Below are 55,771 nucleotides of genomic sequence, written 5' to 3'. Positions count from 1 at the left end.
CAGACGCAACCCTACGTCGCCGCAGCTAACGCCCTGGTGGGCGGAACATGAAATCGGTGTAACGATCGGGGCCGAGCGGAGCGGCGGAGGGAAGGTCGCTGCGAGGAGAAAATTGCCTCTCCCGCCTGGCGGGAGAGGTCGGGCTCGCGTCAGCGAGACCGGGTGAGGGCTGACCCAGGCCTCGACGAAATCCCCTCACCCGGAGCCGCTTCGCGTCTCCGACCTCTCCCGCAAGCGGGAGAGGCAATAGGGCGGTTCCGCTCGACGAAGACCGATAGCGGGTGCGGCGACGTCAGTGGTTCCCCGCCAGAACTTCGCGCTTGCCGACATGGTTGGCGGGGCTGACCACGCCCTCCTGCTCCATCCGGTCGATCAGGCGGGCCGCGCGGTTGTAGCCGATCTGCAGATGGCGCTGGATGAAGCTGGTCGACGCCTTGCGCTCGCGCGCCACCAGCGCCACGGCCTGGTCGTACAGGTCGTCGCCCGACCCGCCCTCGCCGTCCAGCGCCAGCGAATCGAAGCCGCCGCCGTCCTCCTGGTCCTCCAGCACCGCGTCGTTGTAGGCCGGCTCGCCCTGGGCCTTGAGGTGGCGCACCGTCTCCTCGACCTCGCCGTCGGAGACGAAGGGGCCGTGCACGCGGGTGATGCGGCCGCCGCCGGCCATGTACAGCATGTCGCCCTGGCCCAGCAGCTGCTCCGCCCCGCCCTCGCCGAGGATGGTGCGGCTGTCGATCTTGGAGGTGACCTGGAAGCTGATGCGGGTCGGGAAATTGGCCTTGATCGTGCCGGTGATGACGTCGACCGAGGGCCGCTGCGTCGCCATGATCAGGTGGATGCCGGCGGCGCGCGCCATCTGCGCCAGGCGCTGGATCAGCGCCTCGATATCCTTGCCCGCCACCAGCATCAGGTCGGCCATCTCGTCGACGATGATGACGATGTAGGGCAGCTCGGTCAGGTCGATCGGCTGGTCCTCGAAGATCGGCTTGCCGGTGTCGGGGTCGAATCCGGTCTGCACCCGCCGGGTCAGCACCTCGCCCTTGGCCTTGGCCTCGCGCAGCCGCTGGTTGTAGCCCTCGATGTTGCGGACGCCGACCTTGGACATGGACCGGTAGCGGTCCTCCATCTCGCGCACCGCCCATTTCAGGGCGACCACCGACTTCTTCGGGTCGGTGACGACCGGCGCCAGCAGGTGCGGGATGCCCTCGTAGATCGAGAGTTCCAGCATCTTCGGGTCGACCATGATGAAGCGCACCTTGTCCGGCGGCAGCCGGAACAGCAGCGACAGGATCATGGTGTTGATGGCGACCGACTTGCCCGAGCCGGTGGTGCCGGCCACCAGCAGGTGGGGCATGCGGGCCAGGTCGGCGATGATCGGGCCGCCGCCGATGTCCTTGCCGAGGACGAGGCCCAGCTTGGACCCGGCCTTGTCCATGGTGTCGGAGCCGAGCAGCTCGCGCAGCAGCACCATCTCGCGCTTCTGGTTCGGCAGCTCGATGCCGATGACGTTGCGGCCGGGCACCACGGCGACGCGCACCGACACGGCGCTCATCGACCGGGCGATGTCGTCGGCCAGGCCGATGACGCGGCTGGACTTGGTGCCGGGCGCCGGCTCCAGCTCGTACAGCGTGACCACCGGGCCGGGATTGACCTTCACGATCGAGCCGCGGACGCCGAAATCGCTCAGCACCTGCTCCAGCGCCGCGGCGTTCTGCTCCAGCACCCGCGGGTCGGCCACGGCCGGCCGCTTGGTCGGGTCCGGCAGGGTCAGGAGGTCGAGCGGCGGCAGCTCATAGGTGTCGGGCGGCGCCAGCTCGAAGCTGGTCTGGCGCGGCGGCGGCGTGGCCGGGCGGCGCGGCGCCGGCTCGATCGCCGCGGGGGCGACGCGCTGTGGCGAGATATGGGGCGGCGCGGCGGGGGGCATCGGGGCGCCGGGACGGCGCGGCGGCTCCTCGACCGGCCGCAGCGAGGGCAGGTCGATCAGGTCGTCGTCCTCGTCCTCGGGCAGGTCGAGATCGGGCTCGGTGCGGCCGCCGCCGATGATGAGCGGCGGGCGGGCCGGGGCGATATCCTCGTCGTCCTCCGGGCCTTCCGGGTCGGGGATCCGCGGGCCGGGCGGGTTGGCGCGGGCGAAGCGCGGCCGCGCCGCGGGTCCGGCGCCGGGCATGGCGAAGGCCGGCTGGGCCGGGGCCGCGGGCTCGCGCCGCATCATGCTGGAGGCGACGGTGCCGGCGCCCTGCAGCGTGCGCAGGCCCAGCCACTGCATCAGCCGGCCGAAGGTGCGCAGCAGCGATCCGGTGACCGAGGCGCCGGCGCGGGCGCCGGCCCCGGTGACGGAGCCGACCCGGTGCCATTCGGTCGAGGACAGGCCCAGCGCGACCAGCACCAGCAGCAGGCCGACGGCGCCGGTGGCCAGCGCCAGCCAGAAGGTGGCGACCGGCCCGGCCGACATGATCACGGTGTCGGAGATGCGCCGCAGGATCATCGACCCGACGGCGCCGCCCAGCGACCCGCGCTCGGCCCAGCCCTCGATCGCCGGCAGGGGCGACAGGCCGGCGGCCAGGAACAGCACGCCGAACAGCATGCTGGTGACGCGCCACCACACCCGGTCCAGCGGCTGGTGCCGCATCAGCCGCCAGGCCCAGAACAGCGGCAGCACGGCCAGCAGGAAGGCGCCGATGCCCAGCGTCTGGATCAGCAGGTCGGCGAAATGGGCGCCGGGGCGGCCCAGCAGGTTGGCGGCGGGGCCGGCCTTGGCGGTGTTCCAGGACGGGTCGGTCGGGTCGTAGCTGACCAGCGCGACCAAGAGGCCGCAGCCGAACACGGCGATGCCGAAGCCGCTCAGCTCCCGCACCCGGTTGCGCAGGAACTCCTGCACCACCGGCGGCAGGAAGGAGCGCTTGCTGGCGGCGCCGCGGCCGGAGCTGCGCGTCACCGCGGTTCGACGGGAGGAGGTTCCGGCCATCGTCATTCTGCCGCCTCGGCTAGGATCTCGCCGATCCGGGTCAGGGCGCGCCCGACCGTCTCGGTGTCGTGGACCACGGCGATGCGCAGCCAGCGCCGGCCGATCTCCGGCCGGTCCAGCCGCGTGATGTAGCCGCCGGGCAGGGTGCGGATCGCGGCCTCGGCCCACAGTCGGCGGGCGGCGGCCTCGCCGTCGCCGACATCGAGCCACAGGAAGAAGCCGCCCTCCGGCCGGCGGAAGCCGAAGCGCCCGCCCAGCGCCGCCTCGGCGGCGTCGAACTTGGCCCGGTACAGCGCCCGGTTCTCGACCACATGCGCGTCGTCGGCCCACAAGGCGGCCGAGGCCGCCTGCACCGCCAGCGGCATGCCGGCGGCGGAATGGCTGCGCAGCCGCAGGAAGGCGGCGACCAGCGCCGGGTCGCCGGCGACGAAGCCGCTGCGCAGCCCGGCCGCGTTCGACCGCTTCGACAGCGAATGGAACACCAGCAGGTTGTCCAGCGACCCGCCGTCCCGGCCGGAAGCGACCTCCAGCACGCCCGCCGGCGGGTCGCGGTCGTAGATCTCGGCGTAGCACTCGTCGGCGGCCAGGATGAAGCCATGCGTCCGTGCCAGGGTGATGGCGCGGTCGAGATAGGCGCGGGGGGCGACGGCGCCCTGCGGGTTGGTCGGGTTGCACAGATACAGCAGCTTGAGGCGCGCCAGCAGGGCCGCATCGGCCTCCAGCGCGTCGAGATCGGGCAGGAAGCCGGTGGCGGGCCCGGCCGGCAGGAACACCGGCTCCGCCCCCGCCATCACCGCGGCGCCCTCATAGGGGGCGTAGAACGGGTCGGGGATTGCGACGGCCGGCACCTGGTTGGCGCCGGGGCGATGATCCACGGCGAGCTCGGCCACCAGGAACAGCGCCTCGCGGGTGCCGGACAGCGGCAGGATATGGGCCGGGTCGACCAGCCCGTCGGGCAGGTGGAAGCGGCGCTGCAGCCAGCCGGCGCAGGCCTCGCGGAAGGCCGGGGTGCCGGCCACGGGCGGATAGCGGTTCCAGCTGCCGGCATTGGCGGCCAGGACCTCGGCCAGGAAGGCCGGCGGCTGGTGCTGCGGCTCGCCGACCGACATGGCCAGCGGCGTCACCCCCTCCGGCGGCGTGACGCCGGACAACAGCGTCGCCAGACGCGCGAACGGATAGTCCGCGAGCCGTTCCAGTGCCTCGTTGAGTCGGCCGCCCCGCATGCTCTCCTGCAACACCCTCTTCCGCGGCGGGCCGGCTGAAGCCGGCCTTTCTCCTCGCTTCCGGCGGCCGGTGCCGCCGCGAAACAGCTCTTAGATTCCAATCACTTTATCCGGTCTTCTGACCTCTCCTGTCAAATCCGGCGTCGCTGATCGGCCAGGGTGGCGCGCTTTTCCGGCCACGGTGTGGCCGGGCCAGCACGGTCCGGGAACGTCCGGACGAATCACGAACGAATCAGGATCGGCGCCCGACGCGATGTTGCCGAGGTCAGAGGCCGAAGGGGATCGACAGCGACATCAGGCTGCCGGCGCCGCCGGACGAGCCCCAGGCGCCGCCGGCGGCGACGCCGACGCCCCGCCGCTCGGAGCACCCGGCAGCCAGCACCAGGATGGATAGGAGAAGAATCCGGACCATGGTGAAATCCTACCACGAAACGGCGGGCGGGCACCCGCCGATGTGACACGCCGCCACTGGACAGCACGGCGGCGCGCTCCGATGCTGCGCGCCATGAACGACAGCACTACCTTGCGCACCCAGGTCGTGGTGGTCGGCGGCGGCCTGGCCGGCGCGACCATGGCGGCGGCCCTCGGCCAGGCCGGCATCGACACCGTGATCCTGGACCAGGAGCCGGCGGCCGCCCGCACCCTGCCCAGCTTCGACGGCCGCACCACGGCCCTGTCCTACGGGTCGCGCCGGATCGTCGCCTCGGCCGGGCTGTGGGACCCGGTGGCGGACCAGGCCGAACCGATCCTCGACATCCGCATCGCCGACGGCCGCGCCCCGGTGTTCCTGCATTTCGACCATCAGGAGATGGCCGGGGAATCGGACAGCGCGCCCTTCGGCCATATCGTCGAGAACCGGCTGCTGCGGCTGGCGCAGTTCCAGCGGCTGGACGCCCTGCCGGCGGTGCGCCACATCGCCCCGGCCAAGGTGGTGGCGGTGGAGACGGGCACCGGCCATGCCGCCGTGACCCTGGCCGACGGAAGCGTGGTGCGGGCCGAGCTGGTGATCGGCGCCGACGGCCGCGGCTCCTTCACCCGGCAGCAGTTGGGCATCCCGGCGCGCAGCTTCGCCTACCGGCAGAAGGCGGTGGTCTGCGTCATGGGCCATGCCGAGCCGCATGAGGGCGTGGCGGTGGAGCATTTCCTGCCGGCCGGCCCCTTCGCCGTGCTGCCGATGCGCGACGATGCCGACGGCACCCATCGCTCCTCGATCGTCTGGACCGAGCATCCGGACACTGCCGACGACCTGGTGCACCGCCCGGTCGAGGCGTTCGACGCGGCGCTGCAGGCCGTGGTCGGCGACTGGCTGGGGCCGGTGCGGACGCTGGGCAAGCGCTTCACCTATCCGCTCGGCGTCGTCCATGCCCGGCGCTACGGCGCCCGGCGGGCGGCGCTGATCGGCGAGGCGGCGCACGGCATCCACCCGATCGCCGGCCAGGGCCTCAATCTCGGCCTGCGCGACATCGACGTGCTGTCCGGGCTGCTGGTCGAGCGCAGCCGCCTCGGCCTCGACCTCGGTGATCCGGCGCTGCTGCAGCGCTATGAGCGGCTGCGGCGGCCGGACAATGTGGCGATGATCCTGGCGACGGACGGGCTGAACCGCCTGTTCTCGACCGACCTGGCGCCGGTGCAGCTGGCCCGCGACCTCGGCCTCGCCGCGGTCGGCCGCCTGCCGCCGGTGAAGCGCTTCTTCATGCGCCAGGCGATGGGGCTGGGGGCGCGGGCGCGATGACTTTCATGTGATGCCATCGGCGTTTGAGATCGGCTCACCGATCTCTTCCCGTCATGGCGAGGCGCGGAGCGCCGTGGCCATNGTGACATGCGGGGCATAGGAGCGGTCGAGCGGGTCGAGCGCTGGCTGCTGGAGCATGCGCCCTTCCGGGCCGAGCCCTTCCCGGTCGACGCCTTCCACCTGTACCAGAGCCATGTCGGCCGCGAGGGCGCGGTCTACGAGATTTTGGAGAGCTACCCGCTGGCGCCGGCGGCATGAAATAGAGACCCGTCATGGCGAGCCCCGCAGGGGCGTGGCCATCCAGGGGCCGGTGCGAGCCGCCCTGGATGGCCACGCCCCTGCGGGGCTCGCCATGACGGGTCTCTATTTCATGCCGCCGGCGCCAGCGGGTAGCTCTCCAAAATCTCGTAGACCGCGCCCTCGCGGCCGACATGGCTCTGGTACAGGTGGAAGGCGTCGACCGGGAAGGGCTCGGCCCGGAAGGGCGCATGCTCCAGCAGCCAGCGCTCGACCCGCTCGGCCGGGGACTGGCGCAGCCGGGCCAGGGTGACATGCGGGGCATAGGAGCGGTCGTCCGGCGGCTGGCCGGTGGCGACCAGGGCGCGGTCGACCTTGGCGTGCAGGAAATTCAGCGCTGGCTCCGCCGCCACCCCGGCCCACAGGGTCGAGGCGGCGCGCTTGGTGCCGAACTGGCCGACGCCGTCCAGCGCCAGGCTGAAGCCGGGCGCGGCCAAGGCGTGCAGCGCCTGGTCGATCTCCTCCGCCTCCAGCGTGTCGACCTCGCCGACGAAGCGCAGGGTCAGGTGGAAATCGGCCGGGTTGGTCCAGCGCGCCCCGGGCACGCCGCCCTGCAGCAGCGACAGGCGAGGCCGCAGCGCGGCGGGAATGGCGATGGCGACGAACAGGCGGAGCATGGGCGTTGCCTCTCAGGCGAGGCTGAAGCCGGCGCGGTAGCGGGCCGGGCTGGTGGCGAGGCGGCGGCGGAAATGGTGGCGCAGCGTGTCGGCGGAGCCGAAGCCGCATTCGGTGGCGATGCGCTCGACCGGCAGCTCGGTGGTCTCCAGCAGGTCGCGGGCCAGCGCCAGGCGCTCGCCGATCAACCATTCCGCCGGGGTGGTGCCGGTGGCCTCGCGGAAGCGGCGCAGGAAGGTGCGCAGGCTCATCCCGGCCTCCTCGGCCAGCCGCTCCAGCGGCAGGTCCTCGGCCAGGTGGCGGCGGACCCAGTCGAACAGGGCGGCCAGGCGCGGCCGCTCCTCGACCTGCACCGGCCGGTCGACATATTGCGCCTGGCCGCCCTCGCGATGCGGCGGCACCACCAGGCGCCGCGCCACCTGGTTGGCGATCCGCGCCCCCCAGTCGCGCCGCACGATGTGCAGGCAAAGGTCCAACCCGGCGGCGCTGCCGGCCGAGGTCAGCACCTGGCCCTCGTCGACATACAGCACGTCGGGCACGATGCGGATGTCGGGATGGCGCGCGGCCAGGGCCTCGGCGTAACGCCAATGGGTGGTGGCGCGGCGGCCGGACAGCACGCCCGCGGCCGCCAGCACGAACACGCCGGAGCAGATCGAGACCAGCCGGGCGCCGCGCGCATGGGCCCGGCGCAGGGCGGCCAGCAGCGGCTCGGGCGGGGCCTCGCGGATGCCGCGCCAGCCGGGCACGACGATGGTGCCGGCCTGCTCCAGCGCCTCCAGCCCGGCCTCGGCCTGGACCTGGATGCCGCCGATGGCGCGCAGCGGCCCGGGCTCGGCGGCGCAGACGGTGAAGCGGTACCAGTCGGGGAATTCCGGCCGCGGCAGGCCGAACACCTCGACCGCGACGCCGAACTCGAAGGTGCACAGCCCGTCATAGGCCAGCGCGGCGACGGTCAGGTTCGGCGGCGGGTGGGTCATGGGCGATGGGAACGCCATCGCGGCCGGGGCGTCAAGGCATGCGAGGCATGCCCCTCCGCGTCATGGCGAGGCGCGGAGCGCCGTGGCCATCCAGGGGCCGGTGCGCGCTGCCCTGGATGGCCACGCCCCTGCGGGGCTCGCCATGACGGTGAGGAGAGCGACCGCCCGCAATCAGATGTGGATCGCGCGGCCGTCGACGGCGAGGGCGGCTTCCTTGACCGCCTCGCTCAGGGTCGGGTGGGCGTGGCAGGTGCGGGCGATGTCCTCGGCCGAGGCGCCGAACTCCATCGCCAGCACGCATTCGGCGATCAGGATGCCGGCCTCTGCGCCGATGATGTGCACGCCCAGCACGCGGTCGGTCTTGGCGTCGGCCAGCACCTTGACGAAGCCGTCGGTGGCGTTCATGGCGCGGGCCTTGCCATTGGCCAGGAACGGGAACTTGCCGGCCTTGTAGGCCACGCCGGCCTGCTTCAGCTCCTCCTCGCTGCGGCCGACCGAGGCCACCTCGGGCCAAGTGTAGACCACGCTCGGGATCGCGTCATAGTTCACATGGCCCGCCTGGCCGGCCAGGATCTCGGCCACGGCCACGCCCTCATCCTCGGCCTTGTGCGCCAGCATCGGGCCGGCGATCACGTCGCCGATGGCGTAGATGCCTTCGACATTGGTGCGGAAGTGCCTGTCGGTCTTGACCCGGCCGCGCTCGTCGAGCTCGACGCCGGCGGCGTCCAGGCCGAGGCCGTCGGTGTAGGGCCGCCGGCCGATCGACAGCAGCACGACATCCGCCTCGATGGTCTCCGCGTCGCCGCCCTTGGCCGGCTCGACGGTGAGGGTGACGCCGGTGTCGGTCTTGGTCGCGGACGTGACCTTGGAGCCCAGCTTGAACGCCATGCCCTGCTTGGTCAGGATGCGCTGCATCTGCTTCGACACCTCGCCGTCATTGGTCGGCAGGATGCGGTCGAGGAACTCCACGACGGTGACCTTGGCGCCGAGGCGCGACCAGACCGAGCCGAGCTCGAGCCCGATGACGCCGCCGCCGATCACCACCAGGTGCTTCGGCACCTCCGGCAGCGACAGCGCGCCGGTCGAGGTGACGATGCGCGTCTCGTCGACCTCGACGCCCTTCAGCGGGGTCGAATCGGAGCCGGTGGCGATGACGAAGTTCTTGGCGGCGTAGCTCTTGCCCTCGACCTCGATCCGGTCCTTCGCCGTGAAGCGGGCGGTGCCGAGCAGCCGGTCGATCTTGTTCTTCTTGAACAGGAAGTCGACGCCGTCGGTGTTGGCCTTCACCACCTTGTCCTTGTGGCCCATCATGCCGGGCAGGTCGAGCTCGACCCCCGCCACCTTGATGCCGAAGGCGGCCAGGGAGTGGCCGGCCTCCTCGAACCGCTCCGACGCGTGCAGCAGCGCCTTGGACGGGATGCAGCCGATGTTCAGGCAGGTGCCGCCCAGGGTCGGCATCTTCTCGACGCAGGCGGTCTTCAGCCCCAGCTGGGCGGCGCGGATGGCGGCGACGTAGCCGCCGGGGCCGGCGCCGATCACGATCAGGTCATAGGTGGCTGCGGGTTCGGTCATCGCTCGCACTCAGCTTGCGGAAGGGTGGCCGCAAACTGCATGACCCGGCGCCGCGCCGCAACCGTGTCGAGCGGGCGTCTGCCATCCCCGGATGATATGCGGGCCTATGGTCGGGGCGCCCCGGCGCGGCTCATTCCGGTCAGTCGAGCCGGCTGTCCAGCGCGGCAGTCAGGTCCAGGATCTGGCGGTTGAGGGCGTCGAGCTGCGGCAGCGTCAGCCCCGACCGCGCGAGCAGCGATTCGCCCAGGCAGCGGCTGCGGGCGAAGAGATCGCGGCCCGCCCCGGTCAGCCGGACCTGGACCTCGCGTTCATTGCCCGGGCTGCGCTGCCGCGTCACCAGCCCCGCGGCTTCCATTCGCTTCACCAGGGGCGTGATCGTGCTCGAATCGAGAGCCAGCCGGGATGCGATCGTGCCGATGGTCCGGCCGTCCTCTTCGCCCAGCACGTTCAGCACCAGATACTGCGGATAGGTGATGCCCATCTCGTCCAGCAGCGGCTTGTAGGTCCGGTTGATGGCGATGTTGGTCCGGTAGAGCGTGAAGCAGATCTGCTGGTCCAGGGCCAGCGGGCGGTCCTTCGGCAGAGGCATGTGGCCCTCCTGTTCCTGATGCGCGATCATGATTATCACGAAAAATGATATCACGCTAAGATATAGCTGGACGCCGGCGAGGCGATCGGGTACCGATAGATTATCGCGACAATTGATGTCGCGATAATCTATGGAGCCGCAGATGGATCACAGCGAGCACGGGACGGACGGGATTTCGCGCCGGCTGGTCCTGGCGGCAGGAGTCGGACTCGCCGCAGCGGCCGCCCTGCCGCATTCTTCCCCGGCGCAAGCTGCCGCCGCGCCCTCACGCCCACCCTCATCCGGAGACAGCATCATGAGCAGCGGATCGTTCACGACCAAGGACGGCACGAACATCTTCTTCAAGGATTGGGGCCCGCGCGACGCGCAGCCGATCGTGTTCCACCACGGCTGGCCGCTCAGCAGCGACGACTGGGATGCCCAGATGCTGTACTTTCTGGGCCAGGGCTTCCGCGTGGTCGCCCATGACCGGCGCGGCCATGGCCGGTCCAGCCAGACCGACACCGGCAACGAGATGGACACCTATGCCGCCGACGCGGCGCAGCTGTTCGAGCATCTCGGCCTCAAAGGCGCCGTCCATATCGGCCATTCGACCGGCGGCGGCGAGGTGACGCGCTATGTCGCCAGGCATGGCGGCCACGGCCGGGTGGCCAAGGCGGTGCTGGTCGGCGCCGTGCCGCCGGTGATGGTGAAGTCGGAAAAGAACCCGGGCGGCCTGCCGCTGGAGGTGTTCGACGGTTTCCGCCAGGCGCTCGCGGCCAACCGGGCGCAGTTCTACCGCGACGTGCCGGAAGGCCCGTTCTACGGCTTCAACCGGCCGGGCGCGAAGGTCTCGCCTGGCGTGATCGACAATTGGTGGCGCCAGGGCATGATCGGCGGCGCCAAGGCGCAGTACGACTGCATCAAGGCGTTCTCGGAGACCGACTTCACCGAGGATCTGAAAGCGATCGAGGTGCCGACCCTGGTGATGCATGGCGATGACGACCAGATCGTGCCGATCGCCGATTCGGCGCTGCTCTCGGTCAAGCTGCTGAAGCACGGCACGCTGAAGGTCTACAAGGGCTTCCCGCACGGCATGCTGACCACCCATGCCGACGTGCTGAATCCGGACCTGCTGGCCTTCATCAAGGGCTAAGTGAAAGGCGGCGGGTCACCGCCCGCCGCCCATCCCGAACCGTCATGGCGAGGCGCGCAGCGCCGTGGCCATCCAGGGGCCGATGCGAGCCGCCCCTGGATGGCCACGCCCCTTCGGGGCTCGCCATGACGAACTGTTTTGCCTGTCGCCGGGGTTGCGAACCTCAGCGCGAGGTGCCGCCGGTCGGGCGGCCGCGCATGTAGTGCCGCTCCGGGTGATAGCGCGGCTTGAACAGCTGAACGATCCAACCCCGGATCACGGTCAACATGCGCTGCGGGCCTCCCTCAGCCCTTGGTCAGTGCGGCGCGAACGGCGGTGGCGCCATCCTGTCCGTCGCGGGTGGTCACGCCGGCCAGCCAGCCGGCGAGAAGGTCGGGGTGAGCCTTGAGGTACTTCGCGGCGGCCGTGCGGCCATCCGCCCCCTCGTCCAGGATCGTCCCCATGATCTGGTTCTCCATATCCACCGTGAAGGCCAGCTGTGACAGCAGCCGGGCGAGATTGGGGCAATTCTTCGACAAGTCTCGCTTCGTCACGGTGTAGACGGTGGCGCCGCCGTAATTCGGGCCGAAATAGGCGTCGCCGCCGCTGAGATAGTCGATCTGGAACTTGGTGTTCATCGGGTGCGGCTCCCACGCCAGGAAGGCGACCCATTCCTGGCGCCGCACGGCGCGGTCGACCTGGCTCAGCATGGCCTGCTCGCTCGATTCGACCAGGGACCAGCCGTCCAGCCCGAAATCCTTGGCGTCGATCATCTTCTGGATGTTCTGGTTCGCCGGCGCCCCGGGCTCGATGCCGTAGATCTTGCGGCCGAACTGGTCGGCATGCTTCGCCAGATCGGCGAAATCCTTCACCCCGGCCTGGGCGACATAGGACGGCACCGCCAGGGTGAAGCGGATGCCGTCGAGATTCGGGCGGATCACCTCGATCGCCTTCTCCGCCGTCAGCGGCTCGATGAAGCGCTTCTGCGCCGGCATCCAGTTGCCGAGGAAGACGTCGATCTGGCCGTTCTTCAGGCTTTCGAAGGTGACCGGCACGGCCAGGGTCTCCACCTTCTGGGTGTAGCCCAGCGGCTCCAGCAGCGTGCCGATGATCCCGTTGGTCGAGGTGATGTCGGTCCAGCCCGGGTCCGACATACGCACGGTGGCACAAGCGTCCGGGTCGGCCGCGACGGCGGGCGTGGCCGCCAGCAGCAGCCCGGTCAGGGCAAGGGCGATGGGTCCGCGCATGATGCTGTCTCCCTGTTGTTGTCGTCCCCATGGGGGGTGTTGCCCCGCGTGACGCGCGGGAACCGGGCGGCGGCCTCCAAATCGTCGAGATCCATGTGGTTGCGGATGTATTGCCGGGTGGCGTCCTGCCGCGGCTGCCAGTCCCAGCCATGCAGCGCGCCCCGGCGCAGCGCCGCATCGACGAAGCGCCGCCGCCGCTGGCTTTCCAGCACCTGCTCGCGCAGCCGCGGCAGGTCCCAGCGCGCCGCCACCTCGGCCCGGAAGGCGGCGATGCGGGCGGCCTGGGCGGGGTCCGCGGCGAGGTTGGTCCGCTCGCCGGGATCGGCCGTCAGGTCGAACAGCTGGTCGGGGTCGGCCGGGCTGTGGATGAACTTCCAGCCGTCGCGGCGGATCATCACCATCGGCGCCACCGCGCCCTCGGCCAGATACTCGCCCAGCACCAGGTCGTGGCCGCCGGTGCCGGCCAGATGCGGCAGCAGGCTGCGCCCGTCCAGCGGCGTCGGATGGGCCGGCGCGCCCTCGGGAGTCGCGAGATCGACCAGGGTCGGCAGCAGGTCGGCGGAGGAGACGGCGGCGCCCACCCGGCGCGGGGCGAAGCGGCCGGGGGCGTGGACGATCAGGGGAATGCGGCTGCCGCCCTCCAGGAAGCTCATCTTGTACCAGAGGCCGCGCTCGCCCAGGAACTCGCCATGGTCGGACAGGAGGATGGTGACCGTGTCCTCGGCCAGGCCGGTGCGGCGCAGCGCCTCCATCACCCGGCCGAACTGCTCGTCGACATAGGCGATGGCGCCGTAATAGGCGCGCCGGGCCCGGCGGGTCTGCTCCGGCGTGACCGGCGTCCGGTCCAGTTCGCACACCGCGCGCAGCCGGCGCGAATGCGGGTCGTCGGCCGGCGCCTCCTCGGGCAGCGGGATGTCCTCGTCGCGGTGCAGAGTCCAGTACCGCTCCGGCACCGCGAAGGGATCGTGCGGATGGGTCAGCGACACGGTCAGGCAGAACGGCTTGCCGTCGCCGGTCCGCGCCAGGTCGTACAGCCGCCGCTCGGCCGCGAACACCACCTCGTCGTCGAAATCCAGCTGGTTGGTGCGGATGCAGGGGCCGGCATCGAGCACCGACGACATGTTGTGATACCAACTCGGCCGCGCCTCCGGCCGGTCCCAGTCCGGGGTCCAGCCGAAATCCGCCGGGTAGATGTCGGTGGTCAGCCGCTCCTCGAAGCCATGCAACTGGTCGGCACCGCAGAAATGCATCTTGCCGGACAGGATGGTGCGGTAGCCCAGCGCCCGCAGCGCATGGGCGAAGGTGGGGATGTCGGAGGGGAACTCGGCGGCATTGTCATAGGCGCCGATCGCCGAGGGCAGCCGGCCGGACATGAACACCGCGCGGGACGGGCCGCAGAGCGGGCTGTTGCAATAGGCGGCGTCGAATACCACCCCGTCGCGCGCCAGCCCGGCGATCACCGGCGCCCGCACCACGGCATTGCCATAGGTCGGCAGGGCGAAGGGCGTCAGCTGGTCCGCCATCAGGATCAGGATGTTCGGTCGCCGCGCCTCTGTCCCCACGATCCGCCTCTCCATGCTGATGCAACGCCGGGGACGGTGCCCTGGTTCAGCCGACAGGATGGGGTGCGACCGAAAGGATCGTGAAGACCGCGGCGGCTCATGGAGGTATTATCCCTGTTTATGGCAACCCGACGCCGCGACCTGCCGCCGATGCCCGCGCTCCTGGCCTTCGAGGCCGCGGGGCGGCTGTCGAATTTCAGCGCCGCCGCGCGTGAGCTCGGGGCCACCCAGCCGGCCGTCTCCCATCAGATCGCCGCATTGGAAGCGCGGCTGGGCGCGGCTTTGTTCCGGCGGCTGCATCGCGGCGTGGCCCTGACCGCGGAGGGCGAGCGCCTCCTGCAGGTGGTGACCCGGTCGCTCGACGCCATCGCCGACACGGCGGCGGAGATCCGCCAGGCGCGCGACCCCGGCGGGCTGACCGTCGCCACCGATTTCGCCTTCGCCACCTACTGGCTGCTGCCGCGGTTGGAGCGGCTGCGGGCGGCGCTGGGCGGGGTCGAGATCCGCATCCTGGCCAGCCAGGACGTGATCGACCCGCGCGACCGCGCCGTCGACGCGGTGGTCGCGTTCGGGCCGGGGCGCTGGCCCGGCTGCACCGTCGACCGGCTGTTCCCGGAAAGCGTGGTGCCGATCTGCAGCCCGGAGATGGCGGCCCGGCTGCCGCGCCTGACCGCGCCGGCCGATTTGCTGGCCCAGCCGCTGCTGCATCTCGACAGCCCGGACCCGGCGCGCTGGATCGACTGGTCCGGCTGGTTTCGCGGGCAGGGGGTGGAGGGCGCGCCACGCGGCCGGTCGCTGCGCCTCAACAACTACCCGCTGGTGCTGCAGGCGGCCTTGGCCGGGCAGGGCGTGGCGCTGGGCTGGCGGCCGCTGGTCGACGACCTGCTGGCCGCGGGGCAGCTCGTCGCCTGCCTGCCTTCGCCCTACCGCACCCAGCGCGGCTATTTCCTGGCGCAGCCCCTGGCCGACCGCCCGGATCCGCTGCGCGCCGCCTTCCGCGACTGGCTGGTGGCCGAGGCGGCGGGGCGTGCCCGTGGTTGATCTCAGAGAGGCGGATGGGCCGGAGCCGCCCCTCACCCGAAATCGCTGGCGCGATTTCGACCTCTCCCCAAGGAGAGGTATATGGAGCGCTGGCCTTGTTTCCCTCTCCTTGGGGAGAGGGAGGGGCCCGCCGCGTTGGCGGCGGGAGGGTGAGGGGGATCGCGCCGCGGAGCCTAGGGTGTGGCCCGGAACCGGCGCCAGCCCTCGGCGCGCAGGTCGCAGGCGGGGCATTCGCCGCAGCCATGGCCCCAGTCGTGCACCTGGCTGCGGTCGCCGCGGTAGCAGCTGTGGGTCTCGTCGCGGATCAGTCCGACCAGCGCCTCGCCGCCCAGGCTCTCCGTCAGGCGCCAGGTCTCGGCCTTGTCGATCCACATCAGGGGCGTGTGCAGGACGAAGCGCGTTTCCATGCCCAGGTTCAGCGCCAGCTGCATCGCCTTCATGGTGTCGTCGCGGCAGTCCGGATAGCCGGAATAATCGGTCTCGCACACGCCCACGACCAGGTGGCGCAGCCCGCGGCGATAGGCCAAAGCGGCGGCGAAGGTCATGAACACCAGGTTGCGGCCGGGCACGAAGGTGTTGGGCAGGCCGTTGTCCTGCATCGCAATCTCGACGTCGCGGGTCAGCGCCGTGTCGCTGACCTGGCCCAGCACCGAGAGATCGAGCATGTGGTCGTCGCCTAGCCGCCCGGCCCAGTCCGGGAAGCGGGCGCGGATCGCCTCCAGCACCACCGGCCGGACGTCCAGCTCGACCCGGTGGCGCTGGCCGTAGTCGAAGCCGACGGTCTCGACGCGGCCGAAGCGCTCCAGCGCCCAGGCCAGGCAGGTGGCCGAATCCTGGCCGCCGGAGAACAGCACCAGCGCGCCCTCGGCGGCGGCCCGCTCGCCCTGGTCAGCGACCATCGTATTCGGCCCAGCAGTTCGGGGTTTCGTAAACGGTGACGGCGGCCAGCAGCGGCAGGGACGGCCGTACCCGGTCCCAGATCCAGACGGCGATGTGCTCCGCCGTCGGGTTCGCCAGCCCTTCGATCTCGTTCAGGCAGTAATGGTCCAGCCGGGCCAGGATCGGCGCGAAGGCGGCCTCGACATCGAAGAAGTCGACGACGAAACCGGATTCGGGATCGACCGGCCCCTCCAGCCGCAGCTCGACCCGGTAGGAATGCCCGTGCATCCGGTGGCAGCGATGCGTCGCCGGGACGTTGGGCAGGCGATGTGCCGCCTCGAAGGTGAAGGCCTGGGTGATCTTCATGGCCAAAGAACTCTTATGGAATGCCAATGAGCTTGTGGGTCTGCAGGCTCAGCCGCCATTGCGGGTGCGACAGGCAATAGGCGACCGCGGCCTCGGTGTTGGCGATGCGGTCCGGCCCGTCCATCGGCTGCAGCCAGAAATGGGTGAAGTCGAGGCCTGCCACCGCCTCGGGCATCAGCTCCGGCTGCGGATAGACCAGCTTCAGCTCGTCGCCGCGGCGCGCGGCCAGGGGGGCGCCGGCCTTGGGGCTGACGCAGACCCAGTCCAGCTCCGCCGGCGGCTCGATGGTGCCGTTGGTCTCGATCGCGGCGGTGAAGCCGCGGGCATGGATGGCGTCCAGGAGGGCGCGGTCGAGCTGCAGCAGCGGCTCGCCGCCGGTGAAGACGACGAAGCGCTCCGCGGCCGGGCCGTCCCAGCAGGCCTCGATCGCCGCGGCCAGCGCCTCGGCGCTATCGAAACGGCCGCCGCCCGGCCCGTCGGTGCCCAGGAAGTCGGTGTCGCAGAAGCGGCACACCGCCTCGGCCCGGTCCTGCTCGCGGCCCGTCCACAGGTTGCAGCCGACGAAGCGGCAGAACACCGAGGCGCGCCCGGCATGGCGGCCTTCGCCCTGGAGGGTCTTGAAGATCTCTTTGACGACGTAGCCCATCACGCTGGTCCGGCGCGGCGTCTTCTGGCGGCCTCAGGGGTGGGCCGTTGCCGCGCGGCGCGGTTTTAGCCGGTTTCGCCGCGCGGGTCAGGTGCGAATTGCCGCGGGGGTCAGGGCGCTGCCCGACAGGCCGATCGGCGTCGCTCCGGCCCGCCTCCTCGGCTTTTTCGTGCCGGAGTCAATGATCGCAATGAACGGATTTTAGGGAAAAGTGAAAATCGTTTTGAGGGCCTCCCCATTCTCAAAGTCCGTAGGATTTTGCAATAAAGGAATGTTTATTTTCCCAAATATAGGGTTGAAGTCTTATTCATATTACATTATGCAGCATTTGGCCTGCTTGACTCGGAAGCAGGCTCTTCTGAAGGCGATATAGGGGATCCGCGATATGGAATCCGATCTTCTTGGCGGTTTGCTTGGTGCCGTGGGGCAGCTCCTCGGCGGTGACAGCGGCAACCCGGTGGATGGTCTGGGCGATGGCCTGGGAGTCGGCCTCGACAAGGGAACGGAGGCCGGAAACAACGGCCTCCTGGGTGTTCTCGGCGGCGCGGTCGGCGGCATTGTTGGCCTCCTGATCGGTGCGGCCGACAATCTCGGAGACTCGGTCGACAAGATCCCGGTGCTCGGCGAAGTGCTCGGCGGTGCGCTGCATCTCGGGAGCGATCTCGTCAATGGGCTGGCCGTCGGCGTCGTTGCCATCGCGGACGGTGCTCTGAGCCTCGGCGATGCCATCGACCTCGGCCCGATCAGCGACGTGCTGAACGGCGACACCGGAGGGCTGGCCGGCGGGCTCGGGACCGGGCTGCAACTCGGGGTGGAATACGGGGCCGACATCGGCGAAGCCGGCTTGGCTGGTAGCGTCGGCGGGATCGTCGGGGGCCTTCTCGGCTTCGCCAACGGCACGCTCGAAAACATCGGCATCGATCTGGGACTGGACGGCGACGTGCTGCCATTGCAGGGCGACTACCTGCTGTAGGCCGGGCGTCTGAAATGCATCGAGGCCCGTGCGGGGCACGGGCCTCGATTTTCAATGACCGCGCCGAACTCAGCCGATCAGGTGCTGGTCAGCTTCGACAGGTCGAGCGGCAGCGAGCGCAGGCGCTGGCCGGTCGCGGCGAAGACCGCGTTGCCGATCGCCGGCGCCAGCCCGGGCACGCCCGGCTCGCCGATGCCGGTCGGTGCCTCGGTCGACGGCACGATATGCACCTCGACCTTCGGCATCTCCGACATCCGGGTCGGCTCATAGGTGTCGAAATTGGCCTGCTCCACCTCGCCGCCGTCCTTGAGCGTGATCTTGTTGCGCAGAACGACGGAGAGGGCGAAGCCCACCGACCCCTCGACCTGGGCGCGAATCACGTCCGGATTGACGGCGATGCCGCAATCCACGGCCGCCACCACCCGGTCCACTTTCAGGGCCCCGCCCTTGATCGAGACCTCGGCCACGGTGGCGACATAGCTGCCGAAGGACTGGTGCACGGCGACGCCGCGGCCCTGGCCGGCCGGCATCGGCTGGCCCCAGCCCGCCTTCTCCGTCACCAGCGCCAGCACGCCGGCATGGCGCGGCTGGTCCTTCAGCAGGCTAGCGCGGAAGGCGACCGGGTCCTTGCCGGCGGCATGGGCCAACTCGTCGACCACAGTCTCGACCGCATGGGCGGTGTGGGTGTGCCCGACCGAGCGCCACCACAGCACCGGCACGCCCTCCTTGGCGTTGTGCACCGTCGCGGTGAGGTCCGGCACGGCATAGGCGGTGTCCGACGCGCCCTCGATGCTGGTGGCGTCGATGCCGTCCTTCACCGCGAAGGCCTCGAAGGAGGTGCCGATCATGATCGACTTGGCGACCACGGTGTGGTCCCAGCCGCTGACATTGCCGGCCGCGTCCACCCCGGCCCGGACCTTGTGATACGCCATCGGCCGGTAATAGCCGGCCTTCATGTCGTCCTCGCGGGTCCGCATCAGGTGGATCGGCGCCTTGCCGCCGGTGGCCTTGACGATCATCGCCGTCTCGGCCGCGTAGTCGGCGGTCGGGGTGGCGCGCCGGCCGAAGGAGCCGCCGGTGTAGGTCGAGTTGATCGTCACCTGGTCCGGCTTCAGGCCGAGGATGGCGGCGATGGTGGCCTGCTCGATGGTCTGGAACTGCGACCCGGCCCACCACACGGCCCCGTCCTTGGTCGGCTCCAGCACGCCGTTCAGCGGCTCCATCGGCGCGTGGGCGAGGTAGGGGAACTCGATCTCCACCTCCACCACCTTGGCCGCTTTCTGCAGCGCCGCCGCGGCGTCGCCGCGCTTGGCCGCGGTCAGGCCCGGCTCCTGCGCCATGGCCTTGTATCCGGCCATGATCGCATCGGTGGACTGGCCTTCTCCCGCGGTCGCATCCCACTCGATCTTCAGCGCCTCGCGGCCCTGCATCGCCGACCAGGTGTCCTTGGCCACGACGGCCACGCCGGTCGGGATGGTGACGACATCGACCACGCCCGGCACCTGCTTCGCCGCCGTCGAGTCGACGCTCTTCGGTGTGCCGCCGAAGCGCGGCGGGTGGGCCACCAGCGCGGTCAGCTGGCCGGGGCGGCGGACATCGATCGAGAAGCCGGCCTTGCCGGTGATCTTGGCCGGGGTGTCCAGCCGCGGCACATGCGTGCCGATCAGGGTGAAGGCCTTCGGGTCCTTCAGCGTGACGTCCGCCGGCGGGGTCAGCGCCGCGGCCTGGGCCGCCAGCTCGCCGAAGCGGGCGGACTTGCCCGAGGCGTGGGCGACGACGCCCTTCTGAACCGTGATCTCGCCGGCCGGGACGCCCCAGGCCGCCGCGGCGGCCTGGACCAGCATCGCGCGCGCCGCGGCGGCGGCCTTGCGCAGCTGGTCCCAGGAATTGGCGATCGAGGTCGACCCGCCGGTGCCCTGGATCGGGCCGAAGGCGAGGTTGTTGTAGAGCTTGGCGTCGGCCGGGGCGAATTCGAAGCGCATCTGGCCCCAGTCGGCGTCGATCTCCTCGGCGACGATGGTGGTCAGGCCTGTGGTCACGCCCTGGCCCATCTCGCAATGCTTGATCAGCACCGTGACGGTGCTGTCCGGTGCGACGCGGACGAAGGCGTTGGGGGCCAGGTCGCCGGCCGCGGCCATGGCGCGGCGGACGAGCGGCAGATGGGCCGCGACCACCAGCGCGCCGCCCAGGGCGCTGGCGCCCTTCAGGAAGGAGCGGCGGTTCGGCCTGGCGAGGTCGTCGGCGGCTCCGGTCGCGGCCGGGGCGACGATTGGCTGAGCAAACATGGATCGTCCCTCCCGGTTCAGGCCAGCTGCGCCGCGGCGTCGTGGATCGCCGCGCGGATGCGCTGGTAGGTGCCGCAGCGGCAGATGTTGCCGTCCATCGCGGCGACGATGTCGTCGTCGGTCGGCTTCGGCGTCTGGCTCAAGAGGCCGATCGCCGACATGATCTGGCCGGACTGGCAGTAGCCGCACTGCACCACGTCGAGCTTGGTCCAGGCGGCGCGCACGGCCTCGGCGACCTTGCCGTTTACGCCCTCGATGGTGGTGATCTTGCCCTCGCCGACATCGCCGACGAAGGTCTGGCAGGACCGCACCGGCTGGCCGTCCAGATGCACGGTGCAGGCGCCGCACAGCGCCTGGCCGCAGCCGAACTTGGTGCCGGTCATGTCGAGATGGTCGCGCAGGGCCCAGAGCAGCGGCATCTGCGGATCGATGTCGAGCTCGTGGTCGGCGCCATTGATGTTGAGCTTCACCATGGTCGATGTCCCAATTTGGATGCGGTGCGATCAGGGCCGGGCACCGCGCCGGGGCTGGCATGTCCGCGTTGGCCGCGGATCTAGGAACAAAGGTCTAGATCGAATATTCGATCGAATTCGTCGAAAGGCTTAAGGGTTGCGGGCGACGGCGCGCCAGCAGCCCTCGGCAATGTCGTCCAGCGTCGCATCGTCCAGCGGCGTGTCCGGGGCCCGCCGCGCCAACCGCGCGGCCGTCCCGAAGGACAGGTCGTAGACGATCTCCGTCGGTAGCGGCTTGAACGGGCTGCCGCCGTCGACGAAGCCCAGCCGCCGGGCCAGGATAGCGAAGTTCTCGTCCTCCTTGGCCAACTCCTGCAGGTCGGTCGGACAATGGTAGGGGGAGTTCTCGTACTGCTCGAGGAAGCGGGCCTCCAGCCGGTGGGTGCGGTAGAAGTCGTAGGCGTTGCGCCAAGTCTGCTTGAACGCCGCCTTCGGCGACGCGCCGTCGGCCCCGCCCTGCAGCATGGCCCGGGCCTTCACCGCCTTGACCTCGCGGTAGAGGTCGCGGATCAGCTCGTCCTTGCTGGCGAAGTAGTGGTAGATCACGCCGGGGCTGGCCCCGGACCGCTTGGCGACCTGGGACATCGGCGTGTCGTGGAAACCGCGCTCCGCCACCAGCTCCAGGGTCGCCTTGAGGATGGCGTCGCGCTTGCTGTCGATGTCGGCGTCGGCAAACACGGGCTGCACTCGATCGAACGTTCGTTCTAGGTGAGTAGCCGGTCCGCTGGGTTCAAGTCAAGATTCACGCGTCGGGTTCGCGGCTCCTGCCACTCCTGTCATTGCCGGGCTTGACCCGGCAATCCAGGGCCATCGAGAGCGGCTCTTGAAAGCCCCTGGATCCTCGGGTCAAGCCCGAGGATGACAGCAAAAGGGGCGAAGGGTCTCACCCAAGCCCTGCGATCACCGCCTGGCGCAGTCGAGGATGTTCTCCAGCGCGGCGCCGGAGCCGGCGAGGGTGAAGGGTTCGGTCACCGCGGTCACCGCGGGCTCGGCCAGGCCGACGGTCAGGGCCTTGCCGCGGCGCAGGCTCTCGACCAGCGCCTTCATCTGGTCGGTGGTGAAGCTCTTGGACGGGCCCCAGTCGAAGGCGGTCGACGCCTCCTCGACCTCGATCCCCATCGGCACCGGGGTGGCCTTGCCGTCGACGGTGAAGGTCACCGGCACGGCCTTGCCTTCCAGCGCCAGCCTGCGCGGCAGCGAGAACAGGACATAGGGGCCGGTGCGGACCGCCGAATCCGCCTGCCGCGACACGTCGGAGCAGTAGACGCCGAGATGGGCGCCGTCGGCATTGGTCAGCCCGGCATAGGCGGTGCCCATGTGGTAGCCCGTGCCCCAGCCTTCGGCCTCCTGCGCCAGGGCCGGCGCCGCGACGGCGAGCAGGACGGGCAGGGCAAGAAGAGGGGCGCGGATCACATCAGGGCTCCTGAAACGAAGAAGGGCACGTTTTACCGTGCCCTTCCGGATCGTCACATGTCGAGCAGGATGCGCTGCGGATCCTCCAGGCATTCCTTGACCCGGACCAGGAAGGTCACGGCCTCGCGCCCGTCGATGATGCGGTGGTCGTAGGACAGGGCCAGATACATCATCGGCCGGATCTCGACCTTGCCGCCCACGGCCATCGGCCGCTCCTGGATCTTGTGCATGCCCAGGATGCCGGACTGCGGCGGGTTCAGGATCGGCGTCGACATCAGCGAGCCGTAGACGCCGCCGTTGGAGATGGTGAAGGTGCCGCCGGTCAGGTCGGCCATCGACAGCTTGCCGTCGCGCGCCTTGCGGCCCAGGTCGCCGATGGTCTTCTCGACCTCGGCGAAGGACAGGCCGTCGGCGTCGCGCACCACCGGCACCACCAGCCCGTTCGGCGTGCCGACGGCGACGCCGATGTCGTAGTAGTTCTTGTAGACCAGGTCGTCGCCGTCGATCTCGGCGTTGACCGCCGGCAGCTCCTTCAGCGCGACGATGCAGGCCTTCAGGAAGAACGACATGAAGCCCAGCTTCACGCCGTGCTTCTTCTCGAAGCTGTCCTTGTACTGGTTGCGCAGCGCCATCAGCGCCGTCATGTCGACCTCGTTGAAGGTCGTCAGCATGGCGGCGTTGTTCTGCGCCTGCTTCAGCCGGGTGGCGATGGTCTTGCGCAGCTTGGTCATGCGCACCCGCTCCTCCCGGTCCTTCTGCGGCCGCGGGCCGCTGTCCGGACGGGTGAAGGCGGGAACCTCGATCACACTGCCCGAAGCCGGGGCGGCGGCCGGCTTGGCGCCGCCGGCGGCCGCGGCCTGCGCGTCCTCTTTCAGGATGCGCCCGCCCTTGCCGCTGCCGGAAATGGCGCCGGCGTCGAGGTTGTTCTCGGCGATGATCTTCGCGGCCGACGGCATGGCGATCGGCGCCTCGCCGCCGCCATTGGTCTTGGCGGGGGCCGCCGCGGGAGCGGCAGCCGCCGGCTTCGCCGCCTCGGCCTTGGCCGCCGGCTTGGCGGCCGGGGCGCCGGCGCCCTCGCCGATGCTGCCCAGCAGGGCGCCGACCTCGACATTGGCGCCTTCCTCGGCGGCCACCGATTCCAGCACGCCCGCCGCGGTGGCATTGACCTCCAGCGTCACCTTGTCGGTCTCGAGCTCGACCAGCGGCTCATCCATGGCCACGGCCTCGCCCGGCTTCTTCAGCCAGCGGGCGACGGTGGCCTCGGTCACCGATTCGCCCAGGGCGGGCACCTTGATCTCGACGCTCATAGAGTCTCCATTCCTTCCGATCCGTGCGGGCGCTCTGAGATCAGCCGACCGACAGGGCCTCGTCGACCAGCTTGGCCTGTTCCTGGTTGTGGCGGCGCAGCAGGCCGGTGGCCGGGGCCGCGGCCTCCGGCCGGCCGGCATAGCGCGGCCGGGCGCTGCGGTGCTTGATCTCGCCCAGCGCGGCCTCGATCTTGCGGTCGACGAAGTACCAGGCGCCCTGGTTCTCGGGCTCCTCCTGGCACCACACCACCTCGGCGTTCGGATACTTCGCCAGCTCCGCGCCCAGCGTCTTGCGCGGGAACGGGAACATCTGCTCCAGCCGGATGATGGCGACGTCCTTCAGGCCGCGCTCGTCGCGCCCCTTCTTCAGGTCGTAATAGACCTTGCCGGAGCAGATCACGACCCGCTTCACCTGCTCGCCCGCCACCAGCTCGGCGGTCTCGCCCAGCACGCGGTGGAAGGTCGAGCCGTTGGTGAAGTCGTCCAGGGTCGAGACGCACTCCTTGTGGCGCAGCAGCGACTTCGGCGTGAACACCACCAGCGGCTTGCGGAAATCGCGGTGGATCTGGCGGCGCAGCGCGTGGAAGTAGTTCGCCGGGGTGGTCAGGTTCACCACCTGCCAGTTGTCCTCGGCCGATTGCTGCAGGTAGCGCTCGATGCGGGCCGAGGAATGCTCCGGCCCCTGGCCCTCATAGCCGTGCGGCAGCAGCATCACCAGGCCGGACATGCGCAGCCACTTCTGCTCGCCGGAGGAGATGAACTGGTCGATGATGGTCTGGGCGCCGTTGGCGAAGTCGCCGAACTGCGCCTCCCACAGCGTCAGGGCCCGCGGCTCGGCCAGCGAATAGCCGTATTCGAAGCCCAGCACCGCGAATTCCGACAGCGGGCTGTCATGCACCTCATAGGCGGCCTGGCCCTCGCGGATGTGGTTCAGCGGGACGTAGCGCTCCTCGGTCTCCTGGTCGACCAGCACCGAATGGCGCTGGCTGAAGGTGCCGCGGCCGGAATCCTGGCCCGACAGGCGCACCGGGATGCCCTCGGCCACCAGCGTGCCGAAGGCCAGCGCCTCGGCCGTGGCCCAGTCGATATCCCGGCCCGTCTCGATCATCTGCGCCTTGGCCTTGAGCTGGCGCACGACCTTCGGGTTGACGTTGATGCCGGACGGGGCCGTGCTGATCGCCTTGCCGACCTCGCGCAGCAGCGCGTCCGGCGCCGCGGTGGCGCCGCGGCGGTCGTCGCCGGCGGCGATGGTCAGGCCCGACCAGGCGCCTCCCAGCCAGTCCGCCTTGTTCGGCTTGTAGGTGGTAGATCCCTCGAACGCCTCCTCCAGATGCTTCTGGAAGTCGCGCACGATGCCCTCGGCACCGTCGGCCGTCAGCAGGCCTTCCTCGACCAGCTGCCGGGCATACAGCTCGCGCACCGGCGCGTGCCTGGCGATGGTCTTGTACATCAGCGGCTGGGTGAAGGCCGGCTCGTCGCCTTCGTTGTGGCCGAAGCGGCGGTAGCAGAACATGTCCACCACCACGTCATGGCCGAATCTCTGGCGGAACTCGATGGCGATGCGCGAGGCGTGCACCACCGCCTCGGCGTCGTCGCCGTTGACGTGGAAGATCGGCGCCTGGACCGTCCGCGCCACGTCGGTGCAGTAGGGCCCCGAGCGGGAATAGACCGGCGCGGTGGTGAAGCCGATCTGGTTGTTGATGACGAAGTGGATGGTGCCGCCGACGCGATAGCCCTTGAGGTCGGACATCATCAGCGTCTCGGCCACCACGCCCTGGCCGGCGAAGGCGGCGTCGCCATGGATCAGCAGCGGCAGGACCGCGGTGCGGTCCTCGTCGCGGCGCTGGGTCTGCTTGGCGCGGACCTTGCCGATCACCACCGGGTTGACGCATTCCAGATGCGACGGGTTGGCGGTCAGCGACAGGTGCACGGTGTGGCCGTCGAAGTCGCGGTCCGACGAGGTGCCGAGATGGTACTTCACGTCGGCCGAGCCCTGGACGTCGTCCGGGTTCGCCGGGTTGCCCTGGAACTCCGAGAAGATCGCGGAGAAGGGCTTGCCCAGGAAGTTGGCCAGCGTGTTCAGGCGGCCGCGATGGGCCATGCCGACCACGATCTCCTCGAGGCCCAGCTGCCCGCCGCGCTTCAGGATCTGCTCCAGCGCCGGGATCATCGCCTCGCCGCCGTCCAGGCCGAAGCGCTTGGTGCCGGTGTATTTGACGTTGAGGAAGCGCTCGAAGCTCTCGGCCGCGGTCAGGCGCTCATAGATGGCGCGCTTGCCCTCGGGGGTGAACTCGGTGCGGTTCTCGATGGTCTCGATCCGCTCCTGGATCCAGGCGCGCACCGCCGGATCCTGGATGTGCATGTATTCGACGCCGATATGGCCGCAATAGGTGGCGCGCAGCCGGGTCACGATCTGGCGCAGCGTCGGCGTGTCCAGGCCCAGCTGGCCGGCGACGTAGATCGGCCGCTCCATGTCGGCCTCGGTGAAGCCGTAGGTGGCGGGGTCGAGGTCGGGATGGGTCTTGCTCTGCACCGTCAGGCCGAGCGGGTCGAGATCGGCCAGCAGGTGGCCGCGCACGCGATAGGCGCGGATCAGCTGCATCGCCCGCAGCGTGTCATGCGCGGCGCGGCGGATGGCATCGGCATCCGGGGCGGCGGCAGCCGCGGCGGCCGGGGCCTTGCCGGGCTTGGCGCCCCCCTTGGTCGAACCGGCGGCGGGCGCCTCGGTCGGCGCCTCCAGCGCGAAGGCCTCGCCCAGGCCGTTCAGCCTGACCGCGGGGATGGCCCCGTTCTGCGGGCTCCACGATGGACCTGCATCCACCTCCGCCTCGCCTTCGCCGAGTCCGGCGAAGAAGGCACGCCAACTCTCATCGACCGAGCCTGGATCGGCGCGGTAGCGCTCATGCAGCTCGGCGATGAAATCGGCATTCGGGGCGAACAGGAAGGAACTTTGTTCCGACGGGCTACCCATCATTTCCAACGGCCGGTCTCCGGCCGTTTCCCTGGCGGTCGGCGGCCGCATTGACGCCGCGGCCGGGCGGTCCCTCGCGGGACGGGCTCAAGTGGCGCGCAACCTACGCCGAAAGTCCAATGGATGAAAGATATGTCGGGCGCGGAACGAGCAATTTCCGGCGCCAATACGACAGATCTCCCACGCAAAGAACGCAAACGCGACATCCTGTCTGAAACAGACCGTCCGAATCGGCGGAATCCCGATACGAAAAAACCCCGACCGGCGGACCGGTCGGGGTTGCATCCGCCGCGAACGGTGAAGGGTCAGCCCTTCATCGCCGCGAGCATGGTCTTTCCGAGGGATGCCGGGGAGTCGGCGACGGCGATGCCGGCGGCCTTCAGCGCCTCGATCTTGTGGTCGGCGGTGTCGTGGCCGCCGGAGATCACGGCGCCGGCATGGCCCATGCGGCGGCCGGGAGGGGCGGTGCGGCCGGCGATGAAGCCGACCACCGGCTTCTTGGTGCCGCTGGCCTTCAGGAACTCGGCGCCCATCACCTCGGCATCGCCGCCGATCTCGCCGATCATGATGATGCCCTCGGTCTCCGGGTCCTCCACGAACATCGTCAGCGCCTCGACGAAGTTGGTCCCGTTCACCGGGTCGCCGCCGATGCCGATGCAGGTCTCAGGAACTCGGCGCCCATCACCTCGGCATCGCCGCCGATCTCGCCGATCATGATGATGCCCTCGGTCTCCGGGTCCTCCACGAACATCGTCAGCGCCTCGACGAAGTTGGTCCCGTTCACCGGGTCGCCGCCGATGCCGATGCAGGTGGTCTGSCCGAGGCCCGCCGCCGTGGTCTGCGCCACCGCCTCATAGGTCAACGTGCCCGACCGGCTGACGATGCCGATCTTGCCGCGCTTGTGGATGTGRCCCGGCATGATGCCGATCTTGCACTCGCCCGGCGTGATCACGCCCGGGCAGTTCGGCCCGATCAGCCGSGTGGCSGASCCSRCCAGCGCCCGCTTGACCCGGACCATGTCCAAGACCGGGATGCCCTCGGTGATGCACACCACCAGCGGGATCCCGGCGTCGATCGCCTCCAGGATCGCGTCGGCCGCAAACGGCGGCGGCACGTAGATGACGCTGGCATTGGCGCCGGTCTGGTCGACGGCCTGGGCCACGGTGTCGAACACCGGCAGGTCGAGGTGGCGGGTGCCGCCCTTGCCCGGGGTGACGCCGCCGACCATGCGGGTGCCGTAGGCGATCGCCTGCTCGGAGTGGAAGGTGCCCTGGGCCCCGGTGAAGCCCTGGCAGATCACCTTGGTGTTCTTGTCGACGAGCACGGCCATCACGCGGCCTCCTTCACGGCACGGACGATCTTCACTGCGGCGTCGCCGAGGTCGTCGGCCGACAGGATCGGCAGACCGCTCTCGGCCAGGATCTGCTTGCCGCGCTCGACATTGGTGCCTTCCAGACGCACCACCAGCGGCACGTGCAGGGAAACCTCCCGCGCCGCCTCGACCACGCCCTCGGCGATCACATCGCAGCGCATGATGCCGCCGAAGATGTTGACCAGGATGCCTTCGACATTCGGGTCCGACAGGATCAGCTTGAACGCCGTGGTCACCCGCTCGCGCGTGGCGCCGCCGCCGACATCCAGGAAGTTGGCCGGCTCGCCGCCTTCCAGCTTGATGATGTCCATGGTCGCCATCGCGAGACCCGCGCCGTTGACCATGCAGCCGATGTTGCCGTCGAGCTTGACGTAGTTCAGCGACGCCTTCTCCGCCTCGGTCTCGGTCGGGTCCTGCTCGCTCTCGTCGCGCAGCTCCTCGACCTCCTTGTGGCGGAACAGGGCGTTGTCGTCGAAGCCCATCTTGGCGTCGAGCGCGATCAGCTGCCCCGCGCCCGTCACCACCAGCGGGTTGATCTCCACCAGCGACGCGTCGAGCTCGATGAAGGCCTTGTACAGCCCCTTCAGGAAGCCCACGGCCGCATTGACCTGCTTGCCCTCGAGGCCGAGGCCGAAGGCGACCTCGCGGCCATGGAAGTCCGAGAAGCCCGTCGCCGGGTCGATGACGATGGTCTGGATCTTCTCCGGCGTGGCCTCGGCCACCTCCTCGATCGCCATGCCGCCCTCGGTCGAGGCGATGATCGTCACCCGGCCGCTCTTGCGGTCGACCAGCAGCGACAGATACAGCTCACGGGCGATGTCGCAGCCTTCCTCGACATAGATCCGGCCGACCTCCTTGCCCGCAGGCCCGGTCTGCACCGTCACCAGCGTCCGGCCCAGCATCGCCTCGGCCGCCGCCGCGACGTCCGCCGTCGACTTCACCACCCGGACCCCGCCCTTGCCCGACGGATCCTCCTGGAAGTGGCCCTTGCCGCGGCCGCCCGCATGGATCTGCGCCTTGACGACATACACGGCGCCGCCGAGACCCTCCGCCACACGCACCGCCTCCTCCGGCGTGTACGCCACCCCGCCGCGCGGCACCGGCACGCCATAGCGCCCCAAGAGCCCCTTCGCCTGATACTCGTGGATGTTCATGGACCGTCCGTCCTGGGTGAGAGCGCGGCGCCTGAGGCCGCCCGCGAAACGGGCCGCACAATAGCACCTGAATCTCTCGGGGCAACCGAGTCGCTGCAACGCAGCAAAGCGTGAGGCACAGACCGTTGATCCGCGGCGGTTTCACGCCATCATGGTTGCGGCGGTCCAGAAGCGGGGAGGGCGCGGCGATGTACAGGCTGTATTGGAACAGGGACACCGGCGCCTTCGCCCCCGACCTCGTGCTGCAGTTGGCCGGCGCGCCCTGCGAGCGGATCCGGGTGGATCACAAGATCGGCGCGCATCGCGATCCGGACTATCTGCGCCTGAACCCGATGGGCGAGATCCCGACGCTGGTGCTGCCCGACGGCACGGTGCTGACCGAGTCGGCGGCGATGATCCTGCATCTGGTCGATGCCCATCCCGCCGCCGGGCTGGCGCCGCCGCCCGGCAGCGCCGAACGCGCCCGGTTCGACCGCTGGCTCGTGTTCATGGCGGTGAACCTGTACGGCGCCGTGCTGCGCCAGGCCTATCCCGAGCGCTTCACCGCCGACCCCGCCGCCGCACCGGGGGTGCGGGAGGCGGCGGACCGTGCGGTCGACCGCTACTGGGCGCTGATCGCCGACGCGCTGATGCCCGGCCCGTACCTGCTCGGCGAGCAGCGCAGCGCGGCCGACCTGTATCTGCTGATGCTGCTGAGCTGGTACGACTTCCGCGAGGAGATGACGCCGCTCAGCCGGATCTGGGACACGCTGCTGGCGGACCCCGTGGTGGCGGAGGCCTGGGGGCGGTACTTCTCCGCCTGAGGACTCAATTATCGGTTCGTCATGGCGAGCCCCGAAGGGGCGCGGCCATCCAGGGGCCAGTGCGAGCGGCCCTGGATGGCCGCGGCGCTGCGCGCCTCGCCATGACAAAAAGGGCTGAGGAGCCGATTTCAACACCGTTGCGTGGTCGCGTGCTGCAGTGCAGCAGTATCAGATAAAGGATCGTCAAGTTTTGTCGGGCTATATCTCAGACGAGACCAAGACTTCATAGAATTGTTAACATATAACGCAAATCTTTGAAGCGAGTTTCAGACAAATTGACCTAAATCAGTAATGTTGACGACTGTCCCGGCGGCGGCGGACAGTGCCGCCACGTGGGGGCTGGCCAAACCGAGGCCATTCATTTGCGAACCGGGCGGCCACAAGCCCCACCGCAACACATAGGGGGACCAATCGTGAGATCGAGTCATCTGGCGGCCGCCGCGCTGGCGTCCGTCATCGCCCTCCCCGTGTCCTCGGTCCTGGCCGCCGATACGGCGTCCTCGACCGCCTCCGCATCCAAATCAGCCTCCGCCAGCACCCTGTCGCTGGGCAACCCGCTCGGCGACCTGATCACCGCGCTGATGAGCCTGGACCTGCAGCGGGCGGTCACCGTCCCGGGCATCCGCCAGCATCTCAACGCCCTGCAGCGCATCGCCGATGCCAATGGCGGCACCCGCGCCGCGGGTACGCCCGGCAACGTCGCCACGGTCAACTATCTCAAGCAGCGGCTGCAGCGCGCCGGCTACCGGGTGACGGTGCAGGATTTCACCATCCCGTTCTACGAGGAGCTCGGGCCCGGCACCTTCGCCGAGACGGCGCCGACCCCGAAGACCTACGTCAACGAAACCGACTTCGCGACGATGCCGTTCTCCGGCTCGGGCGACGTCACCGGCCGGCTGGTGCCGACCACCGACATCGAGATCCCGCCGGCGCCGGCGCCGAACTCGACCAGCGGCTGCGAGGCCGCGGATTTCCCGGCCGCGGTGTCCGGCCAGATCGCGCTGGTCCAGCGCGGCACCTGCGACTTCAGCCTCAAGGCGGCCAACGCCAAGGCGGCCGGGGCCAAGGCCGTGGTCATTTTCAACGAAGGCCAGCCCGGGCGCATCGACCTGTTCCCCACCGCCGCGATGGACGTGCCGATCGACATCCCGGTGCTGAAGGCCACCTTCCAGGTCGGCGCCGATCTCTACGCCCAGACCCAGGCCGGCCCGGTGACGGTGCATGTCACCACCAACACCCTGTCCGAGAACCGGCCGACCTCGAACGTCATCGGCGAGACGTATTTCGGCCGGCCCGACTCGGTCGTGGTGGTCGGCGCCCACAATGACTCCGTGCCCGCGGGCCCGGGCATCAACGATGACGGCAGCGGCACCGCGACCAATCTCGAGGTCGCCGAGCAGCTGGGCCGCCGCCAGATTCTGCTGCGCAACAAGGTGCGGTTCGCCTTCTTCGGTGCCGAGGAGCTCGGGCTGCTGGGCGCGTTCCACTATGTCGAATCGCTGAGCGACGCCGAGCGCGCCAAGATCAAGGTGATGCTGGATTTCGACATGCTGGCGTCGCCGAACTATGTCCGCTTCGTCTATGACGGCAACGGGTCGACCTTCCCGGACGCGGCGGGCCCGAACGGCTCCGGCCTGGTCGAGAACGTGTTCCTGGCCTTCTTCGCCCAGCGCAACCTGGCGACCGACCCGACCGCCTTCGACAACCGGTCGGACTATGCCGCCTTCACCGAGGCCGGCATCCCGGCGGGCGGCATCTTCACCGGCGCCGAGGTGATCAAGACCGAGGCCCAGGCGCGGATCTACGGCGGCACCGCCGGCATCGCCTATGATCCCTGCTACCATCAGGCCTGCGACACCATCGCCAACATCAACAACACCGTGCTCGACCAGTTCTCGGACGCGGTGGCGAACTCGGTCGTGGTGTTCGCCCAGCGGCGCGACCCGGTGGTCGACCCGGTCGGGCTGGCGGCCTCGGCCGCGACCAAGCGGGTCGCCCGGAACGCGACGCGCGGCGCGCTGTACAAGGGTCCGCTGATGATCCGCTGACGCGGGTTGGCGAGCGGCCTTTGGGGTCCGGACGGCGACGTCCGGACCCTTTCTATTTTGGACGCGCCAGCAATACCGGCGACCTTTGAGATCGACCCTCCGGTTCTTCTCCGTCATGGCGAGGAGGCGAAGCCGACGTGGCCATCCAGGGGGCTGTGCCGCTGGATGGCCACGCCCCTGCGGGGCTCGCCATGACGGCTCAGTATTTTGGGAATTGGTATATTTGTCAGGCATTAGGCAGGAAATCTTTTGTGCAGTGAAGGGATCGTCAGACAAAATTTCAGGATGATCAAATTTTGCCAAATATAGATCGAAAACAGGATCAAAAATCCTGTTGACGTCCTTTACGGCACTGCTGGACAGTGCCGGGCAAGTGGGGGCTGGCCTAACCAGGGCCAATCGATTGCGCTCCGGGCGGCCACAAGCCCCACCGCAACGACTTGAAGGGGGACCATCGTGAAAACGCGTCATCTGGCGGCCGCCCTGCTGGCGACCGCCCTGGCCCTGCCTGCGTCCTCGACCATGGCCGCCACCACCAACGCTGCCCCGTCGGCGGCGGCCCAGCGCGGCCTGATCGGCGACCTGATCACGGCGCTGATCAGCGCCGACCTGCAGCGGGCGGTCACCGTCGCCGGCATCCGCCAGCACCTGACGGCGCTGCAGGCCATCGCCACTGCCAATGGCGGCAACCGCGCCGCCGGCCTGCCGGGCTACAAGGCCTCGGTCGACTATGTGAAGCAGCGGCTGCAGCGCGCCGGCTACCGGGTCACCGTCCAGCCCTTCCCGTTCGACTTCTTCCAGGAGACCGGGACGCCGGAATTCGCGCGGGTGTCGCCGTCGCCGCGGACCTACACTCCCGCCACCGACTTCGCGACCACGCTGTATTCCGCCTCGACCGAGGTCACCGGCCGGGTGGTGCCGACCCGCAACCTGGTGCTGCCGCCGACGCCGGAGCCCAGCTCGGCCAGCGGCTGCGAGGCCGCCGATTATCCGCCGGAGACGGCGGGGGCGATCGCGCTGATCCAGCGCGGCACCTGCCCCTTCGCCCAGAAGGCGGAGATGGCGGAGGCGGCGGGCGCCATCGGCGTCATCATCATGAATGAGGGCCAGCCCGGCCGCACCGATGTGATCGAGGGCGTCGGCCTCGGCGCGCCGCGGCCCTATCCGGGCGTGTTCACCACCTTCGAGGTCGGCAACGAGCTGTACACCCAGGCCCAGTCCGGCCCGGTCAATGTCCGGATCAAGGTCCAGGCGATCAACGAGAAGCGGACGAACTGGAACGTGATCGCCGACACCTGGTTCGGCGACCCGAACAAGATCGTCACGGTCGGGGCGCATCTCGATTCCGTCCAGGTCGGCCCCGGCATCAACGACAATGGCAGCGGCACCGCGACCAATCTCGAGGTCGCCGAGCAGGTCGGCCGCCGCCAGCTGCTGCTGCGCAACAAGGTGCGCTTCGCCTTCTGGGGCGGCGAGGAGCTGGGGCTGCTCGGCTCGACCCACTATGTCGCGTCGCTCAGCGATGCCGAGAAGAAGAAGATCCTGCTGAACCTCAACTTCGACATGCTGGCGTCGCCGAACTTCGTGCGCTTCGTCTATGACGGCAACGGCTCCGACACGCCGGATGCCGGGCCGGACGGCTCGGGGCTGATCGAGAACGTGTTCCTGGCGCATTTCGCCCGCAAGAACCTGGCCACGGCCCCGACGGCCTTCGACGGCCGGTCCGACTACGGCCCGTTCATCGAGAACGGCATCCCGGCCGGCGGCCTGTTCAGCGGCGCCGAGAACGTCAAGTCCGAGGCCGAGGCGCGGATCTATGGCGGCACGGCTGGCCAGCCCTACGATGCCTGCTACCACCAGCCCTGCGACGGCATCGCCAATATCAGCGACCGGGCGCTGGACCAGTTCTCGGACGCGGTGGCGAATGCGGTGATCGTGTTCGGTATGCGGCGCGATCCGGTGACCGACACCGCGGAGTTCGCGGCCACGGCCGCCAAGCGCGCGGCGGCCCAGCGCAGCCCGCTGTTCAAGGGCGGCCTGACCATCCGCTGACGTTCGGGGAATGACGGGGGCCGGGCTGTGGAGTCCGGCCCCTTTCCTTTGGACCGATGGGATGCCGAGCGTCTTCGCGCGGCCTTCCCTTCACCCCTCGGCGTCATTGCGAGGAGGCGAAGCCGACGAAGCAATCCAGGGGCCGGTTCGCACTGGCCCCTGGATTGCTTCGCTGCGCTCGCAATGACGGCGGTGGGGACTGTGAAAAGGTCCGGAAGGCGAGAGAGGCCGCGCGGCTGACCGGACCGGGCCGCTCTACCCCAGCGCCCGCCCGGTCTCTGGGTCGAATAAATGCAGCTGGTCCTCCGGCACGGCGAAGGCCAGGCGGTCGCCGCCGCGGGCCGGCACCACGCCGGGCAGCCGGGCCAGGAGCGTCGCGCCGTCGCCCAGCCGGCCGTGGACCACGGTGTCGGCGCCCAGCGCCTCGACCAGCTCGACCGCGACCTCCAGCCGGTGCTCCGGGTCGGCCGGGCCGTCCAGCGTCAGATGCTCCGGCCGGATGCCGGCCAGCACCTTGCGTCCGCCCAGCCCCGCCGCCCGCTGCGTGGCGATGCGCTGGCCGCCGGGCAGGATCACGCCGCTTCCGTCGCCCGCCACCTCGGCCGGCAAAAAATTCATCGCCGGCGAGCCGATGAAGCCGGCGACGAAGACCGAGGCCGGCTTCAGATAGATCTCCAGCGGCGGGGCGATCTGCTCGGCGGCGCCGCCATTCATCACCATGATCCGGTCGGCCAGGGTCATGGCCTCGACCTGGTCATGGGTGACGTAGAGGCTGGTGACGGCCAGGCGCGACTGCAGCCTCTTGATCTCGATCCGCATCTGGGTGCGCAGCTTGGCGTCCAGGTTGGACAGTGGCTCGTCGAACAGGAACACGGCCGGCTCGCGCACGATGGCGCGGCCCATGGCGACGCGCTGGCGCTGGCCGCCGGACAGCTGGCGCGGCTTGCGCTCCAAGAGGGCCGACAGCTCCAACGTCTGCGCCGCCGCGCGCACCCGCTGGTCGATCTCGGGTTTGGACAGGCCCTGGATGCGCAGCCCGTAGGCCATGTTGTCGTAGACCGACATGTGCGGGTACAGGGCGTAGTTCTGGAACACCATGGCGATGTTCCGGTCCTTCGGCTCCAGCCGGTTCACCACCCGGCCGCCGATGGCGATCTCGCCACCGCCGATGCTCTCCAGCCCCGCCACCATGCGCAGCAGCGTGGACTTGCCGCAGCCGGACGGGCCCAGCATGACCAGGAACTCGCCATCGGCGATGGCGCAGTCGATGCCCTTGATGGTCTCCTGCGCGGCGCCGGGATAGGTCTTGCGGACGCGGCGGATCTCGACTGTCGCCATTACTTCTCGCTCTCGATCAGGCCCTTCACGAACCAGCGCTGCATGACGAGGACGACCACCACCGGCGGGATGATCGCCAGGATGGTGGTCGCCATCACCAGGTTCCATTCGGTGTCGGCGTCGGCGAAGGAGATCATCTTGCGCAGGGCGATGATGATCGTGTTCATCGAATTGTCGTTGGTCACCAGGAGCGGCCAGAGATACTGGGTCCAGCCATAGATGAAGGTGATCACGAACAGCGCCGCGATGTTGGTGCGTGACAGCGGCAGCAGGATGTCGCGCAGGAAGCGCAAGGGGCCGGCGCCGTCGATCCGCGCCGCCTCCACCAGCTCGTCCGGCACGGTCAGGAAGAACTGGCGGAACAGGAAGGTGGCGGTGGCTGACGCCATCAGCGGGATGGTCAGCCCGGCATAGGTGTCGATCAGGCCGAGATTCACGATGACCTGGTAGGTCGGCACGATGCGCACCTCGACCGGCAGCATCAGCGTGACGAAGATCATCCAGAAGAACACCAGCCGCAGCGGGAAGCGGAAGAACACGATGGCGTAGGCGGACAGGAGCGAGATCGCGATCTTGCCGACCGCGATCGCCAGCGCCACGACCGTCGTGTTCCACAGGATCCTCAGCATGTCGACGCCGCCGATCCGGCCCGACCCGCCGAACAGCGCGCCGCCATAGTTCTCCAGGAACCGGTCGCCCGGCAGCAGCGGCAGCGGCGGCGACAGGATCGCCTGGGTCGGGTAGGTCGAGGCGACGAAGGTGTAGTAGACCGGGAAGGCGACCAGCACGATCCCGACGATCAGGACGAAATGGGCGATCAGCGTGCCGAGCGGCCGGTTCTCGATCATGCGTAATGCACCCGGCGCTCGACATAGCGGAACTGGACGAAGGTCAGCCCGATCACCAGCACCATCAGGATCACCGACTGCGCGGCGGAGACGCCCATCTGCTGGTTGACGAAGCCGTCATTGTAGACCTTGTAGACCAGGATCTCGGTCGACTTGCCCGGGCCCCCCGAGGTCACGGCATGGATGATGCCGAACGTGTCGAAGAAGGCGTAGACGGTGTTGACCACCAGCAGGAAGAACGACACCGGCGAGATCAGCGGGAAGATGATGGTGCGGAAGCGGTGGGCCGGGCCGGCGCCGTCGATCGCCGCGGCCTCGACCAGGCTCTTCGGGATCGCCTGCAGCCCGGCCAGGAAGAACAGGAAGTTGTAGCTGATCTGCTTCCAGGCGGCCGCGGCCACCACCAGCGTCATCGCCTGGCCGCCGTTCAGGAGAGGATTCCAGTCGAAGCCGGCCTGGCGCAGCAGCACCGCCAGCGTGCCCATCGACGGGTTGAACAGGAACAGCCACAGCATGCCGGCGATGGCCGGGGCGATGGCGTAGGGCGACAGCAGCAGGGTGCGGTACAGGCCCTGGCCGCGCACCACCCGGTCGGCCATCACCGCCAGCAGCAGCGCCACCACCAGGGCCGAGACCGCGACCGCGATCGAGAACACGGCCGTGACCTGCAGCGAGTTCAGATAGGCCGGGTCGCCCAGCACCCGGCCGAAATTGTCCAGCCAGACCACGCGGGTTTTGAAGCCGAACGGGTCCTCGCGCAGCATCGACTGGCGCACCGCCTGGGCGGCCGGCCAGAAGAAGAAGATCACGGTGATCGCGATCTGCGGCGCCACCAGCAGATAGGGCAGGACCGTGTTCGGGAAGATCGCGCGGCGGTTCATGCGGGGCGGGTCGTGGTGGGAAAGGGGAAGGACGGCGCGGCCGGCGCCGTCCCCTCGCCCGGGAATCCTGCGGATTTCCGGGTGAGGGGGAGAGCCGGTCCGGCCTTACTGCTCCGCCGCTTCCTTGATCGCGGCGTTGGCGCGCTGCACGGCCTTGTCGAGCGCCGTCTTGGCGTCCTGCTGGCCGTTCAGCATCTGCTCCAGCTCCTCGTTGATGATGTCGCGCACCTGCGGCAGGTTGATCACCCGCACGCCCTTGGAATTGTCGGTCGGCGCCTTGCCCATCATCTGCTGGATCGGGATCTCGCGGCCCGGATTCTTGTCGTAGAAGCCGGACTTCTTGGTCTCCTCATAGGCGGCGAGGGTGACCGGCAGGTAGCCCGACTTCTGGTGCAGCCGGGCCTGGATCGACGTCTGCGACAGGAACTCGAAGAACTTGGCCACGCCCTTGTATTCGGCGTCCGGATGGCCGGCCAGGACCCACAGGCTGGCGCCGCCCGGGATGGTGTTCTGCGGCGCGCCGGCCGCCTCCGGATAGTAGGGCAGGGTGCCGGTGCCGTAGTTGATGCCCGACTTCACCACATCGCCGAGGCCACCCGAGGACTCCGTCATCATGGCGCATTCGCCGCTGGTGAACTTGATCTTGGCCTCGGAGGTGCGGCCGCCATAGGAGAACACGCCGGCCTTCTGCAGGTCGGCCAGGGTCTGGAAGTGGCGGACATAGAGGTCGCTGTTGATCAGCAGCTCGGGGTCCAGCCCGGCCAGGCCGTTCTGCTCGGTGGCGTAGGGCACATTGTTCCAGGCGGCGAAGTTCTCCTGCTGGATCCAGGTCAGCCAGGTCGAGGTGAAGCCGCAGGGCCAGCCGGCCGCCTTGATCTTCTTGGCGGCGTCGAACAGCTCCGGCCAGGTCTTGGGCGGCGTGTTCTCGTCCAGCCCCGCCTTCTTGAAGGCGTCCTTGTTGTAGTAGAGGATCGGCGAGGAGCTGTTGTAGGGGAAGGACAGCAGCTCGCCGTCGGCGGTGCTGTAGTAGCTGACCACGCCGCCGAGATACTGCGATTTGTCGAAGGTCACGCCGTCGGCCTGCAGCACCTTGGCCACCGGGACGATGGCCTTGGCGGCGGCCATCATGGTGCCGGTGCCGGCGTCGAACACCTGCAGGATGTGCGGCGGCTGGCCGGCGCGGAAGGCGGCGATGCCGGCGTTCAGCGTCTCCGGATAGGTGCCCTTGAACACGGGCACGACCTTGTAGTCGGACTGGCTGTCGTTGAATTCCTTGGCCAGGGTCTCGACCACCTCGTTGTTCGCCCCGGTCATGGCGTGCCACCACTGGATCTCGGTGGCGGCCAGCGCGGGCAGGCTGATGGTCAGGGCGGCGGCGGCGGCGGCCGTGGCAAGGCGCAGTGTCATGGCGGAATCCCCCCGAAGGTTATGGTGCTGGCGCTCTTAACAGGCGCCACATTTTCGCAACATGACAGCGCAGTGAAACTTTTGCGACTGTTTTCGCAACCGCGCATGAGCGCGCGTTTCCGCGCGGCCGGGCAGGCGGACTACCTCACGCCGCGCGCCCGCTTCACCGCCTTCTGCCAGCCCTCATACAGCCGGCTGCGCGTGGCCGCCGGCATCGACGGCTCGAACAGCCGGTCGCGCTGCCAAGCCTCGGCCACAGCATCGACCGAGGGGTAGACCCCGGCGGTCAGCCCGGCCAGGTAGGCGGCGCCCAGCGCCGTGGTCTCGATCACCTTCGGCCGCTCGACCGGGGTGTCCAGCATGTCGGCCAGCATCTGGCACAGCCAGTCATTGGCCACCATGCCGCCATCGACCCGCAGCTCCCGCGCCTTGGCGCCGCCATCGGCGGCCATCGCCTCCATCAGGTCGCGGGTCTGGAAGGCCACCGCCTCCAGCGCCGCGCGGGCGATGTGGGCCGAGGTCGAATCCCGGGTCAGGCCCAGGATGGTGCCGCGCGCCTCCGGGTCCCAATGCGGCGCGCCCAGGCCGGTGAAGGCCGGCACCAGGTAGACCCCGGCGGAATCCTCGACCGACCGGGCCAGGGTCTCGCTCTCCGCCGCGTTCTTGATGATCTTCAGCCCGTCGCGCAGCCACTGGATGGTGGCGCCGGCGCTGAAGATCGCGCCCTCGATGGCATAGGTCGGCTTGCCGTTGAGGCGATAGGCGGTGGTGGTCAGCAGGCGGTGCTTCGAGGTCTTCGGCTTGTCGCCGATGTTCAGCAGGGCGAAGCAGCCGGTGCCGTAGGTCGACTTGATCATGCCCGGCTTGAAGCAGGCCTGGCCGAAGGTCGCGGCCTGCTGGTCGCCCGCCATGCCGGTGATCGGGATGGCGGCGCCGAACAGGATCTTGTCGGTGGTGCCGAAGGCGTGGGCGTTGTCGTGCACCTCCGGCAGGATCGCGCGCGGGATCCGGAACAGGGCCAGCAGGTCGTCGTCCCAGGCCTGGGTCCGGATGTTGAACAGCATGGTGCGGCTGGCGTTGGTCGCGTCGGTGGCGTGCACCCGCCCGCCGGTCAGCCGCCACAGCAGGAAGCTGTCGACGGTGCCGAAGGCCAGCTCGCCCGCCTCGGCCCGGCGCCGCGCATCCGGGACATTGTCCAGGAGCCAGGTCAGCTTGCTGGCCGAGAAATAGGCGTCGATGACCAGCCCGGTCCTGGTCTGCACCGCGGGCTCGTGCCCGGCGGTCACCAGCTCGCGGCAGAAGGCGGCGGCGCGCCGGTCCTGCCAGACGATGGCGTAGTGCAGCGCCCGGCCGGTCTGGCGGTCCCACAGCACCGTGGTCTCGCGCTGGTTGGTGATGCCGATGGCGGCGATGTGGTCGGCGGTCAGCCGGGCCCGGGCGATGGCGTCGCGGCAGGCCGAGACGGTGTCGGACCAGATCCCCTCCGGGTCGTGCTCGACCCAGCCATCCGCCGGGTAGATCTGGCGCAGCTCGCGCTGGGCGCCGGCCACCGGCCGGCCCTGGGGGTCGAACACGATCGCCCGGGTCGATGTCGTCCCCTGGTCGATCGCCAGGACATATGTGCGTCGCCGCATCTTCCCACTCCTGCCTCGACCAATGTTCGGGAAAGCACTATCCGAAGCGCGTTTCCGAACGTCAATGCCACCACCCCGAAGCCGGAAGCGGCGGATTCAGTCCTCCGCCTCATCCAGCGCCGCCGCGTCCGGCGCGTCGATCACCGCCCGGCACAGGCCGGGGGCGAAGCCGGCCCGGGCCAGCGCCGCCAGGTCGCGCATCCGGTGCGCGGCCCGGTCCGCCTCGGCCCGGAACGGTCCCAGCCGGCGCCGTCGCGCCAGCCGGATCGCCGCTGCCCGGTCCGGATCGGCCCCGGGCGCGCCGCCATACAGGGACAGGGCCGCGTCCGCAACTGTCTCGTCGATCCCGGCCTCGCGCAGCTTGACCCGGATCGCCCGGGTCGACCGGCCGCGCCGGGCCAGGCCGGCGATCCGCATCTCGGCGAATTGCGCGTCGTCCAGCAGCTTCGACCGGGCCATGCGGTCCAGCAGCGCCGTGATCCGCGCCTCCACCGCCTCGACATCGACCTCGGCCCCGGCCTGCAGGGCGCGCCGGATCCGGCGCTGCAGCACCCGGCGCAGCTGGCCGGTCGAGGCGGCGTAGCGGCCAAGATAATCCAGCGCCGCCCGTTCCAGGGCGGCGTCGTCGAGCGCGGGCGGTCGGCGGGGCGGTCGGTCCATGCGCGACAGTGCCGTGCGGGAGGGGGCGGTGCCAAGCTTGGCGTGGACTTGATCGGCAGGACAGGCCTTGGAGGGGGGAACATATTGCCTCTCCCGCCAGGCGGGACCTTTTCAGAACGCTCGTTCCTCACCGTCATCGCGAGGAGGCGAAGCCGACGAAGCAATCCATCGGTCCGCCCGTGCTGCTGCATGGATTGCTTCGCTACGCTCGCAATGACGGTGTTGGGAATTCCGAAAAGGTCTCGCTTGCGGGAGAGGCAACGCGTTCCGCGACCAAGTTGCATCCCGATTCCGGTTGAGCCAGCTCTGCCTATCGCTCAATTTGTGGTCCCCGACACCGACGCCGGAGAGCAGCCGATGCCCGAGACCGTGAAGGCCTGGCTGGTGCGCAAGCCGATCTCGGCGATCCGCTCCTTCCTCGAGATCGAGGCGGCGGGCGGCATCGTGCTGATGGCGGTGGCGGTGCTGGCGCTGATCGCCGCCAACTCGCCGCTGGCCGGGGCCTATGACCAGCTGCTGCACCTGCCGATGGGCCTGCGCATCGGCGATTTCGCGCTCGAGAAGACGCTGCTGCACTGGGTCAATGACGGGCTGATGGCGGTGTTCTTCCTCTTGGTCGGGCTCGAGATCAAGCGCGAGATCCTGCAGGGCGAGCTGTCGTCGCGCGAGACGCTGATGCTGCCCGGCATCGCCGCGGTCGGCGGCGTGGTGCTGCCGGCGCTGATCTACGCCGTGATCAATGTCGGCGACCCGGTGGCGCTGCGCGGCTGGGCGATCCCGGCCGCCACCGACATCGCCTTCGCCCTCGGCGTGCTGTCGCTGCTGGGCAGCCGGGTGCCGGTGTCGCTGAAGGTGTTCCTGACCGCGCTGGCGATCATCGACGACGTCGCCGCCGTCGTCATCATCGCCCTGTTCTACACCGGCGACATCTCGCTGCCCTTCCTGGCCTGGGCCGCGGCCGGCGTGGCCGTGCTGGGCCTGTTCAACTGGCTCAGGGTGCAGGCGCTGTGGCCCTATCTGGTGGTCGGCGCCGTGGTCTGGCTGTTCGTGCTGAAATCCGGCCTGCACGCCACGCTGGCCGGGGTGGTGCTGGCCTTCCTGGTGCCGCTGGACCGCACCGCGGAGGACGAGGACGAGCCGCCGCTGCTGCGGCTGGAGCACAGCCTGCACGATTTCGTTGCCTTCCTGGTGGTGCCGGTGTTCGGCTTCGCCAATGCCGGCGTCTCCTTCGCCGGCGCCAGCGTGTCCTCGTTCCTCGAGCCGGTCCCGCTTGGCATCGCCGCCGGCCTGGTGCTTGGCAAGTCGCTCGGCGTCGGCGTCGCCGCCTGGGCGTCGATCCGGCTCGGCTTCGCGGCGCTGCCGGCCGGGGCGACCACGGCGCAGCTGGCCGGCGTCTCGGTGCTGGCCGGGATCGGCTTCACCATGAGCCTGTTCATCGGCGCCCTGGCCTTCGAGGGCCCGGCGCTGCAGGCGGCCACCAAGATGGGCGTGCTGGCCGGGTCGCTGGTGGCGGCGGTGCTGGGCAGCCTGTGGCTGGTCGCGGTCAGCCGGCGGCCAGCGGTTCCGGCTGCGGGATGACCGGCAGCGGGGTGTAGACCCGGATCGCCTTCGGCAGCACCCGGAACCTGGCCGGGGTCTGGGTCGTCACCTCGCCGTCGGTGTTGACGTCGCGCGGCCGGCGGGTGCGGATCTCGACCGACCGGCAGCGCAGCGCATGCACCTCGTCCCAGCGTCCGTGCCGCCCGGCGCGGAAGGACGGGTACATCAGCGCCAGCCACATCCAGTGGTCGACCTCGATCGAATAGAGATCCAGCATGCCGTCGTCCGGCGCCGCATCCTCGGCGATGCTCATGCCGCCGCCGTAGTAGCGGCCGTTGCCGACCGCGATCTGGATGCTCTTGCCGCGGATGACCTTGCCATCGTCGGTGCGGATCTCGGCCGAGAACCGCTCCAGCCGACGCACCAGCCGCAGCGCGGCCAGGGCATAGCCGAAGCGGCCCCAGCGCTTCTTGGTGTTGCCGTCCAGCGACTTCGCCAGCTCCACGCTCATGCCCAGGCTGGCGACGTTGAAGAAGGGCCGGCCATTGACCTCGCCCAGGTCGATGCTGCGCAGCCGGCCGTCGACGATGACCTGGGCCGCGGCCGCCGGGTCGGCCGGCAGCTCCAGGGTCCGCGCCAGGTCGTTGGCGGTGCCCAGCGGCAGGATGCCGAGCGGCAGCCCGGTCTCCATCAGCGCCGGCGCGGCCCGGTTCAGGGTGCCGTCGCCGCCGCCGACGATGACGCATTCGACCGCGCGGGCATGGCGTCGGATCAGGGTGTCGACATCGTCGTTCAGCGGCCGCACCGGCTCGACCCCGCCATCGGTCAGGGTGCGGATCACGGTGTCGAGGCCGGTCTCGGCCCGGCTGGCCTTGGGATTGACCAGGAACAGCGCGCGACGCGCGATCATTGCATCTCGGCGGTCGGGGGAACGGGGCGCGCCGGGGCGCCGGCCAGCTCGTCGATGATCGGGCAGGCGGGGGCGGCGTCGCCGGGGCACTGGCACACCAGCGCGCCCAGGCTCTCGCGCAGCGCCTCCAGCTCGCGGATCTTGGCGTCGATCTCGCCGATCCGGGCCGAGGCCAGGGCCTTGACCTCGGAGGAGCAGCGGGTCGGGTCCTCGTACAGCGACAGCAGGGCGCGGCACTGCTCGATGGTGAAGCCGAACTCGCGCGACCGGCGCAGGAAGCGCAGCACCTCCAGCGTATGGGCGCAATAGTCGCGGTAGTTGTTGCCGCGCCGGTCCGGCCGGACCAGGCCGATCTCCTCATAATAGCGGATCGTCTTCGCCGGCAGGCCCGAATGCCGCGCCGCCTCGCCGATGTTCATCGCCGTGCTCTCTCCCTCGCCCCGCGCAGTGGATCAAATCGGGAGCCCGCTGCCAAGCGCCCGATGCGGCCGCCGGCAGGGGGCGAGGGGAGAACAAGCGTCGCGGCCGCCGGTTCCGTCCCGGCGGCGCGGAACCGGGGTCAGGGCTGCCCTTCGCCCTGCGCCACCAGCGGCTCGTGCTGCGCCATCGGGCTGTCGGGGCGCCGGGCCATCACCTTCTTCCGCGCCAGCGCCCAGCCGATGGCGAGGATGGCCGCGATCACCGGCAGCGACGCGACGGTGTAGGAGCCGACCGGGTAGTCCAGCGCCATCAGCACCACCACGCCGGCCAGGAACAGCAGCGTCAGCCAGGTGCTGGCCGGGGCCGCCGGCATGCGGAAGGTGATCGGCTGCGCCTCACCGCGCCGCACCGCCCGGCGCAGCATCAGCTGGCAGACCAGGATGAAGGCCCAGGTGCTGATGATGCCGAGCGAGGCGATGTTCAGCACGATCTCGAACACCTGCGACGGCACGACGTAGTTCAGCACCACGCCGATGCAGTAGATGCCGACGGTCACCAGGATGCCGCCATAGGGCACCTTGCGGGCGTTCATCCGGGCCACGAAGTCGGGCGCCGACCCGCCCATCGCCAGCGACCGCAGCACCCGGCCGGTGGAGTAGAGGCCGGAGTTGAGGCTGGAGAGCGCCGCGGTCAGCACCACGATGTTCATGATCGTGCCGATGCCCGGCACGCCCAGCGCGGTAAAGAAGGTGACGAACGGGCTCTCGCCGGACTTGTAGGCGGTCCAGGGCAGCAGCAGGACCAGGAGGGCGACCGAGCCGACATAGAACAGGGCGATGCGCCAGATCACGCTGTTGATCGCCCGCGGCAGGATTTTCCGCGCATCCTCGGTCTCGCCCGCGGCGGTGCCGATCAGCTCGATCCCGGCATAGGCGAAGACCACGCCCTGGACAATGACGATGGCGGGCAGCAGGCCGTGCGGGAAGATGCCGCCATTGGCCGAGACCAGCTGCAGGCCGGTGGCGTGCCCGCCCACCTCCATGCCGCTGCCGAGGACGACCACGCCGATCACCAGGAACAGCGCCAGCGCCGCGACCTTGATCAGCGAGAACCAGAACTCCATCTCGCCGAACCACTTCACGCCGATCAGGTTCATCACCGTGATCAGGCCGATGGCGATCAGCGCGAACAGCCATTGCGGGATGTCGGAGAACATCGACCAGTACTGCATGTACAGGGCCGCCGCGGTGGTATCGACGATGCCGGTCATCGCCCAGTTCAGGAAGAACATCCAGCCGGCGACGAAGGCGGCGCGCTCGCCCAGGAACTCCCGGGTGTAGGAGACGAAGCTGCCGGAGCTGGGTCGGTGCATCACCAGCTCGCCCAGCGCCCGCAGGATCAGGAAGGAGAAAAAGCCGCAGACCAGGTAGACCAGCGCCAGGGCCGGGCCGGCCAGCTGCAGCCGGCCGCCGGCGCCGAGGAACAGGCCGGTGCCGATGGCGCCGCCGATGGCGATCATCTGCACTTGCCGGGATCTCAGGCCCTTGTGGTAGCCCTGTTCGTGGGATTCGAGCCAGGCGCGCCGGTCGGCGGCGGAGGCTTGAGGGGCGGGGGACGACGAGTCGATCTGGGTCACTCTGATGTCCGCTCTTGTTCTTGGGCTTTGTTCGTGCCGCGGCTGTCCCGCGGGGGACGCGGACGCTAGGACGCAGCGGAAGCGGTTGTCAAAGTCCTCGCCGTGGACTCTGCCATGCGGCTCCGGAAGTCTTGGGATTCCTTGGGGTGTTCGTGACGAATTCTCAAACTTGTCTCGAAATCTCGGGACGCGAATCGGCGGCCGGATCATGCTCGATGCCGGCGCCGGGCGGCTCGCCGCCCTAGCGCCACAGCGCCCAGGCCTCCTCCTGGTAGCGCCTGATCGCGTCGCGCAGGGCGGCCGGGCTCGGCCCCTCGCGGAGGACGGCGCGCGAGACGAGCGGCAGCACTCGGCCACGCGCGGCGGGGAACCTGGCCGCCACATCGGCCATCGTCGCCCCCTGCGGCCCGATGCCGGGCGCCAGGATCAGGGACTGCGGCAGGCGGTCGACCAGGGATGCCGCGGCGGGATCGATCGTCGCGCCGACCACGGCGCCGAGCGGCCCGATGCCCGGCCCCCGGGCGGCGTTCCAGGCGCTGATGCCGTCGGCCAGGGCCTCGGCCACCGTGCGGCCGTCCGCGTGGCGGGCGGCCTGCAGCGCCCGGCCCTCCGGGTTCGAGGACCGGACCACGACGAACACGCCGGTCCCGGTCGCCGCGGCGCGGTCGAAGACCGGCCGCAGCGCGTCGAGGCCGAGATAGGGGCTGACGGTCAGGGCGTCGCCGCCGAAGCCGCTGCCGACGCCCAGCATGGCGTCGGCATAGCCAGCCATGGTTCCGGCCAGATCGCCGCGCTTGGCGTCGATCAGGCACAGCGCTCCGCGGGCCCGGATCTGCGCGGTCACGGCCGCCAGCTCGGCCATGCCGGCCGGGCCGAAGCGCTCGAAGAAGCCGGTTTGCGGCTTGATCACGGCCAGGAGGCCGTCCGCCGCCTCCAGCACCCGGCCGCAGAAGCGGCGCAGCCCGTCCGGGTCGTCGGCTAGGTCCCAGTGTCGCAGCAGCTCCGGCGACGGGTCGAGGCCGAGGCACAGCGGCGATCGGTGGATCGAGAGGTCGGCGAAACGTTCGGCGAAGCTGGCCATGGCTGCGGCTCCTGCTGGGAGAAAGGGACCCGGATGTGATCGGGCCTTGGCCTTTCCGCGTCCATCGACTATGCCGGTCGGGGATGTGAGCTGAGGTCACATGGTCAGGCGGCGGCTGCCATCGCTGAAGGCCCTGCAGGCCTTCGAGGCCTTCGCCCGCGCGGGCTCGATGGTGCGCGCGGCGGAGGAGCTGTGCGTCACCCACGGCGCCGTCAGCCGCCAGATCAAGGCGCTGGAGCGGCAGCTGGGCGCGACGCTGCTGGCCGGCCCGCGGCATGCGCTGGGCTTCACCCCGGCCGGGCGGGAGCTGGCGGCCTGCCTGGCCTCGGCCTTCGACCAGATCGCGGCCGGCCTGCCGGGGGCGGAGGCGGGGGAGGAGTTGGTGGTCTCCTCGCCCGGCACCTTCGCCATGAAATGGCTGATCCCGCGCCTCGCCGGCTTCATCGAGGCCAATCCCGGCCTGCAGGTGCGGATCATCGAGGATGGCGGGCCGGTCGAGTTCGGCCGCGGCGGCGTGCAGGCCGCGATCCGGCCGCATCGCGGCCCGGCGCCGCCCGGCATGGCCGCGACGCCCTTCCTGGCCCATGCCTTCGGCCCGGTGCTGTCGCCCGGCCTGTTCGACAAGGCCGGCGGCACGGCGGCGCAGGCGCTGCTGCTGCCGCGGCTGCACAGCGAGACCTTCGCCGAAGGCTGGGCCCGCTGGGCGGCGGATGCCGGCATCGACCTGCCGCGGCCGGCGGCCGAGCGGTCCTTCGAGCACAATTCCTACATGCTGGAGGCGGCGGCCGCCGGCCTCGGCATCGCGGTCACCGCTTGGGCCTTCGCCCAATCCGACATCGAGGTCGGGCGGCTGGTGGCGCCCTGGGGCTTCCGGCGCCTGCCCACCCGCTTCACCTTCCTGCGGCCGGCGCTCGCCGGCCACGCGGCGGCCGACCGGCTGGCAAGCTGGCTGGTGGCGGAGGGCCGCAAGGCCAAGCCGCCGCCGGCGCCGCTGGCCCCGCCCGCCTGAGGGCTAGCCGGGCCTGCCGATCGACTCCATGAGCCAGCCGCGGAAGCGGGCGACCTCGGGGCGGCGCCAGCGGGCGGGGGTGGAGACCAGCCAGTAGCCGAGGCCGGCGTCGATCGTGTCGGGAAAGGCGCGGACCAGCCGGCCGGATTGCAGCGCGTCCTCCACCAGCAGCGGCCAGGCCAGCCACACGCCGTGCCCGGCCAAAGCGGCCTCGACCGCCAGCGACGCGTCGGGGAAGCGCCGGCGCGGACGGGCGGCCAGGGCCGCAGGCCCACCGGCCGCCAGCCAGGCGTCCCAGCCGAACAGGCTCTGCTCGTCCTCGATCAGCGGCACCGCCCGCGCCGGGTCGGCCAGGGCGGTGGCGACCGACGGGGTGGCGACCGGGATCAGCGGCTGCGGCGCCACCAGCTCGGCCTTCAGCCCTGGCCAGCGGCCACGGCCGAAGCGGATGCCCAGGTCGATGTCCTCGCGGTCGAACTCGACGAGGCGACTGGTGGTGACCAGCCGCACCTCCAGCTCCGGGTGGCGGGCGGCCAGCCCGACCAGCCGCGGCACCAGCCATTTGGCGGCGAAGGCCAGGCCGCAGGTGACGGTCACCGTGCCGCGCTCCTGCGCCGTCGCCTCGGCCACCGCCTGGGCGATGCGCTGGAAGCCCTCGCTCAGCCCCGGCAGCAGGCGCCGCCCGGCCGCGGTCGGCACCAGCCCCGCCTCGCCGCGCTCGAACAGGCCCAGCCCCAGCTGCTGCTCCAGCCCGCGCAGCCGGTGGCTCACGGCACTCGGGGTCACGCCTAGCGCATCCGCGGCGCGGGAGAGGGAGCCGAGCCGGCCCACCGCCTCGGCTGCCTGCAGCGCGTTCAGGGAGGGTAGAGGCATGTTGAGGTTTCCTCAGGAGGGCTTGAGCACATCTCGCTTGGATCAACTGGCATCGCAACGAAATGATGGCTCCTGACCCTGAGAATGGTTCAAGGCCCATGACCATCATCCCCTTCCACCTGGTCGACGTCTTCGCCGGGGAGCCGCTGGCCGGCAACCCGCTGGCCGTGGTGCCCGATGCGGACAGGCTGGACGAGGCCCTGCTGCGCCGCATCGCGCGCGAGCTGAACCAGTCGGAGACCACCTTCCTCTTCGCCCCGGTCGCGCCCGGCGCCGCGTCCCGGCTGCGCTCCTTCACCCCGGCGGGGGCCGAGGTGTCGGGCGCCGGGCACAATGCGCTCGGCGCCTGGTGGTGGCTGGCGGAGACCGGGCGGCTCGGCCCGCTCGGCGACGGCCTGGCGCTGACGCAGGAGCTCGGCGGCCGGGTGCTGCCGGTGGCGGTCGAGGCCCGGGCCGGCCGGCTGCTCTCGATCGGCCTGACGCAGGGCGGGCCGCAGGCGCTGGCGGAGCATCCCGACCCCGCCGCGCTGGCGGCGGCGCTGGGTTTGCGCGGCGACGACCTGATGCCCGGCGCCCGCGTGATCTCGACCGGCGCGGCGCACCTCCTGGTCCAGGCCCGCGACCGCGCGGCGGTCGCCGCGGCCGGCCCGGATGCCGCCCGGCTGCTGGCGGAGCTGCGCCGGGCCGGGGCCCAGGGCTGCTACCTCTACAGCCTCGACCCGATCGAGCCCTCGGCGATCGCGCATGCCCGCTTCTTCAACCCCACCGTCGGGCTGTGGGAGGATCCGGCCACCGGCAGCGCCGCCGGCCCGCTGGCCTGGTATCTCGCCGAGCGTGGCTTGGCGCCGTCGACCGGCGAGGTCGCGATCGAGCAGGGCCACGCGCTCGGCCGGCCCAGCCGCCTTGCGGTGCGGCTGGTGGAAGGCCGGGTCGAGCTGAACGGCCGCTGCGTCACCGTCGCCGACGGTGCTTTCCGCCTCTGACATCCACTGAAAGGACAGGACATGATCGGAACCCGCATCTTCACCGGCTCGCCCTATGAGGACCGCGCCGGCTATGCCCGCGCCGTGGTGGCCGATGGCTGGGTCTTCGTCTCCGGCACCACCGGCTTCGACGCCAGGGACTTCTCCTTCCCCGAGGATGTCGAGACCCAGTGCGAGAACTGCTTCCGCAACATCGCCTGGGCGCTCGGCCAGGCCGGGGCGGGGCTGGAGCATCTGGTGCGGGTGGTGATCTACGTCACCAGCCAGGCGGAGTTCGAGCGCATCGTGCCGATCATCCGCCGCCATTGCGACGCGGCGCGGCCGGCCAACACCACGATCTTCGCCCAGCTGGTGCAGCCGCATATGCGGGTCGAGATCGAGGCGACGGCCCGGCTGCCGGTGGCTGCGGCGTCAGCCTGACGCGCCGGGCTGCCGCGCCCGCTTGAACAGCCGCTCGATCATCGCGGCGGTGTTCTCGGCGGAACAGCCGGCTGGCACGGCCTGTGGCAGAGAGAGTCGACCGAAGCGCCGGGAAGGGTCGACCATGCTGCTCCACATGTCGTTCAATGCCGCCGATCCGGAGGATGCGGCCCGGACGTTGGCGGCGATGCTGGCCGCCACGCCGGTGCGGGCGCCGACGCCGCCCTTCCCGGCCGGTTCCTGGTTCGTCTGCGCCGGCGACGCCCGCGGTTCCTATCTCGAGATCATCCCCTGGGGCCATGTGTTCCAGCCGGAGGCGCCGTTCAGCCTGGGCCGCGACCCGGCGATGCGGCCGCATGGCGGCGCCCATGTGCTGTGCGCCACGCCGCTGCCGGCGCCGTGGGTCCACGCCCTGGCGGCGCGCAAGGGCTGGCGCAGCGAGGTCGTCGACACCGGGCTGTTCCGCATCCTCAAGGTCTGGACCGGCGACGGCTTCCTGGTGGAGATGCTGCCGCCGGAATTCGCCGCCGACTACCGCGCCGTCTTCGATGCCCGGGGCCTGCCGGAGCTGGACGCCGTGCTGCGGCGGCTGGAGACGGCGCTTGCGGCGCAGCTTGCGGCGCGGGCTGGCGCGGCGGGGGCGGACCCGGCATAACAGGACCCCGGTCCTGGAAGCCGGCCCGCTGCCCAGGTCGAGGAGAGCCCGCCATCGATACGCCGCCCGAGATCCCGCCGCGCACCGCCCGCCTGGTCTTGGCCGCGCCGGATGGCCGTGTCCTCGGCATCCTGCCGCCGGTCGCCGTGGCGACGCCGTGGTGGCAGGAGGTCGAGCCTGTGGTGCGCGCGGTGCGCGACCGCTTCGGCGTCGACGTCACCATCCTGCGGCTCTTGGAGACGGAGCTCGACCGGCCGCATGGCGGGCAGGTGACCTATCTGGCGGAAACCGCGGGTCTCGCCGAGACCGCGGATCCGGCGCCCGTCGAGCCCTGGGGCGGCACGCTCGACGAGCAGCCGCTGCGGCTGCCCTATGCCCGGCCGGGCGGCCCGGCGGCCGACCTGGCCTGGGCCCGGCAGGTGCTGGAGGTGCGGGGCCTGCGCCCGGCGGGCGCGCCGGTGCAGGTCCGCAGCTGGAACCTGTCCAGCCTGTGGCGGATCCCGGTCGAGGGCCAGATGGCGTGGCTGAAGGCGGTGCCGCCCTTCTTCGCGCATGAGGGCCGGCTGCTCGAACGCCTGGCCGGCGGCCCGGTGCCGCGGCTGCTGGGGCAGGCGGAGGGCCGCGTGCTGCTGGCCGAGATCCCGGGCGAGGACCTGTACGAGGCCGACCGGCCGCTGCTGCTGCGGATGGTCGGGCTGCTGGCGGGACTGCAGCGCGGCTGGCAGGGCCGGGCGGCGGAGCTGCTGGCGCTCGGCCTGCCGGACTGGCGCGCCCCGGCGCTGGCGGCGGCGATCGCCGCGGTGGTGGAGAAGGCGTCCGACCCGCTGCCCGCCGCCGACCGGGCCGTCCTGGCCGGTTTCGTGAGCGGCCTGCCGCGCCGCTTCGCCGACATCGCCGCCTGCGGGCTGGACGACACGCTGGTGCATGGCGACTTCCACCCCGGCAATCTCCGTGGCGACGGCGACACGCTCACGCTGCTGGACTGGGGCGACAGCGGCGTCGGCCATCCGCTGCTCGACCAGCCGGCCTTCCTGACCCGGGTGCCGGCGGACGCGGTGGATCCGCTCCAGCGGCATTGGCAGGGCCTCTGGCGGGCGGCCGTGCCGGGATCGGACCCGGACCGGGCCGCGGCGCTGCTGGCGCCGGTCGCCGCCGCCCGCCAGGCGGTGATCTACCAGGGCTTCCTCGACCGCATCGAGCCGGCCGAGAGGGTCTATCACCGCCCCGACCCGGCCGAATGGTTGGCCCGGACGGTGGCGATCCTGGCTGGATAGATAACCTTCATCGTCATTGCGAGGCGGCGAAGCCGACGAAGCAATCCATCGGCCCGCAAGGGCGGCTGCATGGATTGCTTCGCTGCGCTCGCAATGACGGCTTTTCCGGCGTAATCCCGTCACCCCCGCGGGGCGTGCTTGTTCAGGATGCGCTGCAAAGTGCGGCGGTGCATCTTCAGCCGGCGCGCCGTCTCCGACACGTTGCGATCGCACTGCTCGAACACGCGCTGGATGTGCTCCCACCGCACCCGGTCGGCCGACATCGGGTTCTCCGGCGGCGGCGGCAGCTTCTCGTCGGGGTTCAGGAGCGCCGCCTCGATCTGGTCGGCATCGGTCGGCTTGGCCAGGTAGTCGACGGCGCCGGCCTTCACCGCGGCCACCGCGGTGGCGATGTTGCCGTAGCCGGTCAGCATGATCACCCGGCTGTCCGGCCGTGCCTCATGCAGCACCGGCACGATGTCCAGGCCGTTGCCGTCGCCCAGCCGCAGGTCCAGCACCGCGAAGGCGGGGGCGACGCGGCGGGCCAGGTCGATGCCGGTGGCCAGGCCGTCGGCGGTCACCACCTCGAAGCCCCGTTTCTCCATGGCGCGGGCCAGGCGGGTGCGGAAGGCGATGTCGTCATCGACGATCAAGAGGCTCTTGGCCGCGTCGCGCGCCGGCAGCGGCGCCGGCTGTTCGGGGGTGAGGGTGGCGGGAGAGATGGTCATGCCCAGGTCCTTTCTTTCCTCTCAAATTTGTGTCGCGGCCACGCAACTGCAATGACCGCGCCCCCTTGCAGGCCATTCGAGAAGGACAATTGGGCCCCGCTGTGCTCGAGCAGCGTGGCCGCGATGAAGATGCCGAGCCCCATATGGTCGCTGTCCTCGCCGCGGCCGGAGACATAGGGTTCGCCGAGCCGGCCCAGCAGGGCCAGCGGGAAGCCGGGGCCGTCATCGGTGATCTTCAGCACCACGGTCTTCGGTCCATATTCGGCGCTGATCTCGACCCGGTTTCGCGCGAATTGCAGCGCGTTCTGGATCAGGTTGCCCAGGCCGTGGATCAGCTCCGGCGTCCGCCGCAGCATCAGCGGCTGGCCCGGCGGCCCGTCGGCGGCGGTGATGAACAGGCGGCGATTCTCGCTGTGCAGGTAGCTTTCGGCCGCGGCCCCGGCCAGCGCCGGCAGGGTCATCAGCCGGAACGGGTCGCCGTCATCCGGCTCCGGCCGCCGCGCCAGCTCGGTCAGGATGTCGCGGCAGCGGCCGACCTCCTGCTCCAACAGGGCGATGTCCTCGGCCATCGGGCTGTCGGCCGGCACGTCGCGCCGCATCTCGCGCGCGATCAGGGTGATGGTGCCCAGCGGCGTGCCCAGCTGGTGCGCCGCCGCCGCGGCCAGGCCGCCCAGCAGCGAGATGCGCTGCTCACGCTCCAGCGCCAGCTGGGTGGCGCCCAGCGCATCCGACACCTGGCGGGAATCGGCCGCCACCTGCCAGACATAGTTGGAGATGAACAGGATGGCGATCGCCATCGCCAGCCCGACGCCGAGATGGTAGGGCGACCCGCTGGAGGGCATGCCGCCCGGCAGCGGATAGTGCCAGAAGGCCAAGAGGCCGATGCCGGCCAGGGCCAGGCCGGTCAGCGTCACCGTGCTGCGGTAGCTCAGGAGGGTGGCCGACACCGTCAGCGGCGCCAGCAGCAGCACCACGAAGGGGTTCAGCAGGCCGCCGGTCAGGAACAGCAGCGCCACCAGCTGGCACATGTCGTAGCCGAGATAGAGGGCGGCATCCCGCTCCACCAGCCGCAGCCGCCACTTGCCCTGGACCACGGCGGCGACGTTCAGCGCCACCGAGATGCCGACGATCGCCAACGCCGGCCACAGCGGCAGGGCGTAGTCCATCCAGTAATGCACGAACAGGATCGAGACGGCCTGGCCGGCGACGGCGACCCAGCGGATCTTGATCAGGGTGATCTGGCTGATCCGCGCCCTCATCCGCCGGCCGGGCACCGCCTCCGGCGCGTCCAGCGGCCGCCGCAACTCGGCCGGCCCAGCCTCCGCCGCCGGGTCGATGCCCGCCCCCTGGTCATTCTCAGCCTGTCCGTCCATTCTCGCTCCATGCTCTCCGACGGCGTCATCATAGCGGAGCGCCTGTCCAAGCGCTTCCATCCCGGCGCCGCGCCCGCGGTCGACGGCATCTCCTTCGTCGTGCCGCGCGGCTCGACCGTCGCGCTCCTGGGCGGCAACGGCGCCGGCAAGACCACCACGATCTCGATGCTGCTGGGCCTGCTGCTGCCGTCGGATGGCCGCATCACCGTGCTGGGGCACGATATGGCCCGTGACCGCTGGGCCGTCCTGCCCCGGATGAACTTCTCCAGCCCCTATGTCGATCTGCCGCACCGGCTGACGGTGCGCGAGAACCTGGCGGTCTATGCCCGGCTCTACGGCGTGCGCGACCGCCGCCGCCGCATCGCCGAGCTGGCGGAGATGCTGGACCTGACCGGGTTCATTGACCGGCCGTCCGGTAAATTGTCCGCCGGGCAGAAGACCCGGGTGGCGCTGGCCAAGGCGCTGGTCAACGCGCCGGAGCTGCTGCTGCTCGACGAACCGACCGCCTCGCTCGACCCCGACACCGGCGACTGGGTGCGCGGCATGCTGGAGCGCTACCAAGCCGAGCGCGGGGCCACCATCCTGCTGGCCAGCCACAACATGGACGAGGTCGAGCGGCTGAGCGACCAGGTGCTGATGCTGAAGGCCGGCAAGATCGTCGACCAGGGCTCGCCCGACCACCTGATCGCCAAATACGGCCGCACCGACCTGGAGGAGGTGTTCCTCGACATCGCCCGCAGCCGCGGCGCGCTGGGCCAGGCGGCGCAATGAGGCCGGCGCAATGAGCGGAACCCCCGCCTCTCCGACCGCCCTGCGCGGCTCCGCCACCGGCCGCATCCTGGCGGTGATGCTGCGCCACCTCTACATCCTGCGCGGCTCGATGCCGCGGCTGGTCGAGCTGGCCTACTGGCCGACGGTGCAGATGGTGGTCTGGGGCCTGATCACCGAGAGCCTGGCGCCGGCGATGAACTGGCAGGCCCAGGCCGCCGGGGTGCTGATCTCCGCGGTGCTGCTGTGGGACCTGCTGTTCCGGGCCCAGCTCGGCATGTCGATCTCCTTCCTCGAGGAGATGTGGAGCCGCAATCTCGGCCATCTCTTCGTCAGCCCGCTCCGGCCCTGGGAATGGGTGGCATCGCTGATGGCGATGAGCCTGATCCGCACCCTGGCCGGGGTGGTGCCGGCGGCGCTGCTGGCGATCCTGCTGTACCACTGGAACATCTTCTCGCTCGGCCTGCCGCTCCTGGCCTTCTTCGTCAACCTGATCGTCACCGGCTGGGCGGTGGCGCTGGTGGTGCTGGCGCTGATCCTGCGCTACGGCATGGGGGCGGAGGGGTTGGCCTGGGCGATCGTCTTCGCCATCTCGCCGATCAGCGCCATCTACTACCCGGTGTCGGTGCTGCCGGGCTGGCTGCAATGGGTGGCCTATGCGCTGCCGCCGGCCCATGTGTTCGAGGGCATGCGCGGCCTGCTGCACGGGCAGGGCTTCGCCATGGGGCATTTCCTGGCTGCCGTCGGCCTCAACGTCGTCTGGCTCGCCTTCGGCTGCGCCGCGTTCCTCCAGGGCTTCCGCACCGCCCGGGATCGCGGCTCTTTGTTGCAGCAGGGGGAATAGGGGCGCCGGTCAGGCCTGCTCGACCGGGAGGATGAAGGTATAGCCGACGCCGCGCTCGGTCTGGATCAGTCGGGGCGCGCCCGGGGCGGATTCCAGCTTGCGCCGCAGCCGCAGGATCTGGACGTCGATGCTGCGGTCGTAGACATCCTCATGCACCCGCGTCGCCTGCAGCAGGTGCTCGCGCGACAGCGGGCGCTGCGGCGCGTCGAGGAAGGCGACCAGCAGGGCGTACTCGCCCTTGGTCAGGGCCACCGCGCGGCCCTCGGGGTCGGCCAGGCGCCGCAGGCGGCGGTCGAGCTGCCAGCCGCCGAACCGGCTGCGCCCGCGCCGGGGCTCCGGCTGGGCCAGGCCATGGCCGCGGCGCCGCAGCACCGCCCGCACCCGGGCCAGCAGCTCGCGCGTGCCGAACGGCCGGGCGACATAGTCGTCGGCGCCGAGCTCCAGGCCGATGACGCGGTCGGCCTCGTCGCTGCGCTGGCTGCCGGTGATGATGACCGGCGCGTCCGACCGCGACTGGATCTCGCGCAGCAGGTCCAGCCCGCCCGCCAGATCCTGGTCCAGGTCGAGGATCACCAGGTTCGGCGCGTCGGCCGCGATCTGGCTGACCACGCCCTGCCGCCCGGAGACCGGGACGACGCGCATGCTGTGCTGCTCGAAGAAGGCGGCCACCATCTGCTTCATCGCCGGGTCGTCGCCGACCATCAGGATGCGTGCCGGCCGGGCGCCGCCCTGGCCGACGACGGCCGGGCGCCACGGCGTCCGCTGCGCCGCCACCGGCGGGGCGGGGCGGGGCTGCAGC

At 70.3% G+C, this 55,771-nt stretch carries 49 protein-coding genes and 2 pseudogenes; 16 read left to right on the top strand and 35 right to left on the bottom strand.

Going from position 1 to position 55,771, the window contains the following annotated elements:
• Positions 1 to 292 precede the first annotated feature (292 nt).
• The 3 genes from BWR60_RS12810 to BWR60_RS37015 form a co-directional block, all read right to left on the bottom strand.
• On the bottom strand, positions 293 to 2,968 hold the full coding sequence (locus BWR60_RS12810) for a DNA translocase FtsK (protein WP_230983037.1): 2,676 nt from the start codon (positions 2,966 to 2,968) through the stop codon (positions 293 to 295).
• Positions 2,965 to 4,185, bottom strand: a complete 1,221-nt coding sequence (locus tag BWR60_RS12805; RefSeq protein ID WP_088151410.1) for an aminotransferase class I/II-fold pyridoxal phosphate-dependent enzyme — start codon at positions 4,183 to 4,185, stop codon at positions 2,965 to 2,967. The genes BWR60_RS12810 and BWR60_RS12805 overlap by 4 nt, the downstream gene beginning before the upstream one ends.
• Before the next feature lie 265 nt (positions 4,186 to 4,450).
• Positions 4,451 to 4,597 carry a hypothetical protein gene (locus BWR60_RS37015; protein WP_179221743.1) on the bottom strand — a complete coding sequence of 49 codons (147 nt, stop codon included), beginning with the start codon at positions 4,595 to 4,597 and terminating at the stop codon, positions 4,451 to 4,453.
• 93 nt (positions 4,598 to 4,690) lie between these two features.
• Between BWR60_RS37015 and BWR60_RS12800 the strand changes: the two genes are divergently transcribed.
• Positions 4,691 to 5,917: a UbiH/UbiF/VisC/COQ6 family ubiquinone biosynthesis hydroxylase gene (locus BWR60_RS12800; RefSeq protein ID WP_218823473.1), complete on the top strand. Its 1,227-nt coding sequence runs from the start codon at positions 4,691 to 4,693 to the stop codon at positions 5,915 to 5,917.
• An 87-nt stretch (positions 5,918 to 6,004) separates the two neighbouring features.
• On the top strand, positions 6,005 to 6,175 hold the full coding sequence (locus tag BWR60_RS37010; protein ID WP_179221742.1) for a 2'-5' RNA ligase family protein: 171 nt from the start codon (positions 6,005 to 6,007) through the stop codon (positions 6,173 to 6,175).
• Positions 6,176 to 6,285: 110 nt separating this feature from the next.
• On the opposite strand, the gene thpR is transcribed toward BWR60_RS37010, so the two are convergent.
• The 4 genes from thpR to BWR60_RS12780 form a co-directional block, all read right to left on the bottom strand.
• Positions 6,286 to 6,831 (bottom strand): RNA 2',3'-cyclic phosphodiesterase, encoded by a 546-nt coding sequence (gene thpR / locus BWR60_RS12795; protein WP_088151408.1) that lies wholly within the window; start codon positions 6,829 to 6,831, stop codon positions 6,286 to 6,288.
• 12 nt (positions 6,832 to 6,843) lie between these two features.
• Positions 6,844 to 7,806, bottom strand: a complete 963-nt coding sequence (ftrA, locus tag BWR60_RS12790; protein WP_088151407.1) for a transcriptional regulator FtrA — start codon at positions 7,804 to 7,806, stop codon at positions 6,844 to 6,846.
• Between the two features lie 171 nt (positions 7,807 to 7,977).
• A complete protein-coding gene (gene lpdA, locus BWR60_RS12785) occupies positions 7,978 to 9,378 on the bottom strand; it encodes a dihydrolipoyl dehydrogenase (protein ID WP_088151406.1) in 1,401 nt (466 codons plus the stop codon).
• 139 nt (positions 9,379 to 9,517) lie between these two features.
• Positions 9,518 to 9,967 (bottom strand): MarR family winged helix-turn-helix transcriptional regulator, encoded by a 450-nt coding sequence (locus BWR60_RS12780; protein ID WP_088151441.1) that lies wholly within the window; start codon positions 9,965 to 9,967, stop codon positions 9,518 to 9,520.
• 295 nt (positions 9,968 to 10,262) lie between these two features.
• On the opposite strand from BWR60_RS12780, the gene BWR60_RS12775 reads away from it, so the two are divergent.
• Positions 10,263 to 11,102, top strand: a complete 840-nt coding sequence (locus BWR60_RS12775) for an alpha/beta fold hydrolase (protein WP_230983036.1) — start codon at positions 10,263 to 10,265, stop codon at positions 11,100 to 11,102.
• A 284-nt stretch (positions 11,103 to 11,386) separates the two neighbouring features.
• Here BWR60_RS12775 and BWR60_RS12770 read toward each other — a convergent pair whose 3' ends face one another.
• The gene (locus BWR60_RS12770) at positions 11,387 to 12,328 is read right to left on the bottom strand and encodes a choline ABC transporter substrate-binding protein (RefSeq protein ID WP_088151405.1); all 942 of its coding nucleotides are present in this window, start codon (positions 12,326 to 12,328) and stop codon (positions 11,387 to 11,389) included.
• Positions 12,301 to 13,890, bottom strand: coding sequence for a choline-sulfatase (betC, locus tag BWR60_RS12765; RefSeq protein ID WP_230983035.1), 1,590 nt, complete (start codon positions 13,888 to 13,890; stop codon positions 12,301 to 12,303). The genes BWR60_RS12770 and betC overlap by 28 nt, the downstream gene beginning before the upstream one ends.
• A 120-nt stretch (positions 13,891 to 14,010) precedes the next feature.
• On the opposite strand from betC, the gene BWR60_RS12760 reads away from it, so the two are divergent.
• On the top strand, positions 14,011 to 14,931 hold the full coding sequence (locus tag BWR60_RS12760; protein ID WP_088151403.1) for a choline sulfate utilization transcriptional regulator: 921 nt from the start codon (positions 14,011 to 14,013) through the stop codon (positions 14,929 to 14,931).
• Positions 14,932 to 15,104: 173 nt separating this feature from the next.
• Here BWR60_RS12760 and queC read toward each other — a convergent pair whose 3' ends face one another.
• Genes queC through queE form a run of 3 tightly spaced genes read right to left on the bottom strand, consistent with a single transcriptional unit; the run spans position 15,105 to position 16,822 of the window.
• Entirely contained in the window at positions 15,105 to 15,830 is a 726-nt protein-coding gene (gene queC, locus BWR60_RS12755; RefSeq protein ID WP_088151402.1) for a 7-cyano-7-deazaguanine synthase QueC, read from the bottom strand.
• Positions 15,820 to 16,176 (bottom strand): 6-carboxytetrahydropterin synthase QueD, encoded by a 357-nt coding sequence (gene queD / locus BWR60_RS12750; protein ID WP_088151401.1) that lies wholly within the window; start codon positions 16,174 to 16,176, stop codon positions 15,820 to 15,822. Before queD ends, queC begins: the two co-directional genes overlap by 11 nt.
• Before the next feature lie 13 nt (positions 16,177 to 16,189).
• Entirely contained in the window at positions 16,190 to 16,822 is a 633-nt protein-coding gene (gene queE, locus BWR60_RS12745; protein ID WP_088151400.1) for a 7-carboxy-7-deazaguanine synthase, read from the bottom strand.
• Positions 16,823 to 17,207: 385 nt separating this feature from the next.
• Here queE and BWR60_RS36340 point away from each other — a divergent pair, with 385 nt between their 5' ends.
• Entirely contained in the window at positions 17,208 to 17,795 is a 588-nt protein-coding gene (locus BWR60_RS36340; RefSeq protein ID WP_144445608.1) for a hypothetical protein, read from the top strand.
• 77 nt (positions 17,796 to 17,872) lie between these two features.
• Here the strand turns inward: BWR60_RS36340 and BWR60_RS12730 are convergent, their stop codons facing one another.
• The 9 genes and pseudogenes from BWR60_RS12730 to sucC form a co-directional block, all read right to left on the bottom strand.
• Complete coding sequence (locus tag BWR60_RS12730) at positions 17,873 to 20,080, bottom strand: xanthine dehydrogenase family protein molybdopterin-binding subunit (protein ID WP_088151397.1); 2,208 nt, start codon at positions 20,078 to 20,080, stop codon at positions 17,873 to 17,875.
• A gap of 17 nt (positions 20,081 to 20,097) precedes the next feature.
• Entirely contained in the window at positions 20,098 to 20,553 is a 456-nt protein-coding gene (locus tag BWR60_RS12725; RefSeq protein WP_088151396.1) for a (2Fe-2S)-binding protein, read from the bottom strand.
• Positions 20,554 to 20,682: 129 nt separating this feature from the next.
• On the bottom strand, positions 20,683 to 21,270 hold the full coding sequence (locus BWR60_RS12720; protein ID WP_179221741.1) for a TetR/AcrR family transcriptional regulator: 588 nt from the start codon (positions 21,268 to 21,270) through the stop codon (positions 20,683 to 20,685).
• Between the two features lie 222 nt (positions 21,271 to 21,492).
• On the bottom strand, positions 21,493 to 22,005 hold the full coding sequence (locus BWR60_RS12715; protein WP_088151394.1) for a hypothetical protein: 513 nt from the start codon (positions 22,003 to 22,005) through the stop codon (positions 21,493 to 21,495).
• A 53-nt stretch (positions 22,006 to 22,058) separates the two neighbouring features.
• Positions 22,059 to 23,312, bottom strand: a complete 1,254-nt coding sequence (gene odhB, locus BWR60_RS12710) for a 2-oxoglutarate dehydrogenase complex dihydrolipoyllysine-residue succinyltransferase (RefSeq protein WP_088151393.1) — start codon at positions 23,310 to 23,312, stop codon at positions 22,059 to 22,061.
• A gap of 40 nt (positions 23,313 to 23,352) precedes the next feature.
• A complete protein-coding gene (locus BWR60_RS12705) occupies positions 23,353 to 26,283 on the bottom strand; it encodes a 2-oxoglutarate dehydrogenase E1 component (protein WP_088151439.1) in 2,931 nt (976 codons plus the stop codon).
• A 305-nt stretch (positions 26,284 to 26,588) separates the two neighbouring features.
• Positions 26,589 to 26,945, bottom strand: a pseudogene (locus BWR60_RS12700) (succinate--CoA ligase subunit alpha); the annotation flags it as partial.
• Positions 26,945 to 27,613 (bottom strand): annotated as a pseudogene (sucD, locus tag BWR60_RS12695) (succinate--CoA ligase subunit alpha); the annotation flags it as partial. The pseudogenes sucD and BWR60_RS12700, both read right to left, overlap by 1 nt.
• Positions 27,613 to 28,809, bottom strand: a complete 1,197-nt coding sequence (gene sucC / locus BWR60_RS12690; RefSeq protein ID WP_088151391.1) for an ADP-forming succinate--CoA ligase subunit beta — start codon at positions 28,807 to 28,809, stop codon at positions 27,613 to 27,615. The pseudogene sucD and the gene sucC, both read right to left, overlap by 1 nt.
• 188 nt (positions 28,810 to 28,997) lie before the next feature.
• Here sucC and BWR60_RS12685 point away from each other — a divergent pair, with 188 nt between their 5' ends.
• The 3 genes from BWR60_RS12685 to BWR60_RS12675 all read left to right on the top strand — a co-directional run bounded on the left by BWR60_RS12685 (position 28,998) and on the right by BWR60_RS12675 (position 33,712).
• Complete coding sequence (locus BWR60_RS12685; protein ID WP_088151390.1) at positions 28,998 to 29,612, top strand: glutathione S-transferase family protein; 615 nt, start codon at positions 28,998 to 29,000, stop codon at positions 29,610 to 29,612.
• Positions 29,613 to 30,025: 413 nt separating this feature from the next.
• Positions 30,026 to 31,660, top strand: a complete 1,635-nt coding sequence (locus BWR60_RS12680) for a M20/M25/M40 family metallo-hydrolase (protein WP_088151389.1) — start codon at positions 30,026 to 30,028, stop codon at positions 31,658 to 31,660.
• 456 nt (positions 31,661 to 32,116) lie between these two features.
• On the top strand, positions 32,117 to 33,712 hold the full coding sequence (locus BWR60_RS12675; RefSeq protein WP_088151388.1) for a M28 family metallopeptidase: 1,596 nt from the start codon (positions 32,117 to 32,119) through the stop codon (positions 33,710 to 33,712).
• Positions 33,713 to 33,967: 255 nt separating this feature from the next.
• On the opposite strand, the gene ugpC is transcribed toward BWR60_RS12675, so the two are convergent.
• The 6 genes from ugpC to BWR60_RS12645 form a co-directional block, all read right to left on the bottom strand.
• Positions 33,968 to 35,050, bottom strand: a complete 1,083-nt coding sequence (gene ugpC / locus BWR60_RS12670) for a sn-glycerol-3-phosphate ABC transporter ATP-binding protein UgpC (protein ID WP_088151387.1) — start codon at positions 35,048 to 35,050, stop codon at positions 33,968 to 33,970.
• Positions 35,050 to 35,898, bottom strand: coding sequence for a sn-glycerol-3-phosphate ABC transporter permease UgpE (gene ugpE / locus BWR60_RS12665; protein ID WP_088151386.1), 849 nt, complete (start codon positions 35,896 to 35,898; stop codon positions 35,050 to 35,052). The genes ugpC and ugpE overlap by 1 nt, the downstream gene beginning before the upstream one ends.
• Positions 35,895 to 36,779: a sn-glycerol-3-phosphate ABC transporter permease UgpA gene (gene ugpA, locus BWR60_RS12660; protein ID WP_088151385.1), complete on the bottom strand. Its 885-nt coding sequence runs from the start codon at positions 36,777 to 36,779 to the stop codon at positions 35,895 to 35,897. Before ugpA ends, ugpE begins: the two co-directional genes overlap by 4 nt.
• 105 nt (positions 36,780 to 36,884) lie before the next feature.
• Positions 36,885 to 38,186 (bottom strand): sn-glycerol-3-phosphate ABC transporter substrate-binding protein UgpB, encoded by a 1,302-nt coding sequence (gene ugpB / locus BWR60_RS12655; RefSeq protein ID WP_088151384.1) that lies wholly within the window; start codon positions 38,184 to 38,186, stop codon positions 36,885 to 36,887.
• A 140-nt stretch (positions 38,187 to 38,326) separates the two neighbouring features.
• Positions 38,327 to 39,820, bottom strand: a complete 1,494-nt coding sequence (gene glpK / locus BWR60_RS12650; RefSeq protein WP_088151383.1) for a glycerol kinase GlpK — start codon at positions 39,818 to 39,820, stop codon at positions 38,327 to 38,329.
• Positions 39,821 to 39,916: 96 nt separating this feature from the next.
• On the bottom strand, positions 39,917 to 40,480 hold the full coding sequence (locus BWR60_RS12645; protein ID WP_088151382.1) for a regulatory protein RecX: 564 nt from the start codon (positions 40,478 to 40,480) through the stop codon (positions 39,917 to 39,919).
• 357 nt (positions 40,481 to 40,837) lie between these two features.
• Between BWR60_RS12645 and nhaA the strand changes: the two genes are divergently transcribed.
• Positions 40,838 to 42,058: a Na+/H+ antiporter NhaA gene (gene nhaA / locus BWR60_RS12640; RefSeq protein ID WP_088151381.1), complete on the top strand. Its 1,221-nt coding sequence runs from the start codon at positions 40,838 to 40,840 to the stop codon at positions 42,056 to 42,058.
• Here nhaA and BWR60_RS12635 read toward each other — a convergent pair.
• From BWR60_RS12635 to pyrF, 4 genes are all read right to left on the bottom strand, one after another.
• Positions 42,024 to 42,929, bottom strand: a complete 906-nt coding sequence (locus tag BWR60_RS12635) for a lipid kinase (protein ID WP_088151380.1) — start codon at positions 42,927 to 42,929, stop codon at positions 42,024 to 42,026. The genes nhaA and BWR60_RS12635 overlap by 35 nt on opposite strands.
• Positions 42,926 to 43,348, bottom strand: a complete 423-nt coding sequence (gene cueR, locus BWR60_RS12630) for a Cu(I)-responsive transcriptional regulator (RefSeq protein ID WP_088151379.1) — start codon at positions 43,346 to 43,348, stop codon at positions 42,926 to 42,928. Before cueR ends, BWR60_RS12635 begins: the two co-directional genes overlap by 4 nt.
• A gap of 140 nt (positions 43,349 to 43,488) precedes the next feature.
• Positions 43,489 to 44,985 carry an L-asparagine permease gene (gene ansP / locus BWR60_RS12625; RefSeq protein ID WP_275542381.1) on the bottom strand — a complete coding sequence of 499 codons (1,497 nt, stop codon included), beginning with the start codon at positions 44,983 to 44,985 and terminating at the stop codon, positions 43,489 to 43,491.
• A gap of 241 nt (positions 44,986 to 45,226) precedes the next feature.
• Positions 45,227 to 46,066 (bottom strand): orotidine-5'-phosphate decarboxylase, encoded by an 840-nt coding sequence (gene pyrF, locus BWR60_RS12620; protein WP_088151377.1) that lies wholly within the window; start codon positions 46,064 to 46,066, stop codon positions 45,227 to 45,229.
• 100 nt (positions 46,067 to 46,166) lie between these two features.
• Here pyrF and BWR60_RS12615 point away from each other — a divergent pair, with 100 nt between their 5' ends.
• Positions 46,167 to 47,075, top strand: a complete 909-nt coding sequence (locus BWR60_RS12615) for a LysR substrate-binding domain-containing protein (protein ID WP_088151376.1) — start codon at positions 46,167 to 46,169, stop codon at positions 47,073 to 47,075.
• A gap of 3 nt (positions 47,076 to 47,078) precedes the next feature.
• Here the strand turns inward: BWR60_RS12615 and BWR60_RS12610 are convergent, their stop codons facing one another.
• Positions 47,079 to 47,948: a LysR substrate-binding domain-containing protein gene (locus BWR60_RS12610; RefSeq protein ID WP_088151375.1), complete on the bottom strand. Its 870-nt coding sequence runs from the start codon at positions 47,946 to 47,948 to the stop codon at positions 47,079 to 47,081.
• Positions 47,949 to 48,046: 98 nt separating this feature from the next.
• Here BWR60_RS12610 and BWR60_RS12605 point away from each other — a divergent pair, with 98 nt between their 5' ends.
• From BWR60_RS12605 to BWR60_RS12590, 4 genes are all read left to right on the top strand, one after another.
• A complete protein-coding gene (locus BWR60_RS12605) occupies positions 48,047 to 48,931 on the top strand; it encodes a PhzF family phenazine biosynthesis protein (protein ID WP_088151374.1) in 885 nt (294 codons plus the stop codon).
• A 21-nt stretch (positions 48,932 to 48,952) separates the two neighbouring features.
• Entirely contained in the window at positions 48,953 to 49,351 is a 399-nt protein-coding gene (locus BWR60_RS12600) for a RidA family protein (RefSeq protein ID WP_088151373.1), read from the top strand.
• Positions 49,352 to 49,475: 124 nt separating this feature from the next.
• The gene (locus BWR60_RS12595) at positions 49,476 to 50,006 is read left to right on the top strand and encodes a hypothetical protein (RefSeq protein WP_088151372.1); all 531 of its coding nucleotides are present in this window, start codon (positions 49,476 to 49,478) and stop codon (positions 50,004 to 50,006) included.
• A gap of 98 nt (positions 50,007 to 50,104) precedes the next feature.
• Positions 50,105 to 51,280: an aminoglycoside phosphotransferase family protein gene (locus BWR60_RS12590; protein ID WP_088151371.1), complete on the top strand. Its 1,176-nt coding sequence runs from the start codon at positions 50,105 to 50,107 to the stop codon at positions 51,278 to 51,280.
• Between the two features lie 119 nt (positions 51,281 to 51,399).
• On the opposite strand, the gene BWR60_RS12585 is transcribed toward BWR60_RS12590, so the two are convergent.
• Positions 51,400 to 51,987 carry an ActR/PrrA/RegA family redox response regulator transcription factor gene (locus BWR60_RS12585; protein WP_088151370.1) on the bottom strand — a complete coding sequence of 196 codons (588 nt, stop codon included), beginning with the start codon at positions 51,985 to 51,987 and terminating at the stop codon, positions 51,400 to 51,402.
• On the bottom strand, positions 51,984 to 53,360 hold the full coding sequence (locus BWR60_RS12580) for an ActS/PrrB/RegB family redox-sensitive histidine kinase (RefSeq protein ID WP_088151369.1): 1,377 nt from the start codon (positions 53,358 to 53,360) through the stop codon (positions 51,984 to 51,986). The genes BWR60_RS12585 and BWR60_RS12580 overlap by 4 nt, the downstream gene beginning before the upstream one ends.
• Positions 53,361 to 53,369: 9 nt before the next feature.
• On the opposite strand from BWR60_RS12580, the gene BWR60_RS12575 reads away from it, so the two are divergent.
• Both BWR60_RS12575 and BWR60_RS12570 read left to right on the top strand, forming a co-directional pair.
• A complete protein-coding gene (locus BWR60_RS12575; protein WP_088151368.1) occupies positions 53,370 to 54,131 on the top strand; it encodes an ABC transporter ATP-binding protein in 762 nt (253 codons plus the stop codon).
• A 10-nt stretch (positions 54,132 to 54,141) separates the two neighbouring features.
• A complete protein-coding gene (locus BWR60_RS12570; RefSeq protein WP_088151367.1) occupies positions 54,142 to 54,972 on the top strand; it encodes an ABC transporter permease in 831 nt (276 codons plus the stop codon).
• A 9-nt stretch (positions 54,973 to 54,981) separates the two neighbouring features.
• Here BWR60_RS12570 and BWR60_RS12565 read toward each other — a convergent pair.
• The coding region (locus tag BWR60_RS12565) for a winged helix-turn-helix domain-containing protein (protein WP_343216399.1) at positions 54,982 to 55,771 on the bottom strand (790 nt) is incomplete at its 5' end.

This window comes from Inquilinus limosus (genome assembly GCF_002195995.1).
Taxonomy (GTDB): Bacteria; Pseudomonadota; Alphaproteobacteria; order DSM-16000; family Inquilinaceae; genus Inquilinus; species Inquilinus limosus_C.
Note: the sequence above shows the minus strand (reverse complement) of the source record. Positions and strands in the feature narration are given on the sequence as shown.

Excerpts from the sequence above, each read along its gene's own strand:
- BWR60_RS12810 (WP_230983037.1), bottom strand. The coding sequence starts at position 2,968 with ATGACGATGGCCGGAACCTCCTCCCGTCGAACCGCGGTGACGCGCAGC.
- BWR60_RS12805 (WP_088151410.1), bottom strand. The coding sequence starts at position 4,185 with ATGCGGGGCGGCCGACTCAACGAGGCACTGGAACGGCTCGCGGACTAT.
- BWR60_RS37015 (WP_179221743.1), bottom strand. The coding sequence starts at position 4,597 with ATGGTCCGGATTCTTCTCCTATCCATCCTGGTGCTGGCTGCCGGGTGC.
- BWR60_RS12800 (WP_218823473.1), top strand. The coding sequence starts at position 4,691 with ATGAACGACAGCACTACCTTGCGCACCCAGGTCGTGGTGGTCGGCGGC.
- BWR60_RS37010 (WP_179221742.1), top strand. The coding sequence starts at position 6,005 with ATGCGGGGCATAGGAGCGGTCGAGCGGGTCGAGCGCTGGCTGCTGGAG.
- thpR (WP_088151408.1), bottom strand. The coding sequence starts at position 6,831 with ATGCTCCGCCTGTTCGTCGCCATCGCCATTCCCGCCGCGCTGCGGCCT.
- ftrA (WP_088151407.1), bottom strand. The coding sequence starts at position 7,806 with ATGACCCACCCGCCGCCGAACCTGACCGTCGCCGCGCTGGCCTATGAC.
- lpdA (WP_088151406.1), bottom strand. The coding sequence starts at position 9,378 with ATGACCGAACCCGCAGCCACCTATGACCTGATCGTGATCGGCGCCGGC.
- BWR60_RS12780 (WP_088151441.1), bottom strand. The coding sequence starts at position 9,967 with ATGCCTCTGCCGAAGGACCGCCCGCTGGCCCTGGACCAGCAGATCTGC.
- BWR60_RS12775 (WP_230983036.1), top strand. The coding sequence starts at position 10,263 with ATGAGCAGCGGATCGTTCACGACCAAGGACGGCACGAACATCTTCTTC.
- BWR60_RS12770 (WP_088151405.1), bottom strand. The coding sequence starts at position 12,328 with ATGCGCGGACCCATCGCCCTTGCCCTGACCGGGCTGCTGCTGGCGGCC.
- BWR60_RS12760 (WP_088151403.1), top strand. The coding sequence starts at position 14,011 with ATGGCAACCCGACGCCGCGACCTGCCGCCGATGCCCGCGCTCCTGGCC.
- queC (WP_088151402.1), bottom strand. The coding sequence starts at position 15,830 with ATGGTCGCTGACCAGGGCGAGCGGGCCGCCGCCGAGGGCGCGCTGGTG.
- queD (WP_088151401.1), bottom strand. The coding sequence starts at position 16,176 with ATGAAGATCACCCAGGCCTTCACCTTCGAGGCGGCACATCGCCTGCCC.
- queE (WP_088151400.1), bottom strand. The coding sequence starts at position 16,822 with ATGGGCTACGTCGTCAAAGAGATCTTCAAGACCCTCCAGGGCGAAGGC.
- BWR60_RS36340 (WP_144445608.1), top strand. The coding sequence starts at position 17,208 with ATGGAATCCGATCTTCTTGGCGGTTTGCTTGGTGCCGTGGGGCAGCTC.
- BWR60_RS12730 (WP_088151397.1), bottom strand. The coding sequence starts at position 20,080 with ATGTTTGCTCAGCCAATCGTCGCCCCGGCCGCGACCGGAGCCGCCGAC.
- BWR60_RS12725 (WP_088151396.1), bottom strand. The coding sequence starts at position 20,553 with ATGGTGAAGCTCAACATCAATGGCGCCGACCACGAGCTCGACATCGAT.
- odhB (WP_088151393.1), bottom strand. The coding sequence starts at position 23,312 with ATGAGCGTCGAGATCAAGGTGCCCGCCCTGGGCGAATCGGTGACCGAG.
- BWR60_RS12705 (WP_088151439.1), bottom strand. The coding sequence starts at position 26,283 with ATGGGTAGCCCGTCGGAACAAAGTTCCTTCCTGTTCGCCCCGAATGCC.
- sucC (WP_088151391.1), bottom strand. The coding sequence starts at position 28,809 with ATGAACATCCACGAGTATCAGGCGAAGGGGCTCTTGGGGCGCTATGGC.
- BWR60_RS12685 (WP_088151390.1), top strand. The coding sequence starts at position 28,998 with ATGTACAGGCTGTATTGGAACAGGGACACCGGCGCCTTCGCCCCCGAC.
- ugpC (WP_088151387.1), bottom strand. The coding sequence starts at position 35,050 with ATGGCGACAGTCGAGATCCGCCGCGTCCGCAAGACCTATCCCGGCGCC.
- ugpE (WP_088151386.1), bottom strand. The coding sequence starts at position 35,898 with ATGATCGAGAACCGGCCGCTCGGCACGCTGATCGCCCATTTCGTCCTG.
- ugpA (WP_088151385.1), bottom strand. The coding sequence starts at position 36,779 with ATGAACCGCCGCGCGATCTTCCCGAACACGGTCCTGCCCTATCTGCTG.
- ugpB (WP_088151384.1), bottom strand. The coding sequence starts at position 38,186 with ATGACACTGCGCCTTGCCACGGCCGCCGCCGCCGCCGCCCTGACCATC.
- glpK (WP_088151383.1), bottom strand. The coding sequence starts at position 39,820 with ATGCGGCGACGCACATATGTCCTGGCGATCGACCAGGGGACGACATCG.
- BWR60_RS12645 (WP_088151382.1), bottom strand. The coding sequence starts at position 40,480 with ATGGACCGACCGCCCCGCCGACCGCCCGCGCTCGACGACGCCGCCCTG.
- nhaA (WP_088151381.1), top strand. The coding sequence starts at position 40,838 with ATGCCCGAGACCGTGAAGGCCTGGCTGGTGCGCAAGCCGATCTCGGCG.
- BWR60_RS12635 (WP_088151380.1), bottom strand. The coding sequence starts at position 42,929 with ATGATCGCGCGTCGCGCGCTGTTCCTGGTCAATCCCAAGGCCAGCCGG.
- cueR (WP_088151379.1), bottom strand. The coding sequence starts at position 43,348 with ATGAACATCGGCGAGGCGGCGCGGCATTCGGGCCTGCCGGCGAAGACG.
- pyrF (WP_088151377.1), bottom strand. The coding sequence starts at position 46,066 with ATGGCCAGCTTCGCCGAACGTTTCGCCGACCTCTCGATCCACCGATCG.
- BWR60_RS12615 (WP_088151376.1), top strand. The coding sequence starts at position 46,167 with ATGGTCAGGCGGCGGCTGCCATCGCTGAAGGCCCTGCAGGCCTTCGAG.
- BWR60_RS12610 (WP_088151375.1), bottom strand. The coding sequence starts at position 47,948 with ATGCCTCTACCCTCCCTGAACGCGCTGCAGGCAGCCGAGGCGGTGGGC.
- BWR60_RS12605 (WP_088151374.1), top strand. The coding sequence starts at position 48,047 with ATGACCATCATCCCCTTCCACCTGGTCGACGTCTTCGCCGGGGAGCCG.
- BWR60_RS12600 (WP_088151373.1), top strand. The coding sequence starts at position 48,953 with ATGATCGGAACCCGCATCTTCACCGGCTCGCCCTATGAGGACCGCGCC.
- BWR60_RS12595 (WP_088151372.1), top strand. The coding sequence starts at position 49,476 with ATGCTGCTCCACATGTCGTTCAATGCCGCCGATCCGGAGGATGCGGCC.
- BWR60_RS12585 (WP_088151370.1), bottom strand. The coding sequence starts at position 51,987 with ATGACCATCTCTCCCGCCACCCTCACCCCCGAACAGCCGGCGCCGCTG.
- BWR60_RS12580 (WP_088151369.1), bottom strand. The coding sequence starts at position 53,360 with ATGGACGGACAGGCTGAGAATGACCAGGGGGCGGGCATCGACCCGGCG.
- BWR60_RS12575 (WP_088151368.1), top strand. The coding sequence starts at position 53,370 with ATGCTCTCCGACGGCGTCATCATAGCGGAGCGCCTGTCCAAGCGCTTC.
- BWR60_RS12570 (WP_088151367.1), top strand. The coding sequence starts at position 54,142 with ATGAGCGGAACCCCCGCCTCTCCGACCGCCCTGCGCGGCTCCGCCACC.